Annotated in this window: 55 protein-coding genes, 2 tRNA genes and 2 pseudogenes (1 of these 59 only partly in view); 43 read left to right on the plus strand and 16 right to left on the minus strand. The window is 36.4% G+C overall.

What is annotated here, in order from left to right; all coding sequences use genetic code 11:
- From A9G24_RS05565 to A9G24_RS05620, 14 genes are all read left to right on the plus strand, one after another.
- Positions 1 to 243: the 3' portion of a D-Ala-D-Ala carboxypeptidase family metallohydrolase gene (locus A9G24_RS05565; RefSeq protein ID WP_065638147.1), read on the plus strand. Its footprint begins 201 nt before the window's first position; only the last 243 of its 444 coding nucleotides appear in the window; its start codon lies beyond the left edge, outside the window; its stop codon occupies positions 241 to 243.
- Positions 240 to 587: a DUF2570 domain-containing protein gene (locus tag A9G24_RS05570; RefSeq protein WP_065638148.1), complete on the plus strand. Its 348-nt coding sequence runs from the start codon at positions 240 to 242 to the stop codon at positions 585 to 587. Before A9G24_RS05565 ends, A9G24_RS05570 begins: the two co-directional genes overlap by 4 nt.
- A complete protein-coding gene (gene lysC / locus A9G24_RS13320) occupies positions 496 to 711 on the plus strand; it encodes an Rz1-like lysis system protein LysC (RefSeq protein ID WP_442902752.1) in 216 nt (71 codons plus the stop codon). Before A9G24_RS05570 ends, lysC begins: the two co-directional genes overlap by 92 nt.
- Before the next feature lie 486 nt (positions 712 to 1197).
- On the plus strand, positions 1198 to 1323 hold the full coding sequence (locus A9G24_RS13325; RefSeq protein WP_081303095.1) for a KilA-N domain-containing protein: 126 nt from the start codon (positions 1198 to 1200) through the stop codon (positions 1321 to 1323).
- A gap of 291 nt (positions 1324 to 1614) precedes the next feature.
- The gene (locus A9G24_RS05575) at positions 1615 to 3150 is read left to right on the plus strand and encodes a phage tail tube protein (protein WP_065638149.1); all 1536 of its coding nucleotides are present in this window, start codon (positions 1615 to 1617) and stop codon (positions 3148 to 3150) included.
- A 47-nt stretch (positions 3151 to 3197) separates the two neighbouring features.
- The gene (locus tag A9G24_RS05580; RefSeq protein WP_065638150.1) at positions 3198 to 3617 is read left to right on the plus strand and encodes a hypothetical protein; all 420 of its coding nucleotides are present in this window, start codon (positions 3198 to 3200) and stop codon (positions 3615 to 3617) included.
- A 26-nt stretch (positions 3618 to 3643) separates the two neighbouring features.
- The gene (locus A9G24_RS05585) at positions 3644 to 3949 is read left to right on the plus strand and encodes a phage tail assembly chaperone (RefSeq protein ID WP_141673079.1); all 306 of its coding nucleotides are present in this window, start codon (positions 3644 to 3646) and stop codon (positions 3947 to 3949) included.
- A gap of 391 nt (positions 3950 to 4340) precedes the next feature.
- Positions 4341 to 7538 carry a tape measure protein gene (locus tag A9G24_RS05590; protein WP_065638152.1) on the plus strand — a complete coding sequence of 1066 codons (3198 nt, stop codon included), beginning with the start codon at positions 4341 to 4343 and terminating at the stop codon, positions 7536 to 7538.
- 143 nt (positions 7539 to 7681) lie between these two features.
- Positions 7682 to 8887 carry a hypothetical protein gene (locus tag A9G24_RS05595; RefSeq protein ID WP_141673080.1) on the plus strand — a complete coding sequence of 402 codons (1206 nt, stop codon included), beginning with the start codon at positions 7682 to 7684 and terminating at the stop codon, positions 8885 to 8887.
- Positions 8871 to 9656 carry a phage BR0599 family protein gene (locus A9G24_RS05600; protein WP_065638154.1) on the plus strand — a complete coding sequence of 262 codons (786 nt, stop codon included), beginning with the start codon at positions 8871 to 8873 and terminating at the stop codon, positions 9654 to 9656. The genes A9G24_RS05595 and A9G24_RS05600 overlap by 17 nt, the downstream gene beginning before the upstream one ends.
- 12 nt (positions 9657 to 9668) lie before the next feature.
- Positions 9669 to 9908, plus strand: coding sequence for a hypothetical protein (locus A9G24_RS05605; protein WP_065638155.1), 240 nt, complete (start codon positions 9669 to 9671; stop codon positions 9906 to 9908).
- Complete coding sequence (locus A9G24_RS05610) at positions 9908 to 10126, plus strand: hypothetical protein (RefSeq protein ID WP_065638156.1); 219 nt, start codon at positions 9908 to 9910, stop codon at positions 10124 to 10126. The genes A9G24_RS05605 and A9G24_RS05610 overlap by 1 nt, the downstream gene beginning before the upstream one ends.
- Entirely contained in the window at positions 10096 to 12903 is a 2808-nt protein-coding gene (locus tag A9G24_RS05615) for a phage tail protein (protein WP_065638157.1), read from the plus strand. Before A9G24_RS05610 ends, A9G24_RS05615 begins: the two co-directional genes overlap by 31 nt.
- 2 nt (positions 12904 to 12905) lie before the next feature.
- On the plus strand, positions 12906 to 13772 hold the full coding sequence (locus tag A9G24_RS05620; protein WP_065638158.1) for a hypothetical protein: 867 nt from the start codon (positions 12906 to 12908) through the stop codon (positions 13770 to 13772).
- A 631-nt stretch (positions 13773 to 14403) separates the two neighbouring features.
- Here the strand turns inward: A9G24_RS05620 and A9G24_RS05625 are convergent.
- A complete protein-coding gene (locus tag A9G24_RS05625; RefSeq protein WP_065638159.1) occupies positions 14404 to 14634 on the minus strand; it encodes a YdcH family protein in 231 nt (76 codons plus the stop codon).
- 161 nt (positions 14635 to 14795) lie between these two features.
- Here A9G24_RS05625 and A9G24_RS05630 point away from each other — a divergent pair, with 161 nt between their 5' ends.
- Positions 14796 to 16298 (plus strand): helicase HerA-like C-terminal domain-containing protein, encoded by a 1503-nt coding sequence (locus A9G24_RS05630; RefSeq protein WP_065638160.1) that lies wholly within the window; start codon positions 14796 to 14798, stop codon positions 16296 to 16298.
- A gap of 48 nt (positions 16299 to 16346) precedes the next feature.
- The gene (locus A9G24_RS05635; protein ID WP_065638161.1) at positions 16347 to 17429 is read left to right on the plus strand and encodes an AI-2E family transporter; all 1083 of its coding nucleotides are present in this window, start codon (positions 16347 to 16349) and stop codon (positions 17427 to 17429) included.
- Between the two features lie 23 nt (positions 17430 to 17452).
- Here the strand turns inward: A9G24_RS05635 and bcp are convergent, their stop codons facing one another.
- Both bcp and hemL read right to left on the minus strand, forming a co-directional pair.
- Complete coding sequence (gene bcp / locus A9G24_RS05640) at positions 17453 to 17929, minus strand: thioredoxin-dependent thiol peroxidase (RefSeq protein WP_065638162.1); 477 nt, start codon at positions 17927 to 17929, stop codon at positions 17453 to 17455.
- Between the two features lie 68 nt (positions 17930 to 17997).
- A complete protein-coding gene (hemL, locus tag A9G24_RS05645) occupies positions 17998 to 19290 on the minus strand; it encodes a glutamate-1-semialdehyde 2,1-aminomutase (protein WP_065638163.1) in 1293 nt (430 codons plus the stop codon).
- Positions 19291 to 19449: 159 nt separating this feature from the next.
- Between hemL and erpA the strand changes: the two genes are divergently transcribed.
- The 3 genes from erpA (at position 19450) to A9G24_RS05660 (ending at position 20187) form a co-directional block, all read left to right on the plus strand.
- Entirely contained in the window at positions 19450 to 19788 is a 339-nt protein-coding gene (gene erpA / locus A9G24_RS05650) for an iron-sulfur cluster insertion protein ErpA (protein ID WP_065638164.1), read from the plus strand.
- Positions 19789 to 20004: 216 nt separating this feature from the next.
- A tRNA-Leu gene (locus A9G24_RS05655) sits at positions 20005 to 20092 on the plus strand.
- A gap of 19 nt (positions 20093 to 20111) precedes the next feature.
- Positions 20112 to 20187, plus strand: a tRNA-Gly gene (locus A9G24_RS05660).
- Between the two features lie 607 nt (positions 20188 to 20794).
- Here A9G24_RS05660 and A9G24_RS05665 read toward each other — a convergent pair.
- The gene (locus A9G24_RS05665) at positions 20795 to 21169 is read right to left on the minus strand and encodes a TetR/AcrR family transcriptional regulator (protein ID WP_065638165.1); all 375 of its coding nucleotides are present in this window, start codon (positions 21167 to 21169) and stop codon (positions 20795 to 20797) included.
- Positions 21170 to 21281: 112 nt separating this feature from the next.
- On the opposite strand from A9G24_RS05665, the pseudogene A9G24_RS05670 reads away from it, so the two are divergent.
- Both A9G24_RS05670 and A9G24_RS05675 read left to right on the plus strand, forming a co-directional pair.
- Positions 21282 to 21802, plus strand: a pseudogene (locus A9G24_RS05670) (HPP family protein).
- Between the two features lie 538 nt (positions 21803 to 22340).
- A complete protein-coding gene (locus A9G24_RS05675) occupies positions 22341 to 22991 on the plus strand; it encodes a DUF421 domain-containing protein (RefSeq protein WP_065638166.1) in 651 nt (216 codons plus the stop codon).
- Between the two features lie 63 nt (positions 22992 to 23054).
- Here A9G24_RS05675 and A9G24_RS05680 read toward each other — a convergent pair whose 3' ends face one another.
- The gene (locus A9G24_RS05680; RefSeq protein WP_065638167.1) at positions 23055 to 23327 is read right to left on the minus strand and encodes a DksA/TraR family C4-type zinc finger protein; all 273 of its coding nucleotides are present in this window, start codon (positions 23325 to 23327) and stop codon (positions 23055 to 23057) included.
- A gap of 168 nt (positions 23328 to 23495) precedes the next feature.
- Here A9G24_RS05680 and msrA point away from each other — a divergent pair, with 168 nt between their 5' ends.
- From msrA to msrB, 3 genes are read left to right on the plus strand one after another with little or no spacing between them, the layout of a single operon-like run.
- The gene (msrA, locus tag A9G24_RS05685; RefSeq protein WP_065638168.1) at positions 23496 to 24035 is read left to right on the plus strand and encodes a peptide-methionine (S)-S-oxide reductase MsrA; all 540 of its coding nucleotides are present in this window, start codon (positions 23496 to 23498) and stop codon (positions 24033 to 24035) included.
- A 7-nt stretch (positions 24036 to 24042) separates the two neighbouring features.
- Positions 24043 to 24570 (plus strand): cytochrome b, encoded by a 528-nt coding sequence (locus tag A9G24_RS05690; RefSeq protein WP_065638169.1) that lies wholly within the window; start codon positions 24043 to 24045, stop codon positions 24568 to 24570.
- Positions 24571 to 24627: 57 nt separating this feature from the next.
- Positions 24628 to 25059 (plus strand): peptide-methionine (R)-S-oxide reductase MsrB, encoded by a 432-nt coding sequence (gene msrB / locus A9G24_RS05695; RefSeq protein ID WP_065638198.1) that lies wholly within the window; start codon positions 24628 to 24630, stop codon positions 25057 to 25059.
- An 86-nt stretch (positions 25060 to 25145) separates the two neighbouring features.
- Here msrB and lptG read toward each other — a convergent pair whose 3' ends face one another.
- Positions 25146 to 26210: an LPS export ABC transporter permease LptG gene (lptG, locus tag A9G24_RS05700; RefSeq protein WP_065638170.1), complete on the minus strand. Its 1065-nt coding sequence runs from the start codon at positions 26208 to 26210 to the stop codon at positions 25146 to 25148.
- Between the two features lie 10 nt (positions 26211 to 26220).
- A complete protein-coding gene (lptF, locus tag A9G24_RS05705) occupies positions 26221 to 27324 on the minus strand; it encodes an LPS export ABC transporter permease LptF (RefSeq protein WP_065638171.1) in 1104 nt (367 codons plus the stop codon).
- Between the two features lie 137 nt (positions 27325 to 27461).
- On the opposite strand from lptF, the gene A9G24_RS05710 reads away from it, so the two are divergent.
- The 4 genes from A9G24_RS05710 (at position 27462) to A9G24_RS05725 (ending at position 31734) form a co-directional block, all read left to right on the plus strand.
- A complete protein-coding gene (locus tag A9G24_RS05710; protein WP_065638172.1) occupies positions 27462 to 28943 on the plus strand; it encodes a leucyl aminopeptidase in 1482 nt (493 codons plus the stop codon).
- 16 nt (positions 28944 to 28959) lie between these two features.
- Positions 28960 to 29415 (plus strand): DNA polymerase III subunit chi, encoded by a 456-nt coding sequence (locus tag A9G24_RS05715; RefSeq protein WP_065638173.1) that lies wholly within the window; start codon positions 28960 to 28962, stop codon positions 29413 to 29415.
- A 753-nt stretch (positions 29416 to 30168) separates the two neighbouring features.
- Positions 30169 to 31065 carry a hypothetical protein gene (locus A9G24_RS05720; protein WP_141673081.1) on the plus strand — a complete coding sequence of 299 codons (897 nt, stop codon included), beginning with the start codon at positions 30169 to 30171 and terminating at the stop codon, positions 31063 to 31065.
- Between the two features lie 342 nt (positions 31066 to 31407).
- Positions 31408 to 31734: a Grx4 family monothiol glutaredoxin gene (locus A9G24_RS05725; RefSeq protein WP_065638199.1), complete on the plus strand. Its 327-nt coding sequence runs from the start codon at positions 31408 to 31410 to the stop codon at positions 31732 to 31734.
- A gap of 104 nt (positions 31735 to 31838) precedes the next feature.
- Here the strand turns inward: A9G24_RS05725 and rnt are convergent, their stop codons facing one another.
- The gene (gene rnt / locus A9G24_RS05730) at positions 31839 to 32513 is read right to left on the minus strand and encodes a ribonuclease T (protein ID WP_065638175.1); all 675 of its coding nucleotides are present in this window, start codon (positions 32511 to 32513) and stop codon (positions 31839 to 31841) included.
- Positions 32514 to 32740: 227 nt separating this feature from the next.
- Here rnt and A9G24_RS05735 point away from each other — a divergent pair, with 227 nt between their 5' ends.
- The 7 genes from A9G24_RS05735 to cysZ all read left to right on the plus strand — a co-directional run bounded on the left by A9G24_RS05735 (position 32741) and on the right by cysZ (position 39483).
- Complete coding sequence (locus A9G24_RS05735; RefSeq protein ID WP_065638176.1) at positions 32741 to 33499, plus strand: Nif3-like dinuclear metal center hexameric protein; 759 nt, start codon at positions 32741 to 32743, stop codon at positions 33497 to 33499.
- Between the two features lie 96 nt (positions 33500 to 33595).
- Positions 33596 to 34474: a 4-hydroxy-tetrahydrodipicolinate synthase gene (gene dapA, locus A9G24_RS05740; protein WP_065638177.1), complete on the plus strand. Its 879-nt coding sequence runs from the start codon at positions 33596 to 33598 to the stop codon at positions 34472 to 34474.
- A gap of 38 nt (positions 34475 to 34512) precedes the next feature.
- Positions 34513 to 35277, plus strand: coding sequence for an outer membrane protein assembly factor BamC (gene bamC / locus A9G24_RS05745; RefSeq protein WP_065638178.1), 765 nt, complete (start codon positions 34513 to 34515; stop codon positions 35275 to 35277).
- A 67-nt stretch (positions 35278 to 35344) separates the two neighbouring features.
- On the plus strand, positions 35345 to 36055 hold the full coding sequence (gene purC / locus A9G24_RS05750) for a phosphoribosylaminoimidazolesuccinocarboxamide synthase (protein ID WP_065638179.1): 711 nt from the start codon (positions 35345 to 35347) through the stop codon (positions 36053 to 36055).
- Positions 36055 to 36510 (plus strand): DUF441 domain-containing protein, encoded by a 456-nt coding sequence (locus A9G24_RS05755; protein WP_065638180.1) that lies wholly within the window; start codon positions 36055 to 36057, stop codon positions 36508 to 36510. The genes purC and A9G24_RS05755 overlap by 1 nt, the downstream gene beginning before the upstream one ends.
- Positions 36511 to 36513: 3 nt before the next feature.
- Positions 36514 to 38553 (plus strand): tRNA(Met) cytidine acetyltransferase TmcA, encoded by a 2040-nt coding sequence (locus A9G24_RS05760; protein WP_065638181.1) that lies wholly within the window; start codon positions 36514 to 36516, stop codon positions 38551 to 38553.
- Between the two features lie 99 nt (positions 38554 to 38652).
- Complete coding sequence (gene cysZ, locus A9G24_RS05765; RefSeq protein ID WP_081303093.1) at positions 38653 to 39483, plus strand: sulfate transporter CysZ; 831 nt, start codon at positions 38653 to 38655, stop codon at positions 39481 to 39483.
- An 8-nt stretch (positions 39484 to 39491) separates the two neighbouring features.
- On the opposite strand, the gene A9G24_RS05770 is transcribed toward cysZ, so the two are convergent.
- From A9G24_RS05770 to pdxS, 5 genes are all read right to left on the minus strand, one after another.
- Entirely contained in the window at positions 39492 to 39683 is a 192-nt protein-coding gene (locus tag A9G24_RS05770) for a YpfN family protein (RefSeq protein WP_065638182.1), read from the minus strand.
- A gap of 77 nt (positions 39684 to 39760) precedes the next feature.
- The gene (gene dapE, locus A9G24_RS05775; RefSeq protein ID WP_065638183.1) at positions 39761 to 40900 is read right to left on the minus strand and encodes a succinyl-diaminopimelate desuccinylase; all 1140 of its coding nucleotides are present in this window, start codon (positions 40898 to 40900) and stop codon (positions 39761 to 39763) included.
- A 13-nt stretch (positions 40901 to 40913) separates the two neighbouring features.
- Complete coding sequence (locus tag A9G24_RS05780) at positions 40914 to 41270, minus strand: ArsC family reductase (RefSeq protein ID WP_065638201.1); 357 nt, start codon at positions 41268 to 41270, stop codon at positions 40914 to 40916.
- A gap of 333 nt (positions 41271 to 41603) precedes the next feature.
- Positions 41604 to 42197 carry a pyridoxal 5'-phosphate synthase glutaminase subunit PdxT gene (pdxT, locus tag A9G24_RS05785; RefSeq protein WP_065638184.1) on the minus strand — a complete coding sequence of 198 codons (594 nt, stop codon included), beginning with the start codon at positions 42195 to 42197 and terminating at the stop codon, positions 41604 to 41606.
- Positions 42197 to 43084 carry a pyridoxal 5'-phosphate synthase lyase subunit PdxS gene (gene pdxS / locus A9G24_RS05790; protein WP_065638185.1) on the minus strand — a complete coding sequence of 296 codons (888 nt, stop codon included), beginning with the start codon at positions 43082 to 43084 and terminating at the stop codon, positions 42197 to 42199. Before pdxS ends, pdxT begins: the two co-directional genes overlap by 1 nt.
- Before the next feature lie 173 nt (positions 43085 to 43257).
- Here pdxS and A9G24_RS05795 point away from each other — a divergent pair, with 173 nt between their 5' ends.
- On the plus strand, positions 43258 to 44661 hold the full coding sequence (locus A9G24_RS05795) for an aminotransferase-like domain-containing protein (protein WP_065638186.1): 1404 nt from the start codon (positions 43258 to 43260) through the stop codon (positions 44659 to 44661).
- 27 nt (positions 44662 to 44688) lie between these two features.
- Here A9G24_RS05795 and A9G24_RS05800 read toward each other — a convergent pair whose 3' ends face one another.
- Positions 44689 to 45447, minus strand: coding sequence for an IclR family transcriptional regulator (locus tag A9G24_RS05800; protein WP_065638187.1), 759 nt, complete (start codon positions 45445 to 45447; stop codon positions 44689 to 44691).
- Between the two features lie 218 nt (positions 45448 to 45665).
- Here A9G24_RS05800 and A9G24_RS05805 point away from each other — a divergent pair, with 218 nt between their 5' ends.
- From A9G24_RS05805 to A9G24_RS05825, 5 genes are all read left to right on the plus strand, one after another.
- On the plus strand, positions 45666 to 46559 hold the full coding sequence (locus A9G24_RS05805) for a dihydrodipicolinate synthase family protein (protein WP_065638188.1): 894 nt from the start codon (positions 45666 to 45668) through the stop codon (positions 46557 to 46559).
- Between the two features lie 12 nt (positions 46560 to 46571).
- Positions 46572 to 47540, plus strand: coding sequence for a 2-keto-3-deoxygluconate transporter (gene kdgT, locus A9G24_RS05810; RefSeq protein WP_065638189.1), 969 nt, complete (start codon positions 46572 to 46574; stop codon positions 47538 to 47540).
- Positions 47541 to 47544: 4 nt separating this feature from the next.
- Positions 47545 to 48696 (plus strand): lactaldehyde reductase, encoded by a 1152-nt coding sequence (gene fucO / locus A9G24_RS05815; protein WP_065638190.1) that lies wholly within the window; start codon positions 47545 to 47547, stop codon positions 48694 to 48696.
- A 742-nt stretch (positions 48697 to 49438) separates the two neighbouring features.
- On the plus strand, positions 49439 to 49702 hold the full coding sequence (locus A9G24_RS05820) for a SemiSWEET family transporter (RefSeq protein WP_081303094.1): 264 nt from the start codon (positions 49439 to 49441) through the stop codon (positions 49700 to 49702).
- Between the two features lie 367 nt (positions 49703 to 50069).
- Positions 50070 to 50495: a DUF1161 domain-containing protein gene (locus A9G24_RS05825; RefSeq protein ID WP_065638191.1), complete on the plus strand. Its 426-nt coding sequence runs from the start codon at positions 50070 to 50072 to the stop codon at positions 50493 to 50495.
- A 76-nt stretch (positions 50496 to 50571) separates the two neighbouring features.
- On the opposite strand, the gene asnA is transcribed toward A9G24_RS05825, so the two are convergent.
- On the minus strand, positions 50572 to 51564 hold the full coding sequence (gene asnA, locus A9G24_RS05830) for an aspartate--ammonia ligase (RefSeq protein ID WP_065638192.1): 993 nt from the start codon (positions 51562 to 51564) through the stop codon (positions 50572 to 50574).
- A gap of 972 nt (positions 51565 to 52536) precedes the next feature.
- Here asnA and gapA point away from each other — a divergent pair.
- The gene (gapA, locus tag A9G24_RS05835) at positions 52537 to 53532 is read left to right on the plus strand and encodes a glyceraldehyde-3-phosphate dehydrogenase (RefSeq protein WP_065638193.1); all 996 of its coding nucleotides are present in this window, start codon (positions 52537 to 52539) and stop codon (positions 53530 to 53532) included.
- Positions 53533 to 53691: 159 nt separating this feature from the next.
- Here gapA and cspE read toward each other — a convergent pair whose 3' ends face one another.
- Positions 53692 to 53901: a transcription antiterminator/RNA stability regulator CspE gene (cspE, locus tag A9G24_RS05840; RefSeq protein WP_025315032.1), complete on the minus strand. Its 210-nt coding sequence runs from the start codon at positions 53899 to 53901 to the stop codon at positions 53692 to 53694.
- A 439-nt stretch (positions 53902 to 54340) separates the two neighbouring features.
- Here cspE and A9G24_RS13150 point away from each other — a divergent pair.
- Positions 54341 to 55241 (plus strand): annotated as a pseudogene (locus tag A9G24_RS13150) (transposase); the annotation flags it as partial.

Consider the following 55241-nt stretch of genomic DNA (forward strand, 5'->3'; position numbering starts at 1 on the left):
AAAGTTGGCGGTGTAGCAACAAGCGCTCACACAAAGGGATTAGCGGTAGACTTTAAATCGTCATTCGGTACGCCTAAAGAGATTTGTCAGCAGTTGGTTGATGCTGGGGTGCAGTTCGATAAATTAATTCAAGAGCATAATCAATGGGTGCACATTGGTTTTAGTCCGACACATAATCGCCAAATAGTGTTAACAGCAGCCAAGCAGGGCGGTAAAACGGTTTATTTGAGTGGTTTAAAATGAATAAAACATACACGGCAATAGCGATTATTTTTACATTTATGATTTATGTTATTGTTAATTTGTGTAAAGACAAAGAAGCAATTCAAAAAACAAACGATGAATTGCTCGGAAAAATCGAACAGTTAAATCAGAACATCGCTAAAAACAATCAAATCATAGCAGATAATGAGCAAAGCAAACGCGAGCTAGAAAACCAATCACTAGAACGTCAGGAGCGAATCAATGAGCAACTTAAAAATAATCATTGTGCTAATGAACGTATTCCCAGTTCTGTTGTTGACCGCCTGTACAACAGAGCGAAAAGTTTACGTCAATCGACCTATACCAGCAAATTTGCTCAGTGACTGTCTGCCAAATTTACCACCGAAATCAATGACATTCAGTGATAGTCTCAAATACAATGAGCATTTGTTAAATGTTATCGAGAAGTGTAATAGTGATAAACAAGCAATAAAGAAGATAAAATAAAGAAATCTGTGACAGCCCCACAAGGAATGAACAAAGAGGGACGTGATAATAAATATAATTAAACAGATAGTGAAATAGTATTGCAAGCTATATTCCATCAAGTTAAATAATTCTAAAACAATGTAACAATCCGCTTAATTGCGGTTTTTTTGTGCTCATTTTCTGTGAAGTTCCACAAACTAAATTCATTTTTTAATAAATCATAATGCCAACACACGGCAATTAATCAATAACAAGAGATCATTTAAGAATGGGGTTTAGAGGGAACCTGATGGTTATCATGATGTTATTTCTATTGAACAGATTCTTGATATGACTCAAATTCAGTTCTAATAGAGAAAACCATGAATTTAATAAATTTGATTTCAACGATCATCAGGTTTGTTTCGATAGTGACGGTTGGATGCCAGGTGGAAATCTAACGAAATGCAAGAATGTATTGCCATGTTCATGGAATATTTAAATACTTCCAAACGGTAGGAATTAATAAAAAATAGTCGAGGTAAATTTGGTGAAATATGGTTTCACCCGAAATTAGCAGTTAACTTTGTTATATGGATATCAGCTAGTTTTGTAGTTTGGTGTAATTTACAAATCGATAAATTAATTTGATCGCAAAAAGTTACAGACACAGATGAGCAGGTATTAGCAATTCTAACCCATAATCAATCTTAAACTTGGGAAAAGTGATTCCAGCAAAATGGCGCAGGTTTTGTGCCAAAACCAGAACTTAACGGCTATGAATTGTCGCGTAGGCTTACGATTTTAGTCAGAGATAGCTATAGGTATATTGATGGGGCAGTTAAATTTAAAAACGGCATAATTTAGAAACTCGATGCGAGCAAAGCTTTTATCGAACTAACACAATAGTAGATATTTCTTATGATAGGAGAGGTTAAAAATATGACATGTAAAAATAAAACAATTGATAGTAATGTAGCGGGGCTGTATATCGCAAATGAAGATTGTCTCAAGATTTTGCCTGACAATCCAGTTTGGCATGGTATAGAAGTTAATAGCTATAGCGATTTAGGCGGATCTACAACTTTATTACAACGAGAAACTATTAATCCATCACGGCAGAATCAAAAGGGTAAAATTGTTGATCTTGATGCTAACGCAGGCTTTTCGTTAGATTTCACAAAAAATATTCTAACTTGGTTAATGCAAGGCTTTATGTTTGCCGATGCTAGAGAAAAGTTCACCACTAAACCACTAGATGGTATCCAAAATAAGATAATGAGCATTGACAGTGATGGTTATAATTTGGAAACACCTTGTGTTAATCCACCAATTAAAGGTATGTTGATTTTTGCTTCTGGCTTTGATAAACATAAAAACAATGGAATTAAAGTTATTAAAAGTGCAACAGCTAGTAAAATCATTGTTAATGGCGGTTTGGCTGAAAATACTTTAGTCAATGACAATGCAAAACTAACTGCGGTTGGTTTTAAATTCCAAGCAGGGGAATGTTCAATAGTAGCCAATGGTGGTGGATTCCCGTCATTAGTCACAACAAAAACAAAAGTGACAAGCTTAAATTTAACACTGGGTGAGTGGATTTTTTTAGGTGGTGATACCAGTAATTCATCATTTAAAAAGAATAAAGGATGGGCTCGTATAACAGCTATTTCTGATTATTCGTTAACTTTTGATGATACTGATTTTACTCCAATCGATGAAAACAATAATAATCTTGAATTGGAACTGTATTTTGGAACAGTTATTAAAAATGAGAGTCGTCAAGATTTAATCAAAAAACGATCTTACTGTATTGAACGTACGCTTGGTGATGATGGTAATGGTTTGCAAGCACAATATGTTACAGGTGCAGTAGCAAATGAAATTAAGTTTAATTTATCGACAGCTCAGTATATTACCTGTGATTTAAGTTATGTTGCTTGTGGTTCATTAACTAAAAAAGGTGGAGAGCGATTGGATGGTGTACGGTTAGTGGCTGATAAAAGTGAAGCGTACAACACAACATCTAATATATATCGCCAAAAATTGAGCGTTATCGATAAAACATCATCAATACCACAGACTTTATTTGCATACGTAACAGACTCAAATTTATCTATTAGTAATGGTGTTACGGGAATTAAAGCGCTAGGTATTTTAGGTAGCTTTGATGTTTCGGTTGGTAACTTTAATGTAACAGGATCACTAACGGCTTTCTTCTCATCAGTTGCCGCTATTGAGGCAATTAAAAATAATGCTGATGTTGGTTTTTCAACTATTTTAGCATCAAATAATGCCGGTGCTATTTTTGATATTCCATTGCTTGCACTTAGTGGTGGAATACCTAACGTTGAAAAAGATCAGAAAATAACTATTCCACTTGAAAAAACAGGGGCAGAAAATAAGCATGGTTATACGATGATGTATCAGTCTTTTGAATATTTACCCGATATAGCAATGCCTGCTGCTAATGATTAATAATTTAACCTAGCCTCATAATTGAGGCTTTTTTATAGGAGAAAAAAATGAGTTTATTTGAACAATTTGAAACTGACAAAACTAAAGAAAAAGATGGTGTACCTATTGAATATGCAGCAAACGCAAATGGAACGATTCCAACATTTTATATTGCAAGGATCGGTGGTGCGAACTCTAAATATTCATTACTGATTAAAAAAATGACGAAACAATATAAACGACAGATCCAAATGGATACACTTCCAGAAGAAAAACTAATTGAAATTTCAATTAAGGCGTTTTCTGAAGGGGCATTACGTGGATGGGATAATATTCAAGATCGAAAAGGAAAAAATATTCCTTTTTCTATTGAAAACGCCTGTAATTTGTTTAAACAGCTTCCCGATTTATTTACTGACTTGATATCACAAGCGAATGATATTGAATTATATAAATCAGTGCAAATAGAGGAAGATATAAAAAACTAATCGCAGTCCTTGAATATCAGCTAGACATGAGTGGTAAGGATAGCGATTTAATCAGAATGGCAAAGCAAATGGGGCATCCCATTCCTGATAAAATAAAAAATAAACCAGTGCTTAATGATGATTTAATTTTTTATTATCAATCTTTTCTTGATTTAGATACAACGCGTACTCACAATATGTCGCCTACAGCAATATCATGGTTATCAATTATTGAGTATGCGCGTTTTTATCAACTTGATGATGAAGAGACGCACGATCTAATTCAAATTATTCGAGCAATGGATCAAGTTAACCTAAAACATGTCGAGAAAGCCTTCAAGGACAAAAAATGAAACGGACTGAAATTTCATAATCTGTCAATAGATAGATCAAAGTTCGCACTCACAACAAAGTAATAAAAGCATCATTGGCTGTAGTTGAAGACCTACCAGATATTACGCAAATTAAGGAACCGCATGTGATAACTGGTTGGTCAGCGTCTATAAATAGCCAGATTATTGAATTAAATAATGCTTTTTATCAGATGACAAGCGGATAATTAAAAAAACCATTCGCAAAATGGTGATTGTTAACTCAGCATTAATCGTACTTAAAGTGCGGAAATCTGGCGACACAAATTCTATAGAATATAGAAGGGCAGGACGACGGTAACTCTCAGCAGTTTTCTGATGGTTTTATTTCAAAAGCACTTATTATTTTTCAGAAGTGAATTAAGGAGTTAATATGCCACGTGAAGCAACTGTTATCACGGTATCTGATAACATAGCAAATTCAATAGCAAAAAAATTAGATAGCATTGCTTCTTCATCAGAAAGGGCTCAAAAAAATCTTGAGTTAATGAAGAAAATGCTAAAAAGCTTTAATAATGATCCATTTAAAAAATATTTTAATTCGATCCATACGTTTACTGAATCCATAAAATTAGCAGTAAGCGAAACAACAACATTCAAAAACGCATTTAATGAAATAAATAATACACTTGAACGAGCTTTAACGATTAATATTGCTTATGCTAACCAATTGAAAGAAGCTATAAACAATTATCAAAACTTTACAGTGCAACTTGAAACTACGTCAGTTGTTGCACAAAATTTTGGTTTTATACTGAAAACATTATTCAGTTTTATAAGTATTGAGGCAATTGCAGTTGCTATTTCATTATTAACTGATTTTAAAACGTGTTTAGATGATACGATAGATTCTGCTAAAGAAACTTATTCAAGTTTCGAAATAACGGCAGAAAGCTTTTTAACTAATGCAATTGCGCTGAAGGAACTTGGTTATAACATAACACAACAGTTAACATACACTGAAGCATTAAATAATGCTTTAGCTACATTAGCAATAACAGGAGCTTTTGCAGCATCTGAGATAAATGCTTTTCAAAGCGCCTTAATGTTAGCAATGTTGTCAGGACAAGAGTTAAACTCTATTATAAATAATAGTAATCAAGAAACAGGCGATTTAGCCGAACAACTCAATGTTACAACAGATAAGCTTGTAGATGCTGGTGAAAAAGGGAAAATTACAACTGATGTGATTTTTCAGTCCTTATCGAATTGCTTTGATATGTTCACGCAGAAAGCTGATGATATACCTAACCGGTTGCTAGGTGCTTTTACAAACCTAACAGCAGGTATTCAGGAATACATTTTTGAAACGGATAACGCAATTGGTGCTAACAATAAAATAGCTCAAGCAATTCAATGGTTTTCTGATAATGTAAAAAATACCTCAGCGGCGCTGGCTGTTCTTGATGCTGGATATATCGCTGCAACTGTATATCACGCCTTATTTGTAAAATCTGTTGAAATGGGAGGGAAAAGTGTATCAAAAGCTACTGCAACAATAATGCGATTAAATCTTGCATTAATTGCCAATCCTATTGGTGCAATAATTTTGGCGATCACAGCCGTTATTGCTGCCTTAACATTATTTTCGGATGAAATTAAGCTTACAGAAGATGGCACAATATCGTTAAAGGACGTCGCTATAACGGTATGGGGTAATATTAAAGAGGCGGCTTCAACAGCGATCGAATGGATCGGCGGTATGTGGGATGGGTTCGTAAACTCGGTGAATAATGCTTTCAAAGGCATGCAGGTCACGGTTAACGACGTATTTAAAGCAATTATTGACGCATCGAAAATGTACTTTAATACGATTGTTAGATTGATAATGTCGGTAGCAACAATAGGATCATTTGCTTTTAATAATCTTGGTGATGCATGGGAGATTGTCTGGAAAGGCATAGCAAATTTTACTGGGGATATTATTGCTGGCATTCTCAATTTATGGCAACCTCTCTTTCGTGAGTTTGCATCAGTGCTGTCGTATTTTGATAAAGATGCAGGAAAAGCACTCCTCGAAAAGATTGATTCAATGACGATAAAATTTAACAAATTTGAATTAGGTTCATCGGCTGAAAGAGGGTTAAACAAGCTTAAAGATGATCTCGAAAAAGTGTCTAAAACAGATTATGTAATTAGAATTGGTGGTTTTTTAAAAGAAGGATACAATAGCATCCTCGAACAAACAGAAAAAAGAAAATCTGCCGAAGAAACCGCAATGAATCCGTTGCCACCAGAGAATGATACCTCAAAGATTGTAAAGGGAGTGACCCCGTTAACACAAGAGCACGATAAACTGCTTAACTCATTAAAACCAATACAAGGTGCGCTGCAAGAGTATAGCAAGAGCTTAAGTGAATTAACTGCTATGTATAAGGAGGGATCAATTACAGCCAGCCAATATAATGAATATACCACCTTGCTTACCAATAAATATGAAGAATCAATAGATCCGCTTGGCCATTATAACAAAGAGTTAGATAAGCAGTGGAATTTAATGAAACTTTCATCAGAGCAGCGAGCCATAGAAAACGAACTCTATCGCGTTAGTCAAGATATGGTGAGCAGAGGCTTGGTGCTTTCTCAAGTACAAAATGATGAGTTAAGAAAGAAAATAGCTCTTAATGAAAATTATGTAAGAATTCTTTCTATTAAAGATTCTCTTGAAAGTAACTCTCAGCTCAGAAAAGATCAAAATTTTGCTGATTTAGTTAGTGCACTGATTGAGTTAAAAGATAGTGAAAATTATGGATATAATGATTTAATTAATGCGCTCAATTCTGAGAGTGCAAGCCCATTTGCTGGTATGTTCGAAGGCTCATGGGTGCTAATGAGTGAGCAAATCTCACAATTCCAAAAGATGTATGAGCAAATAAATGAATTAACAGAGAAGTTTAACTTGGATCAATCAATGGCGGCATCGTTAAGAGCGCAAGTTTGGGCTAAACAAAATGAATTTATTTTAAATCAGGCTAATAAATTTTTCGAACAACTGGCGCAGATGCAGAACTCCAACAATGTGGCAATGGCAAGAATAGGTAAAGCTGCAGCGATTGCACAAGCAGTTATTAACACGTATCAAGCAGCAAACGCTGCATATGCTGCTATGGCAGGAATTCCGTATGTCGGACCCGCGTTAGGTGCAGCAGCAGCGGCAATGGCAATTGCTACAGGGATGGCTAACGTTTCAGCGATGCGTTCTCAGTCAACTGGGTTTATGACAGGTGGATACACTGGCAATATAGCACGAAATCAGATTGCTGGCGTCGTTCATGGTCAAGAGTTTGTGATGAATGCAGCAGCAACTCAGCGGATTGGTGTCGATAATCTGGAGGCATTGCAACGAGGCGATATAAATGGCTTACAGCGTCCACAAGTAGTTAATAACTATTCACAATCAACAACACAAGAAAACACACCTCAGACGGTGTCACCAACCATTAATATTGCACTTGTGAGTGATTACGAGTCGGCGGAGCAATGGTTAGCAACACAGGAGGGGGTTAAGCGAGTTATGCAAATAAATAGAGACAATGGGGAGGAGTTAGCGATGATTGTTAATGCATCCTAAATATCTAAGATATCTAACTAGTTCTTGATGCGTGTAACATTACAAAAATATGTTGATTGTTGTTAACGGAGTATAAAAAATCTAATGTAGATATACATACAATAGAAAATTGATTCTAACGCTCGCAATTGCGGGCTTTTTTTATGTCTAAAATTGAGGTGGAAATGCCAAATATTATTGCTGAACAGCCAATCGAAGGAATAACAGAGAGTTTTGAATGGCTCACTGATATTATCGAGTCAAGAGACGGTCGAGAACATAGAATAATGTTGCGTTCTTTACCTAGAGTAATGTTAGATTATTCATTTATAGCGCACCCGCACAATAGAAATCGTTATCTTGATTTGCTACGTAATAATTTAACCAGCACTTGGTTGATTCCAGAATGGTTAAGGGCTGTTTACATTGGTCGAATTAATCAGGGAACAACCCTAGTCAGAAATTATTTTGACAATCATGTTGATGATAACTTGCTGATTTATCAGGATAGCAAAAAAAATGAAGTTGTTACATGGTTAAAATCATCAGAAATTAAATCATTAGAGTTTGTGTTCCATGCAGAGCGTCAATTAAAACCTGATTTTGTTTTTGAAGAACCGCCGAATGAGAAAAAGGAAGCGATAAGCCCTGTAATCAATAATTATAAAGCTGCCTATTTATTGCCATTAAGAGAATGTTATTTGAATAGCTCTAAGTATAAAACATCGGGTTTTGATGCTCAGTTTGATGTAACCATCGAGTTGATCGAACAACCAGACTATCATAGCAAAATAATTAAAAAACAGACTTACCTTGGCATCGAGGTACTTCATAATAATTATGGCACTAACGAATCAATATTAAATAAAGATATTGATATTGTTGATTATGATGTTGGTAAAATCACTAGAATTGAACGATGGGAGCGATCAAAATTATCAAGGTCTATTAAATTTTATCTTGATGGGTTTGATGAGATAAAAAAATTTAAGGAGTTTATTTATCGAAGGGAGGGTAGGGTTAAACCATTTTGGTTATGTGATGGCGATGTAAATATATATGGTGGAAAGGTTCGTGGCAATCAGATTGTTATTCGTAATGGTCATTACAATGATTTACCATCATTTAAATATTTATCATTATTTCACGACAATGCTGTCTCTTATGCAAAAATAATTAGCATAAGCAATGATTTACATGGTAAAACAATAATTGTTATCGACAGAATTATCGAACAGCCAGTCAATAAAATCAGTTGCCTAACGCTTTGTAGGTTTGATACAGACCGGGTGCAAATTGAATACGGTACAAATCAACAAGCACAATCAGATATTCAAGTAATAGAGGTTTTTGATGATCAATATTTTTAAACAATCGGAATTGTATGTTTTTAATGATGGTTTAAACACTTATCGTTATACGAGTGGTATGCGTGAGTTAAATATCGACAACAATATTTATATTAAAGAATCAATTAATCGAAGTGCAATAAAGCGTGATGCATCTTTATCTAAAAACAAAATCACTATAACTATGCCAATTACTAATGAGATTGTGCAGCAATGGATAACACCAGATATAACAAAATACCTGCTAGTTGATATTTATACATTAGATAAAAAAAATTTGGTCACGATGGCTTGGAGTGGTCGGCTAACTCAAACCTCCACATCAGATAAAGACATGACAATGACGTTCGAGTTGCTAATTACAAGAGCTGGACAAACGGGCGTAAATGATAAAGTCCAGCGAAACTGTCGGTATTCCCTATATGGTGAACGATGTGGGTTAAATCGTGATGATTTTAAAATAACAGGTAATGTCACGTCTTATAAAAATGATGTGATAACTGTTGTGTTTGAAAAAGAGGTTCCGAATGGATATTTCATTGGCGGAATAGTACAAACACCACAAGGAGAGCAAACATTTATTAAAGAACATAGTGAAAATTCAATCACTTTATTTAGAAAAAATCAACAGCTTGTAGATAATCTAAGTAAAGGCATTGCATCAGTTATTCTCTATAAGGGATGTTTAAGAACCCTTGATTCTTGCAATACGTTTAATAACACACTTAATTACGGTGGATTTCCATACCTTCCTTTGGAGCCGCTAAATAGTGGCAATTCCATTGTTTGAAAAGGAGGTTTTATGTTTGCATTAGTTGCAGCATTGGTTGCTGTTGTTGTTGGTTTAATTGTTGGTGTGGTTGGATCGCACGGTAAAAAAAACCAACAAAAAATAGAAGCGGATGAGTTTAAAACTGGTACTTCAACCGAAGGGACAGAGATACCAATTGTTTTTGGCACAGTTAAAATAACAAATCCAATTTACACTTGGGTAGGTGATAAATCGCTTAAAGCTATTAGAAAGAAAGGCGGTAAAAAATAATGAAGTTAATTGTTAAGCGTGAAGATCTAATTGCAGCACGACAATGTAGTTCAGGTGGAAGAGCTTTTTTTAAACGTCATGGATTAGATTGGTCCGATTTTTTGAAAAATGGTATTGATGCTGAAATTTTAATAAAAATTAATGACGTAATGGCAAATCAAGTAATAGAACAAGCTAGGCGGAGAATATGGGCGGAAGCAAAAAGAAACAAACAGTAGGTTACAAATATTACGCTGGTACTAGTATGATCTTTTGCCAAGGTACGATTGATAAATTGATTAATATCAGCGTAGCAGACAGAATTGCATGGAAAGGATCGTTGCAAGATGGGACGTTATTTGTTGATAAACCATCTCTTTTCGGTGGAGAATCTAGAGAGGGTGGCGTATCTGGAAGCGTTGATGTTTATTCAGGTCATGATAAACATAGCCGGAATAGCTACCTAGCTAGCAAGATTTCGCAAATTGTACCGGCGTATCGTTATGTTGCTGGTGCAGTTTTCAAGCATTTTTATTGGGGAAACAATCCGTATTTAAAAGATATAGCGGTTGTTGTACAACGCATACATTATCAAGATGCAAAAAAAACACCTCAATGGTATAACGAAAAAGCTGAAATTAGATCTGAAGGCGGACTAGGTAACACAGCGATACATTTTATTTTAGACACATCTAATAGCATGAGTGGGTCACGCATTACTGCACTAAAAACAGCAATGAAACGAGCAATTAATAATCTTGAAACTTCTATGGATCTAACTTCGTCAAGATTAGATATACTGATCACAACATATCAAGGTGGTTCACCGCAAACTAAATTAATTAGAAAGGTATCAGAAAATGATATTTCACCTCTTTTATCATTTATTGATGACTTGAAGATTGTGGGAGGAGAGAATCTTGAGTCTGTTTTGAGTGCATCTGTCTCTTTTTTTAAAGAAGTGATTAATTTTGATATGAACCGTTGTTGTATCTTCGTGAGTGACGGCGAGTTGGAGAATGTCGATTCTATTAAAAATAATGATATTCATGATCTAATTAATAAATCGGGCAGATTTAATATAGCCAACGGTCGAGGTGTTGATATTTATTGCATTAATGTTGGCAATCATAATGTATCTTTAAGTGCAAAGATCGACAACACACCAGAGGATGGCGTCCCCGTTATTGTTGGTTCTGATTCTAGCCTAATTTATGACACAATGATGTATGCTATTCATGGTTCAAATGCAGATATGAATCCAGCACATATACTGAGAGAATTGGTGTTAAGCCAGTATACGGGATTTAATTCGCAGTCAGTGCAGAATATTATTAATGAGGAATCATTCAAGCAAGCTGCAGATATATTTTATCAAGAAAAACTTGGGTTATCTTATCTTTGGAACAATCAGAGTAAATTTGAAGATTTAAAGAAGAATATTGAAAAAACGGTTGATTGTGTGCTTGATCAAAATGCGCAAACAAATCAGTTTGAAATAAAATTGATCAGAAATAATTACAATATTGATGAACTACCAATATTTGATAAAACAAATATTGTTAAAATTTCGGATATCAAAAAAAATATTGTCACTGAGATGATTAATTCTGTTACAGTCAATTTTATTGATAGAACAAATGATTATAAACAAGGTTCGGTCACAGTTCGCGACGATGCACTAATTACAATGGCTGGTCGAGAAAATAATACAACAGTCACATACGATACTGTATATAGTCGTTCTTTGGCTTCTCGATTGGCGATGAGGGACTTAGCGTATTTATCTTCTGATCTTGCTTCTGTTACACTAACGCTTAATTTAGACGGTAGAATGTTGAGTCGAGGAGATGTGTTTCTATTAAATATGCCACAATTGGGATTGGGCAATGTGGTAATGCGAATAATCTCTGTTGACTATGGCACACAAAAAAGTAATCAGGTAACGATTGAATGTTCCCGAGATGTGTTTTCATTGCCTACTTCATCTGTTGTCAGCACTCAACCACCTATTTCCTTACCTGCGGATAATGGTGTAGCAAAACCTGTCAAAAACTTTATTATCGTTGAATCGCCTTATTATGAACTAGTGTATAACTACGGACAAAAAACAGTAGATCGGTTATTAGAAGGTGGCAATGATTTGGCAGGACAAATTGCTTCTGCTGTTATTGATTTACCTAATGATATGATTCTGGCGGAATTGGTCACATCGCTGTCTAATAATTTTGATAATGCAGAAAGCCTCACTGAATGTGAAATGAGAACATTAGTACAGCAAATTAACAAAATGGAATCTGTTATTACGCTAGATAATGCGCCGAGAAACAGTGAATACACTTGGATTTTAATTGATGATGAGATTCTATTTGTTGAATCGTGTAATGGTAATCAATTAACTGTAAAACGAGGTTGTCTTGACACAATACCCGAAATACATAATCAAAATAGTCGAGTCTATTTTTGTGGAGGACAGTTAACGATAAAAACAGAAGACTATTACGAGGGTGACAGGGTTGATTGTCGTATCATTACAAGCACCTCAACTGGTTCACTTGATCCCAAAGATGCAACGGGGCGTGTTATTGATATTAATGGACGGGCGATACGGCCTTACCCTCCTGCTAATGTTACTATCAATGGTTGCTATTATCCTGCATCAATACTCGATAAAACAATAGACATTAACTGGTCGTCAAGAAATAGGTTGCAGCAAACATCTGGCGTCATGGTCGGGTGGTATGAAGGGAGTGTAACTGTTGAACCGGATGTAAAATATCGCATTGTATTACGGCATTTCACAAATACGCTTATTGATACAATAACCGAAGAACCAAGTTTTTCGTTTGATATTAGCCATCTAAAAAAAGGGGATTTATCTATTGAATTATCTAGCATCAAAAATGATTTAGAATCAAGTCAGAAATTTAGGCACAGCATTATTGTGGGTAAAGATATTGAGTTTATTTTCAATAAAGAAAGACAAAACGAATTAGAATTTAAATTTGAGGGTTAAAAATGGCAAAAATAGTTATTTGCAGTGATAGAGAAGATTATGTTAAAGCGATGATTACTGCGCTTAGTGAAGATCATCAGGTGTTTTTTTGTGATACAACATCAAGTGACTATAATGAAAGTTATTTATCAACATTTGAACTAATAATGGATTATAGAAATTCATGTGAACAAACAAAAGGAGAACCGATCAAAAAATGCTTCGAGAAAGGGATTCCAGTGATAGCTGGCGGTACCAGCGGGACTGGTGGATCTATAACTTCGATAGGCATTTCAAATAATTTAGGTTATTCGTCCAATCAGCGTCATACAAAAGTTATAAATAATCATGATGTTATTCAAATGAATTATCGTAAAAAAGAGATTGTAGTCTATCAGAGTTCTAACAAGTCCTCTTGGTTTTATTATATCTATGATGATAACAAAACAACACCAAAAGATATGACTCCATTGACAATTTATCGATTCCAAAGTAATTATTACTTGCCATCTGTTACTTGTGCTGTATTTCGTAAAGGCGATTTAAATTTAAAAGGTCAACCTTTTGTAGCGGATTGCGCTTTTATTGGGTATCCTTTTAATATTGAGTTAACTAATGACGCGATGAATATTGTCAACGATGTTATTTATTGGTTATTAAATAAAACATACATCACAGCCAAAGTTAAAGATCAGGATGGAACTCCGCTGCCAACCCAAGATATTTATTTGCATTCCAGATTAAATGGCGACTTAATAGCAAAACATCAAAGTGACGAAAATGGAGATGTTGTCTTTAGAATTAGGCATAAATTTGATTATTACGCTATTGCGTTTGACAAAAAAGGAGGCGTAAAAAACGCAGTAGCTATTGATAATATCATTGCATAGTTCATATTCACATAGATCATATCACACTACCAATCTTCAACTTACAATAATCAATTTAATCATATAACATCACAACATCAGTAATATCATATTGTGCTTTTGTGTTTGATGTATGTAAATTGGTAGTGTGTTGTTTATCGTGATCTGTGAACATAAATTCTTTCAGAAAATTCTAGTTAATCCCATACCTAGGAAGCATCGGTAAGCTAGGTTAACCTGAATTTCTTTAACCATTCGTCACTTACAGCGGGTATCCAAAAGATGAATAACAGTTTGATTTTAAAAAGTTTGATAAGATATTTTTCTGGACAACTATTATTTATACAATAACTGAAGTGACAGATTCTCGACGCAATATCAATTGCTTTCGCTATTTTTTGAATAAGATGATTGGCAGGGATCAGCATTTCAAGTAAGATTTGCTCTATATTTTTCTTGTATTGCTGTTATTGGCTTTCTAGGCATAAGAGAAAACCTCTGTTGATTAAATATTCTTCTAATCTATTAGTTTAAAGTACTCGCTAAAGAGCGAGTACTTTGACAGCAATTTAACAAAATGATTGGTTTTTTATTTAATCTTTGTCGATATATTAAGATTCTCTTAATTAAAATATTTATAAGCTGTAATTAATTATAAATTTAAATGAGTATCAGACGCTTTTCTTAAAATTTCGTAAATTTCGTCTTTAATTTTAAGTTTTTGTTTTTTCAATGCCTCTATTGTTTCGGTCGTATTGATAATAATGCCTGATTCAATGTTTTTAATCTTTTGATCAAGCTCATTATGTTGATCGAACAATTTTTGAAAACGTAAATCGGTATTCTTTAATTTAGAAATGATTTCTCGATATTCTGGAAACATAGCGCCTCCTTATATAGGCTAAATAGAATAATAACAATAGCAGCTATTGCCAATTCAGAATACAATATTATTTGTCGCATTAATAGAAAAATTGTTTTAATAGCGAAATTATTTTTATAACACAGCTGTTTTAATCACAAAATTCTAAGGTGGGTTAATCCATGAGTGAATCGATTGTAATTGCCAAAAGCCATGATAAAGATTTATCTATTATAGCTTCATTAGCTAATCGTCATGGTTTAATTACTGGGGCAACGGGTACCGGCAAGTCAGTTACATTACAAAAAATAGCTGAAGGTTTTTCAAAAATAGGCGTACCTGTTTTTCTTGCTGATATTAAAGGTGACCTAACAGGGATTGGTGAAAAGGGCATATTATCTGAAAAACTACAAGCTCGCTTAGCTAGCATTGGAGTCGATAACTGGCAACCAGATTCGTCATCCATTGAATTATGGGATGTCTTTGCTGAAAAAGGGATACCTGTTCGCAGTACCGTGTCAGATATAGGACCGATTTTACTTGGTCGATTACTTGATTTAAATGACGTTCAAGCAGGCGTGTTACAGTTAGCATTTAAAATTGCGGATGATAACGGCTTATTATTAATTGATTTCAAAGATCTGCGAGCATTAATTCAATTTGTGGGTGATAATGCTAAAAAATTCACCACACAATACGGGAATATTTCGTTATCGTCAATTGGTGCAATCCAACGCGGATTGCTAACCCTAGAGCAACAAGGTGCTGAGTTTTTTCTTGGCGAACCGATGCTCGATATTCAAGATTTAATGCAAGTTAATCCTGAAGGTCATGGCATAGTTAACATATTATTGGCCGACAAATTATATAACTCGCCTAAATTATATTCAGTCTTTTTATTATGGCTATTATCAGAACTTTTTGAGTATTTGCCAGAAGTTGGTGATCTTGATAAACCTAAACTTGTCTTCTTTTTTGATGAGGCTCACTTACTTTTTAATGACATTTCACCTGCATTATTAGAAAAAATAGAGCAAGTTGTGCGCTTAATTCGCTCTAAGGGGATTGGGATTTATTTTGCCTCGCAAAACCCAAGCGATATTCCTGATACAGTTTTAGGGCAATTAGGTAATCGTGTGCAGCATGCTTTACGCGCATTTACCCCTAAAGACCAAAAAGCGGTAAAAGCAGCCGCGCAAACCATGCGCACAAATCCAAGTTTTGACACTGAAAAAGCGATAATGGAATTAGGTGTTGGTGAAGCACTCATTTCGTTCTTAGATGAAAAGGGTAGCCCAAATATGGTTGAGCGTGGTTATATTATTGCGCCAGGTTCAAAAATGGGATCAATGTCGCCAGACAATCAATCATCTATTATTCATCAATCCGATTTTTACAATAAATATGTGCAAACCTTAGATCGACAATCGGCTTATGAAATATTAAAAAATGGATTTCCATTAGATAACTTGTCTAACCAAAATATGAATAACGATATAAGCAATAAGCAAAATAATGGTGGATTGCTTAATTTTTTAAGCACTGTCCTTTTTGGTAAAAAAGGACCAAAAGGAGGTCAACATGATGGTATTACTCAACAAATAGCCAAAAGTGCAACAAGGCAAATTGTTAATCAAATTGGTAAACAGATCACCCGTGGCATATTAGGTGGTTTTAAAAAATAATAAAACTGAGCTTATTACCCCAAAAGTTAGCAAAATAGGAGTATTTTAATGTTAAAAATGTTTATGGAATGGTATAAAAAGCGTTTTAGCGACCCGCATGTTGTATCGCTAATGGCTGTTATTGTTGGCTTATTTATTATCATTTATTTTTTTAATAAAATTTTACTGCCTGTTTTAATTGCTATTGTGCTTGCTTATTTACTGGATAGACCAGTTAACTTTTTACATAAAAAAAATATTCCAAGAACGCTCGCTGTTGTGATGGTATTACTACTTTTTTTAATGGTGGTATTCGTTGGATTTATGATTTTATTACCATTAATTTGGCAACAAAGTGTTAGCTTAATTACCAATATCCCAAACATGCTCAATTTTGCTAATAATTTCCTCACCAACTTGCCTGAACACTATCCAGAATTAATCGATGTTGGTTTATTCGATTCGGTCATCCAAGGTATTACCAACAAAGTCGTGCAAACTGGTAATTCCTTGTTACAATTTTCAATTGTTTCTTTGTTAGGGATGGTATCTGTTGCGATTAATGCGGTATTAGTGCCAATAATGATGTTCTTTTTACTAAAAGATAAAGCAAAGATATGGGGATACTGCTCCAAAATCTTACCCAAAAACCGCACAATTTTAAACAAAGTTGCCGCTGAAATGGATATGCAAATATCCAATTATATTGTTGGCAATGTACTACATATTATTATTTTAACGGTTTGTGTTTATATTCCTTTTTGGTATTTTGGGTTAGATTATGGACTCTTATTAGCTGTACTTGTCGGATTATCTGTTTTAGTGCCCTATGTTGGTATTATTATTTCAACGATTCCCGTTGTATTAATTGCACTATTTCAATGGGGTTTAACTGCGCAATTTGGTTATTTATTATTTTTCTATATTCTGATTCAAACATTAGACGGCAACATATTGGTACCTTGCTTATTCTCTGAAAAGCTCAACTTACATCCACTTGTTATTATTTTAGCGGTAATTGTTTTTGGTGGTCTATGGGGATTTTGGGGGATATTTTTTGCAATACCTTTGGCTACATTGGTCAAAGCAATTATAAATGCTTGGCCAAAAACAGATGAGTTAAATAATAATAGTGAAGTAAAAGCAGATTAATGGTTAATCTGCTTTCGTATAAATTATTTACAGTGGGTTTTTAGATAATCTAAAATTACTTCGTGGTGATTGGATGTTTTAAAATCATTAAACACTTTTTCGATTGTACCGTCTTTGCTGATTAAAAAGCTAATACGGTGAATCCCATCATAGGTTTTACCCATAAACTCTTTTTCACCCCAAGTACCAAATGCTTGGGCGACTTCATGATTCTCATCAGAAAGCAACGTGAAATTTAATAACTCTTTTTCAACAAATCGAGATAACTTTTCTGGCTTATCGGTACTAATGCCAAGGATTGCCACATTGCATTTTTTAAACTCATCAGAACAATCGCGCAAATTACATGCTTGCACAGTGCAACCTGGCGTCATTGCTTTTGGGTAAAAATAAATTAAAACACGTTGACCTTTAAAGTCATTCAAGCCTACAAGCTCTCCATCTTGGTCTGGCAACGAAAACAGTGGTGCTTTTTCACCTTCTTTAAGTGGATTAACCATATAATTATTACCTATTTTAATAGTTTAAATTTGATCTGTTTAGGTATATTAAAAGTATTGTCATACTTTTAAATTAAGTTACTAAAAAAACGATTTGCTGCATCAATGGTGTGATTGATCTCTTTGTCTGTGTGTTTAAGTGACATGAAACCAGCTTCAAAAGCTGACGGTGCAAAATAAACACCTTCAGTTAGCATATGATGATAGAATTTTTTGAATAATTCAATATCACACTGCATAACATCTTGATAACTGGTTACTTCAGAAGCAGTTGTAAAAAACAACCCAAACATTGCACCAGCATAATTTACTACTAATGGCACATTATGCTTTTTAGCGACTGATAATAATCCCTCGGTAAGCAATGCAGTTTTATTTGCTAACTCTTGATAGATCCCAACTTCCATTAGCTTGGTTAAAGTTGTATAACCTGCTGCCATTGCAACGGGATTACCTGAAAGGGTTCCAGCTTGGTATATTGGACCAGTTGGTGCTAATTGCATCATAATATTCGCACGACCACCAAAAGCTCCAACAGGCATACCACCACCAATAATCTTGCCTAAACAAGTTAAATCAGGTACCACATCATAATAATCTTGAGCACCACCAAGCGCCACTCTAAAACCCGTCATCACTTCGTCAATAATCAATAATGCACCGTATTGATCACAAAGTTCACGCAATCCTTGTAAAAACTCTTTTTTGGCTGGTATACAGTTCATATTGCCGGCAACAGGCTCAATAATAATGGCAGCTATTTCGTTAGGGTATTGCTGAAATTGCTTTTTGACTGACTCCAAATTATTATAATCACAAACTAATGTATGTTTAACGAAATCATTAGGTACACCAGGAGACGTAGGATGGCCAAAAGTAAGCGCACCAGAACCGGCTTTAACTAACAAATAATCGGCATGCCCGTGATAGCAACCCTCAAACTTAATAATCTTATCGCGCCCTGTAAAACCACGTGCAACACGAATGGCACTCATGGTTGCTTCTGTTCCCGAATTCACCATTCTCACCATTTCAATAGAAGGCATTAATTGCGTTACTAAATTGGCAACTTTGGTTTCAATTTCGGTTGGTGCTCCATAACTTAACCCATTGCGCACAGCATTAATTACCGCATTGGCTACATCAGGATCATTATGCCCAAGGATCATAGGTCCCCAAGAACCGACATAATCGATATAGGCTTTGTCGTCTACATCATAAATATATGCACCGTTTGCGCGCTCAATAAATAAAGGCTTACCACCCACACCATTAAATGCTCGAACAGGTGAATTAACACCGCCAGGCATAACGGATAAGGCCTGATGGTAAAGCTTTTCTGATTTAAATGTATTTCGCATAATTGAGAGGCTCTCTCTATAAAATTTTGTTGTATTTATTCATAAAATCAAAATAAATTCAAGCTAGCTATTAGAAATTTATTTAATAGAAGTTTTCTATTTTGTATTTTCATTTAGCAAGGGTATATAATGCTAAGGTCAATATATTAGGAGAAGAATATGAGCGATGCTTTACCAATCAACTTTACTGATGCAGCAGCCAATAAAGTAAAATCATTAGTAACAGAAGAAGAAAACCCAAACTTAAAATTAAGGGTGTACATAACTGGTGGTGGCTGTAGTGGATTTCAGTACGGGTTTACTTTCGATGAAAAAATCAATGAAGATGATCTAGCTATCGAAAAAAATGGCGTATCACTAGTTATCGATCCAATGAGCTTACAATATCTCGTCGGTGGCACAATCGATTATGTAGAAGGCTTACAAGGTTCTCGCTTTGTGGTTGATAATCCTAATGCAACAACGACTTGTGGTTGCGGCTCATCTTTTAGTGTTTAAGTCATATTTAAGTTTTTTAAAACACTAATAACACATATTGCTAAACAATAAATCCGAATTTTTTAGTTTTTAAGCGGGATAGATGAATAAACCCACAAAATGTGACAAACATTGAGCAGTTAGATGATAATTTAAATTTTTTTGTTGACGGAAAATTTAAGATGGGTAAAATGCACAGCATTCAAAACGCAATTACCTTTCGGTAGTAAGTTTTGAGCCCGGGTGGTGAAATCGGTAGACACAAGGGATTTAAAATCCCTCGGCCTTTTTGGCCGTGCGAGTTCAAGTCTCGCCTCGGGCACCATTAAATAAATACCTCTTACGCGGGAATAGCTCAGTTGGTAGAGCACGACCTTGCCAAGGTCGGGGTCGCGAGTTCGAGCCTCGTTTCCCGCTCCAATAATCTTCTATGCATTAATACCGAAAAAATATATCAATATTATCAAGTTTTTATCAATGTTCATAATGGTAGAACTTGTCATTATAAATAGTAGACCAATCATCTGGATAAAAATACGATCAACACTTGATCAATCTGAAATGGGTACAGTTAATTATGATTATCCCATTGCTTTACTGAATCAGTATTATAGGTTCGAATTGCATAATCTATAATATACATTTGTTTTACATAGGGATAGTTTATCTTATTGAGGCTTATTTCTTTAAAAAACATCAATATTATGTCAATTAAATTGAATACGACAATTCCCATCTACTCAGCGACGCATACAATGATAGATATGAACCATCTTTTAAAATCATCAAAAAACGTTATATCCAAGTTATTTAAAAAATCTAATACTTGCTTTTAATTAATCTTCCCTATCTACCGATTTATTATTTAGCAAATCTGGCATAAGGTTAAGAGCATCTTGTTGAATTTGTTTATGCAGACGTTGATGATTTTTGTATATCACACTAATATTAAGCAATCTTTCAAATAGTACCATTAGCTTATTGGTTAAAGATGCCTTATCAAGATGATCTTCAAGCTTTAAAAGAATCAGATTTCGAATGAATTCTTTATGTTCGGTAACGATATCCGATATGCTGGGCAATCTTCATACATTTCTTCCGTTGCTCGCTTAAATAAGCAACCGTTAAAATTCTCTTCGCAAGACCACTTTCCGTGCCACTCAAATATTTTTACAATTGTATCCTTTGCACTGAGACCTAAGATAACTTCATTAGGCTTTGCTTTGAATCTTGAATCTCCATATTTTAATACTTCAATTATTAGTTTGTCTTTACCACCAAAGTTATTATATAAGGTGGTTTTAGAGCAACTAGATTTATCTCTTATTTCATCGACGCCAACTTTAGCAATACCATTTTGATAAAAGGGTTTTTCAGCTGTTTCGATGATTCGTTTGTACATTTTTTCAAAATTAAGCTACCTAAATAAATTACAAGATGAACAGAACTGTACAATTTTATTGAATTATCCATTATAACGAAACAAGACAAATAACTAATGAAACTCTTCTTTTTTGGGGGGGGAGAAATTACCTAGTAAACCCAAATTACTTGATTTGGTACAAGGATTGTTAGGCGGTTTTTTGGTAATTTTAACGCTAGAGTATTTGACAACATACTCTGCTAGCTATTTTATCATGGCTCCTTTGGAGCTTTGTGTGTTATTTTATTTGCAGTTTCTCAGTCTCCTTTGGCGCAGCCTAGGAATGTTATCTTTGGGCATTTAATATCGGTGCTTATCGGCTTATTATTTTTAAAGTTACTCGGTGACTCAGCATTAGTTACCGCCTTGGCTGTGGGATGTGCCATTGCAGCAATGAAGTTCTTTCGATGTGTGCATTCGCCAGCTGGCGCTAATCCGTTAGTCATATTATTAACAGCAAGTCAAGTTCATTATGATTTTAGCTTCTTACTATTTCCGGTGTTATCGGGCTCTGTCGCCTTAGCCACTATTGCGTACATTGTTAATAATCTTACTGGAAAAAACAAGTGGCTACTCTATTGGTTTGCGTTTTTTAATAGTAAAAGTTCATAAATGAGAGTAAATGACTAACATCATATTTTAATTTAAATAAATAGTTAACTTTATCGAACCAGATCGCAATTCGATGTAAACAAAGATTATCATAAATGGTGTTGCTAATTCAATGGTAGGTATTCTAAGGGAGGAAGACAATGTATTAGCCGTTGTTGCTTTGAATAATGTGCAAATGATTGCCCGCATAATGCTAGCGAGTTTTTAAGTAATGATTAATCGTATTTTATCCATTACAATCGTTTAATATCTCATCATGCCAAATTCGCATTACATAATAGAAATTAGTTATTGCAATCAAAGCAATAATCTTATTATTTATTCAAATTTTATAGTACAATACAATTAATTATTTATCATAATAGTCATGCATTGTTTTAGATTTTCCTATGAAAAATAGACATGGAATGATTGTCAATCAAACAAAAGTTACACTGATTTTTACATAAATTATTACCCGTTTCGATACAGAAGTTTCTATTTAATTCTGCATTTGGAATTGTAGTTCAACCTATAATGTTTAGCTTGGAGAAAGGAAATGTATTTATTAGAAATGGCACCAAAATTTTTGTTAGCGTTAATTATTTTACTTGTTTATGTGAAGTTGTCAGGCAAAAGCCAAATTGCACCAATGTCACAGCTTGATCAGGTGGGTAGTATGGTCATTGGTGCGCTGGTTGGGGGTGCGTTACTTAGCCCGACAGTATCGCCTTGGGAAGCTGCTGGGTTAGTGGCTATTTGGGCTGGTCTACTTGTTTTAATTCGTTTTATCAAATCTAAAAACTCACGCTTACGCGATGCCATAGATGGTGAACCAATCCAATTAGTGAAAAGTGGCCATTTAATCACGGATAATTTTATAAAAGCCAACTTACCGGTAAGAGATTTTGAAACTTTAGTGAATATACAAGGTATAGCTTCATTTGATGAATTAAAAGAAGTTTGGTATGAACTCAATGGTTCTTTAACCATTATCAAAAAAGGCGATAAAGATATCGCTGTACTCATCATTGAAAATGGTGCAATTAGTCAGGATAATCTTAAGCAGCTTAATAAAGATGAAGATTGGGTTAAATGCGAAATTTCAAAACAAGGATATGAAAAAATTGATGATATTTTTTGTGCTGAATGGTTTGATAATAAATTGATTATTTATCCTTATGATGCGGTACGTGAAGGTAAAAAATAATCATTTTTTAGGGTGGATTAGGTCCACCCATTTTAGCTCAATTAATTTAGAACCATCGACTAATTAACGCAGTTGGCTATCTTTACTGCCACGGCGATTATATAAGTTTGATACCTTAGTTAATTGCTTATCGATTTCTTGCTGGCAAGACAGACAATATTGCACTCCGGGTAATGCTGCTTTTCTGGCTTCGGCAATAGGTTCTCCACATGCAATACAAAAATCAGCGCTAGTGGTACCGTGATTTACTTGCCTTCTTGCGTTTTCAATAGCATCGGCAATTGTTCCTTCGATTTGTTGATTAACGGCATCGTCAGATGCCCATCCACTCGCCATAAAAGGAAGCTCCTATAACTGAAATAGTATGTTGTTGACATAGTGTTTTTTTTAATTATTTCAAGTAATATAGCCAATAAATAATCAAAAAATGACGTTATTGATTATATTGTTACTGGGTAAGCATTCGTGTATTTAATTTAACATTATCAAAATACGGAGGTTTTTATGCAGCAATATGAACAAGCAACATTTGCCGGCGGTTGTTTTTGGTGTATGGTAAAACCCTTTGATCAGTATGAGGGGGTGATCAAGGTTGTTTCGGGGTATACTGGTGGGCATGTTGCAAACCCAACCTACCAACAAGTCTGTTCGGGCACAACCGGACATACCGAAGCGGTTCAAATCACGTTTGATCCCAAACTAATTAGTTATAAAAAGCTTTTAGATATCTTTTGGCAACAAATTGATCCAACCGATTCTCAAGGTCAATTTGCTGATCGGGGGAATTCTTATCGTCCAGCGATTTTTTACCATGACGAATTTCAGCATAAACAAGCATTAGCGTCTAAACAAACTTTGCAAGAAAGTGGACGATTTAATAAGCCAATTGGTGTTGCGATAGAGCCTGCGGTGGCTTTTTATCCGGCTGAGGATTATCACCAAAGTTATTATACCAAACAGCTTCAACACTATAACCAATATTACAAATTATCAGGGCGATCTGAATTTTTTGCTCAACATTGGCAAAAATCAGATAAAGGATGAATTAATAATGCAAAACTATCCACAATACAGTAGCAAACAAAAATGGATCCATTGGCTAACATTGATACTCATTGTATTAGCATTTTTGTTGGTGACATTTAACGTGACCTTATCACGCTATGTGGGGGGCAAGTTTACCCTTTGTATATTGCACAAATCTTTTGGCTTAGTGATTTTTGTAATCACATTATGGCGCTTTGTTGTGATTAAAAAAGAAGGTGTGCCTGATGTCTTACCAAAAGATCAAAAGTTACAACGCGCATTATCAAAATCGGTACAAGGATTTATTTATATTTTATTACTGATAGTACCGGCCTCTGGATATTTGATGAGTAGTCATTCACTAAATGTATTTGACATCTTATCTATTCCTGCGCTTGATATGCCTAATATGTATTATCACTTTTTTCATACTGTCCATAAAGTTAGCTCATATTTATTAGCTATGTTACTTATTTTACATATAGCTGGCGCCTTATATCATTATTTTTGGATTAAAGATAAAGTATTGCAATCTATGTTAAGCCGTGATTAATCACCATTAATTAAAACAAACAACATTAAATAACGAAGGTGACTTATGAATAAAACAATGAAAGAAAAAGCACTATCCATATTAACACCTATGCAATATCATGTTACTCAAAAAAATGGGACAGAACCCCCATTCGAAAACGAATTTTATGCCAACCAGCAAGATGGGCTATATGTTGATATCGTATCTGGCGAACCGTTATTTACTTCGTTAGATAAATTTGATTCGGGCTGTGGCTGGCCAAGCTTTACCAAACCAATAGAAAAGGGCAATATTATTGAAAAAAAGGATACTAGCTTTGGTATGCGACGTACCGAGGTGCGATCTGCAAATGCTGATTCTCATCTTGGCCATGTCTTTAATGATGGACCAAAAGCCTTAGGAGGATTACGTTATTGCATCAACTCGGCATCTTTACGATTTATACCTAAAGATGAACTTGAAGATGCCGGTTATGGGCAGTATTTAAAACTATTTGATAAAGAATAAATAAACACGGATAGAATAAAAGTAACAAAATAAAAAATCCTATCATCTACATGGATGATAGGATTGATATCCTAAGCCGCTTTATCTCAGTTCTTTCGTTTAAATAAGATATAACTAATCAACAAAAACACAAAACTGGTGATAAGTGATCCAATAATAGGGTAAATACCCATGACAATACTCACTTGAGCAAATAAATTATCGGCAATATAAAACAAAAAGCCAAAGCTGATGCCTATCACCACACGAATCCCCATTGACACGCTACGTAACGGACCAAAGATAAACGACAACGCTAGTAACATCATTACCGCAACAGAAACGGGTTTGATGATCTTTTTCCAGAATAGCAAATCGTAATATTTTGTGTCTTGTCCAGAATTTTTCAGGTATTGTGAATATTGATAAAGTCCAGATGCCGACAATGAATCAGGGTCAAATGCTACAATACTTAATTTATCAGGGGTAATATTCGTTTTCCAAGGGATGGAAACCATATTGACGCCAACTACTTTATTGGGCACTGTTAGCTCATTTTTTTCGACTTGCGACAAAGTCCAACTATTGTTTTCATAAACACCATAGGCGGCGTGGGTAATGGATAGTAGCTTATTGTCATCGACCGAATAAATATAAACATTAGAAATTGAATTATCGTTATTCACATGCCCAATAAATACATAATCATTACCATCTTTTGTCCAAAGACTACCTTGTTCGGCCATTAACGAATTACCATAAAGTTTTTCAGAACGCATATTGCGTGCAGTTTGTTCACTAACCGGCGCAATCCATTCACCAATCGCCATGGTAATTAACACTAGTGGTAAAGCGGTTTTCATTACCGCAAACGCAATTTTAAAACGGCTAAAGCCCGAGGTTTCCATTACAATTAACTCACTGCGTGATGCCAGCAAGCCCAAACCAATTAACGCACCTAACAATGCTGCCATAGGAAAGAATACTTCCAAATCTTTTGGAACCATTAACAGGGTATAAATACCCACAGAAAACGCATCATAATCAACTTTAATTTTTCGTAGTTGATCAATAAAACGGATAATACCCGACAAACTAATAAGTAAAAAAAGGCTAACTCCGATGGTGCTTAATATAGTTTTACCAATATAACGATCTAAAATCGAAAACACGCTTTTCTCCTTAAGATGCCGCATATTTTAAGCGAAGTTTACGCATAAATAAGTTATCCCAACAATTCAAAATTAGCGCTAACACAAAATACCCTAAATTCAAAATATAAAACCATAATTGGGGATCTAAACGGCTTTTACCGGCATTGGCTTTAATAGAACTGGCCGACAAAAAGTAAACCAAATACAGCAGTAAAGCCGGTAAAACTTGTGCAAGTCGTCCTTGGCGAGGGTTAGATACGCTCAATGGAATCACTAAAAATGCCATTAATGGCACTGAAATAATCAACGTTACTCGCCAATAAAATTCAGCGTTGGCTTTAGGTGTATTAGTGCCTGCCAGCTCAAATAATCCCAATTGTTGAACATCAGTTTTATCTGTATCCTCATTGGTCGACAACACTTTGGGTTTTATTATGCCTAAATAATTATTAAAGTGTGAAATTCGAAAATCCTTTAATTGTGCTGTGCCTTCATAACGATTGGCATTTTCAAGGGTGATGATTTGATTACCTTCATTATCATGTCCAGTCATCCCTTTGTTAGCAATAATAATGGAAGGGCGTTGATTGTTTTTTGGATTGATTTGAGCAATAAACACATTTTCTAAATTACTGTTATCCACATTACCAATATAAATCACCGAATTACCATCAGGCGTTTGTTGAAATTGCCCAGCTAGCAATCCTGCTAAACTAGGGTTTATTTTAGCATTGGCAAGTAGCTGATCTTGCTTAATGCTAGACCAAGGACCAAACCAAAGCGAATTGAGTGCCGTTAATATGCTGGTTAAAATACAAAGAAAAAGCACAACTTGATAAGTCAAATTCTTCTTAACCCCGCAAGCATGCATTGCCACCATTTCGCTGTCAGAATAAAGGCGCCCAAAGGTAACTAATACACCAAGAAAAAGGCTAAGCGGTAAAATAAGATCAGCCATATTCGACACCCCCAAAACTAACAACGGCATAATTAAATCACGGGGGATCGAACCATCAATGGCGTTCGACAAAATTCGAATTAATTTTTGAGAAAAGAAAATTAGCAACAAAATAAACAATATTGCCCCTTGGGTTTTCAATGTCTCTTTAACTAAATATCGACGAATTATCACATTTTACCTATATATGTTGGCACAAAATCAGGCTATTATAATCTGATTTGTTTAGTTTTAGTTATCTTTTTGTTGCTATCCAACAATGAATCGATAGAATATTAATAATCTCTACCCATTCACAAACGAGAAGCATTATGGAATTTCAAATAAAAAACAGCACTATTATAACCAAACAAAAAACAGAGTGTTTAGTTATTTCAATTGATTCAGGAAAAAGCCAGTCTGATTTTGTTAAAGGTATCGATAAATCAACTAATGGTTTAGTTAGTGAGCTTATCAAATCAGGCGACATAAGTGGTGAATTGGGTCAAACCACTTTGTTATATCCAAACAGTAATAGCTTAAAACAAAAGATCTTATTTGTTGGATGTGGCAAAGCCAAAGCATTTGACTTAACGCAAGCCAAAAAAGCTATTCAAGCGGTCATAAAAGAGCTACTTGCTAAAAAAATTAAAAATATTGCATGGGATTTATTTGCATTCAATGAAGTAAATAGCCTTGAAATTGCCAAACAACTACCGCAAATTGTGAGTGACATAACTTATCGATTTGATGAATTTAAAACCACGAAAACCCCAGTACCTAGTCTAACTAACGTCACATTATTAACCCACGACAAAAAAGCATTATCAGCTTTAAATGATAACTTGTTGCAAGGGCAAATTATTGCCAATGCCATTGCGACAACAAAAACGATTGCCAATATGCCATCAAATGTTTGTAATGCAAAATACTTAGCCGAACAAGGCAAACAGCTTGGCAAATTACACTCATCATTAAAAGTTACCTGCCTTGGCGAAAACGAACTGGCAAAATTAAAAATGAATGCCTATTTAGCCGTCGGACGCGGATCGCAAAATGAATCAATCATGACAGTGATGGAATATCAAGGCGCTAAAGATAAAAAAGCCCAACCATATGTCTTAGTCGGCAAAGGGCTAACGTTTGATTCAGGGGGAATATCCATCAAACCATCTGCTGGCATGGATGAAATGAAATACGACATGTGTGGCGCGGCGACTGTTTATGGCGTTATGCAAGCAGTAGCTGAACTCAAATTACCTATTAACGTGATTGGCATCATGGCAGGTTGTGAAAATATGCCCGACGGCAACAGCTATCGCCCTGGTGACATACTCACCACCATGTCAGGCACCACGGTTGAAGTCATTAACACCGATGCCGAAGGGCGCTTAGTATTGTGTGATGCGTTAACTTATGTTGAACGTTACAATCCAAAAACCGTTATTGACATTGCCACTTTAACAGGCGCTTGTATCGTTGCGTTGGGTCATCACTACACCGGGGTAATGGGTAACAACGACAAGCTAATTGCTCAATTGGTAGCATCTTCCAACAAAGCGGGCGACAAAGCATGGGCTCTGCCTATTGATAGTGAATTCCAAGAACAAATCAAATCAACTTGTGCTGATATTGTCAACGCAGGTGGACGTGATGGTGGCACCATTACCGCTGCTTGCTTCTTATCACGCTTTACCGAAAAATATCAATGGGCACATTTAGATATTGCCGGCACTGCATGGAAGTCGGGTGGCCAAAAAGGCGCAACAGGTCGCCCAGTTGCGATGTTGATTCAATATCTACAAGATCAATAAAACGAGCTAAGATTTTATGAAAAAAGTGATCTTCTATTTGCTTGAAAACGAAACAGAAGCCAACGGATCGGGCATGCTATTTTATGAAAAGCTAGCATGCCAAAAGATAGTTAAAGCCTGGCACGCCAAACAGCGCGTGCTAGTTGCTTGTCAAGATCAGACCCAGGCCGAGCGAATAGATGAATATCTTTGGCAACTCGATACCGCCAGTTTTGTACCACACAATTTAGCTGGCGAAGGCATGAAAGGGGGAGCTCCCGTTGAAATCTGCTGGCCAGAAAAACGCAGTAGTAGCACTCGCCAGTTGTTGATTAATTTACAAGAACAATTTCCAGAATTTGCTGGTGTTTATCGTGATATTATTGATTTTGTGCCAGTTGATGAACGATTAAAGTCACTTGCAAGGGCAAGGTATAAGTTATATAAAGAGGCCGGATTTAATCTTAAAACAATTCCAATCACTTGCGAATAAATTGGGCGAAGATCTTACTGATTTTCTTAATAGTTTTTTCTAAAAATCACGAATAAAAAAATCAACATGCTAACTGACTTTTTACGACCAAATTTACGCATTATTCGAATAACTTAAAACTGTACTAACCATTTTTTATCAATAAATAAAAACAATAAATTAAAAATAACTTATAAAAAAGGGTTTTTAATATCAAAATTTTGTTTGTCTTTTTCCCAACAAGGTTTATAGTATGTTGGCTTTTAGTTTACCGCCGTATAGGTGGTTGAGAAAGTTACATGATTATTAGATAAAAATTCGCAATCCATCTCGGATGTTGCTACAGACGCTATTTATTCCACCAAAATGTTAAAAAGATCGAAATATAATCGATTATTTTGATTGAAAAATCTCTATCATTTCAAAGCTGAACTGTTCTGTTATTTACATTTTCTTACAAAAAATCCGCAAAAAAACTAGTCAAGCACTTTTTTGTGGCTATAATTTAATTAATCAGTTTATTTAATAAGCGAGCCAGTTAAAAAAATCAAATAAAACAAAAAAATACTTGACAAAGGGGGGAGTAATGCAGTACCATTTTAAACACCAAACACCAAACACCAAACCTGGCAAACCTATGTCTTAAACTTATCAAATGAATCTATTAGACAAGTTTTAAAATTCACCTCGTTTACATTCTCAACGTTATTTCCAAAATTATCATCAAAAATATTCCCAAAATCTTGGTTATTGCTGGCACTGTTGCTGCTATTGTTGTATTCATTGCGGTTACCGGCATTAACCTATAAAAATGGTCGAGGGGATAACCGTAGTGATGCCATAATATTGCTATCGGAACCACCAGTAGCCCTCAGCTTCGCAAGACCGAATAAGGATTGGGGCACAGATGAATACGCCGGTCCTGCTGACATATGGAACCCAAATGAAGGATTTCTCATCACTCAATCAGATCCCGCATCATACGCTCTTAATTTCCCGAGCACGGGGGCTGATGGATTATTTTTTGATTTAGAGTTAGAGGGTGCTGATCCAGATCAATTGATATGGGAGCCAGTCGCACATGAGGGAATAACTGCTACCGTAACAAGGACAAGATCAAGCGATAGATGGTTTCGTGGCATGGTAACGCGTGTTACTCTAAAGGGACCCGAGGCTAGAGCTCAATGGTACAATCCTCATCCAAGTCGGATCTCTGTGCCAAGGTTACCGCAGACATTCGAATTAGTGGGGAGAGATCGTGGTGGTAATGAGATAGTAAAATATGGATTTGTATTACAAAAGTGGTTCGTTCACCGTGGAGGTAAAGGGGATTACTCTTTTTACCAGGCAGATTGGTGTAATGGTTTAGGGTATCGTATGCCACAGGTAAAGGATCTGACTAATGCCGTATGCTTTGGTTTGCACTCAGGCCGCCACTGTGAAGGAGCCGTTGGCGCTACGCCATCATCAACGGGTAATCATTACCAGCGTCGGATTGGGGCAGGATTCTTCGCTGAATGGGGGCTGATGGCTAATTACGATGGTGCAGGCTTCAACAGCTTCGGAGACTACTGGACAGGTGAAGCCTCATTCGGTGTAAACTCAATGAGTGGTTCCGTGCGTAGTACTTATCCAAGTTTCGTCTCGTATGGAATTTGTGTAGTTCCTTAAGCATTTAGGACTTAATCCTTGAGGTGTAGGTGAATTTAAGGATAACGAATTAAAGAAAGCGCCTTCTGCGTAAGCAGGGGGCACGAGCCGACAAAGAAGTATCTCACAAAGGTAAATCCAGCAAAATCCATTTATTCTAGCAAAAAAATGCCAGAAATCATTTTGATTTTATTGCTTTTTTATAGATATTGTCTTTTATAAAAACAATTGCTTTACATTTTGCTCTAAAAATCCCCATATACGCAAATTGGTTATAAGATAGCAGTAGGAACAAGCCAAATTGTGAGTTAAAATAGCCTGTATTATTACAATGATTACCAAGGAAATCGCATGACAATCGAAATGACAACACTCGATAAAATCAAAAAACAAATTGCCGAAAATCCGATTATTTTATACATGAAAGGGTCGCCAAAATTGCCAAGTTGTGGCTTTTCGGCTCAAGCGGTGCAGGTTTTGTCGCAATGTGGTGAGCCATTTGCTTATGTTGATATTTTACAAAATCCTGATATTCGCGCCGAATTGCCTAAATTTGCAAATTGGCCTACGTTTCCACAATTATGGGTGGAAGGCGAATTAGTAGGTGGCTGTGATATTATGTTAGAAATGTTTCAAGCTGGTGAACTGCAAACGCTTATTAAGCAAACTGCCGAAAAGCATAAATCCTAATTAAACGATGAATTAAGCGCGCAAATTGAGCGCGCTTTTTTATGGTAGTTATATAACGAGTAAATTAATTTTCAATTGTTTTTGTATGTTTATTCGTTTTTAGTTTATTGCGCATTGTTATCGTCTTGTTGTGTCTCAGTTTCACTATCCATAGGCACTAAAGGCCACCCCCCAAGCGATTTAAGTCGATTAACAATTTTACAAAAGAGTATGGCGGTTTTTTGCGTATCATATAGTGCGCTGTGGGCTTGTTTGTGATCGAATGTAATTTGTGCCACTTGGCAAGCTTTTGCTAGCACCGTTTGCCCAAAAATCAGACCACTGAGTGATGCTGTATCAAAGGTAGCAAAAGGATGGAAAGGGTTACGCTTGATGCCTGAGCGTTCAGCCGCTGCCATTAAAAAACTATGATCAAAATGCGCATTATGTGCAACTATCACCGCGCGCGTGCAGTCGCTGGCTTTTATGCCTGATCTAACCATTTTGAAGATTTCGTCTAAGGCGTGCTTTTCGTCCACGGCTGCGCGCAGTGGATTATTAGGGTCAATGCCGTTAAAAGCAAGTGCGGTGGGTTCTAAAATTGCATCGTTAAACGGGTTGACATTAAATTGTAAGGATTGATCAGGTTCTAACCAGCCATCAGGCGTCATTTTTAAGGTGATAGCCGCGATTTCTAAAATAGCGTTGAGTTTTGGATCGAATCCTGATGTTTCAATATCAATTACAACCGGATAAAATCCACGAAAGCGTTCACATAATTTGGCGTTTGGCACGTTAATCTATCTTATCTATCAAAAAAGGGCTATTATGCCAGCTTTTAAGCGGTTCGCCTAGCATTGGCGTTGAGAGTTTGCATTCCATGAGTTTATCTTTATTAGGTGTCATTCTAGCAAGTTTTACGCCAATCGCGTTTAAGTCACATCAAAGCGAACGATTAGATGCCATTATTGGTTAAAGTGATTATAATTATCAATCATTATTAAACAATATTAAAACCGAGCAATCAATGCAAAACTTTGAGTTAGAAAAGATCATTAACAACGAACTGCAAATTACCCGCTATCGTGACTATGCACCAAATGGATTGCAAGTGCAGGGGCGTGCGCAAGTCAATAAAATTGTGACAGGCGTTACCGCTTGCCAGTTATTGTTAGATAAAGCGGTCGAACTGCAAGCCGATGCGGTGCTTGTACATCATGGCTATTTTTGGAAGAACGAAGTACAAACCATCACCGGCATTAAATACCAACGGCTAAAAACGCTATTAACTAACGATATTAATTTATATGGTTATCACTTGCCGTTAGATGGTCATCCCATTTTTGGCAATAATATCGAATTGGCTAATTTGTTGGGTATTTCAGTCGATAAACGCAACGATATCACCGATCTGCTTTTTACTGGCACATTACGCTCGCCACTGACTGCTTTGCAATTTAAACTTCAGCTTGAACAAGTGTTACACAATAACAAACGGCAAGTGCTATTTTGTGGTGATAATGCGCCTGAAGTGATTAATCGTATTGCGTGGTGTAGTGGTGGTGGGCAAGATTATATCGAGCAAGCTGCGCAAATGGGCGTAGATGCGTTTTTTACAGGTGAGGTGTCAGAGCGTACCATCCACCTTGCGCGCGAATATGGCATTAATTTTTATGCCGCTGGGCATCATGCCACCGAGCGTTATGGTATTAGAAAATTGGGCGAATGGTTAGCGAGTTGTTATGGTGTTGAGGTTATTTTCGTTGATATTGATAATCCTGCATAACAAAAGTTGAATTTACCTTAGAAATATCGCATACTTATTCGCAGATTTTTTATTCTTTACCTTATGTTATAAACCGATTATCTGAGAGGTCATTTTATGTTTACAGGAAGTCTGGTTGCACTTGTTACTCCCATGGATACGAAAGGAAACGTTGACCACGTAAGCTTAAAAAAATTGGTCGAATATCATATTGCCAATGGAACATCGGGTATCGTTTCGGTGGGAACAACGGGCGAATCGGCTACGCTTGATCACCATGAGCATATTGATGTGATTAAACGAACCATCGACTATGCCGATGGACGTATTGCCATTATTGCCGGCACTGGTGCAAACGCAACAAAAGAGGCCATTGAATTAACCAGCCGAGTTGAACGTATCGGTGTTGTAGGTTGTTTAACGGTTGCACCTTATTATAACAAACCTACTCAAGAAGGTATTTATCAACACTTTAAAGCCATTGCCGAAAGCACTGCACTACCGCAGATTTTATATAACGTGCCAGGACGCACTAGTAGTGATATTAAACCCGAAACCGTTGGTCGTTTAGCTAAAATTAAGAATATTGTCGCCCTAAAAGATGCAACTGGCGACCTTTCTAGAGTTTATCCAACGCGTAAACTGGTTGGTTCTGATTTTAAATTATTGAGTGGCGATGATTCAACCTTTTTAGACTTTATGATTTTAGGGGGTGATGGCGTAATTTCGGTGACGGCTAATGTTGCGGCTAAAGCCGTAGCTAATGTGTGTCAGCTTGCTGCTAATAACCAAATTCAAGAAGCCCGCACCTTAAACGACACCTTAATGACTTTACACCATAATTTATTTATCGAACCCAACCCAACGCCAGCCAAATGGGCGTGCGCAAGATTAGGTTTAATGCAAAGCGCAACCATTCGATTGCCATTGGTTGAGCTAAGTACCTCGTCGATTCCTGCCGTTGAGCAAGCATTAAAAGAGGCAAATTTATTGTAATTAGTTTTGTATAACCTTTAATTAAAAAGCAGATATTTATGTTAAATAATACATTGAATAAAACATTGAACAAAACCATATTTAAAAGCAATGTTATTAAAAAAACGGCTGTTTTAACCGTTTTGGCTTCTTTATTTCTTGTCGGTTGTGGTAGCGATCAAAATTTTAAGCGCGAAGTCGAAGGTAATGAAGATTACCTTAAATCACCCACTTTAAAACCGTTAGTCATTCCCAAAGGCGTTAAGGTACCGGCTGAAAGTGGTGACTTTTACGTTGATAAATCCGAATTTCATGGTGATTTAGGCAAACAGTTAGATATTAGGCCGCCAAGTTTACCAATTCCAACTATTCAAGACGCATTTGTGATTTATAACAACGGTGCGGTCACCTTTAATGTGCCATTAAGCAGTCATGTATGGGAGCGAATCCCTGATAGCTTAAGCAAGAAAAATATCTCTATTGTTAACCGTGACAATAATGCTATTAAAACAGGTAATGCCTTTATGCTACGTGCTGACGAAGATCAAGCCGCTCAAGCTACTTATTCAATTAAGCGACAATTATTAGGCGATACCGAAACTATTGCCATTTCAATTACTTCGTTAACTCGTGGTGCCCACAATTTGATGACGCAACCGATCGAAGTACAACGTTATGTTGTTGGTTTGTTTAATGACATAATGGATGATGTTGCGCCTGATTCAGTGCGAGTTGTGCCACCAAAAGCACAAAACAATAATGCTGAAAAAGACAATGAAAGTAAGAAACCTGCAACAGCCGTGAATGGTACAAATCAAGAATAAGTTTGTAATTTAAGGAGCGCAGAGCTCCTTAATTATTTATTGGCAATTGATATTAAGGTTATAAAACATGAAAAAGTTGGCTGAGCTTTATCGTGGTAAAGCAAAAACGGTATATACCACCGAAAACACTGATTTATTAATTCTTGAGTTTCGTAATGATACATCGGCATTTGATGGTTTACGCATTGAGAAGTTGGATCGTAAAGGCATGGTGAATAACAAATTTAACTATTTTATTATGACTAAATTGCACGAAGCGGGTATTCCAACTCAGGTTGAGGCTCTATTATCTGACAATGACGTGCTTGTCAAAAAGCTGCAAATGATTCCTGTTGAATGCGTGGTGCGCAATCGCGCAGCGGGATCTTTAGTTAAACGTTTAGGGGTTGAGGAAGGTCAAGTTTTAAATCCTCCTACGTTTGAATTATTCCTAAAAAATGATGCATTGCACGATCCAATGGTCAACGAATCGCACTGTAAAGCCTTCGGTTGGGCTAGCGATGATCAACTAACCAAAATGAAAGAACTTAGCTTTAAAATTAATACCATTTTGACTGATCTGTTTGATAAAGCTGGGCTAATATTGGTTGATTATAAACTCGAATTTGGCTTATTTAAGGGTGAAATTACTTTAGGCGACGAGTTTTCGCCTGATGGTTGCCGCCTATGGGAAAAACAGACACTAAAAAAAATGGATAAAGATCGATTTCGCCAAGGTTTAGGTGGTGTGATTGAGGCTTATGAGGAAGTGGCAAAAAGGATTGGTGTTTGTTTGTAATGTTTGCGCAGTTTGATATCTCTTTTTTGCTTCTTTTGGGTTTAGCGGCACTGTGTTATTTGACGCACAATAACACAGTGACATTTGCTGTACTGTTATTGTTGCTGTTTAAATTAACGCCACTTGACACTTATTTCCCGTTTTTAAATAAATATGGCTTAACTATCGGTATTGTTATTTTAACTGCCGCGATGATGGTGCCATTGGCGGATGGATCGTTAAAAATTAGTGATATAGCCAAATCGTTTACCACTTGGCAATCTATATTGGCTATTTTGGTGGGTATTTTAGTCTCGTGGCTTGGCACGCGTGGTATATCGCTCATTGGTGCACATCCTACCATTATTAATGGCTTAATTATTGGCACGCTCATTGGTGTTGCATTTTTCAAAGGCATTCCAGTTGGTCCACTGATTGCTGCAGGTATATTATCGCTATTCATTGGAAAAAGTTAGCTTATGCAAAATCCCAACAGCAACCGAAAGCTATGGGTGTTACAGGGTGAAAGTGCGCAATTATTTGAACAATTGCGTCCCATCCTTGAGCAGAACGTTGGCGATTGGGTAACTGTTACGTATCAGCCTGATTATTTGCCTAGTCCGTTAATTGCTAATGCACTCAAGCCCCATCAAACCAAACAATTATTGGGCCAGCAGTATCGACATGCTATTTTTGATGCAACAGCAGGATTTAATCTTGATGCTTTTGCCATGCTGGTTGGTACGCTAGTGAAAGGTAGTGTTTTGATTTTGCTATTACCTAAGGATCTGACCTTTTGGCATGATCAAGACAGCCTGCGCTGGAACGAAAGTCAAAATCCGATTACTGTGCCTAATTTTGTTGCACATTTAACGGAAACTTTGGCTGAATTTGGTGTATCAATCAATTCAACATCTTTGCCAAAAAATGTTATATCCGCCATACCTTCTTTGCTAGTGATGACCGATGCCGCTTGGAACTTAGCCGAACAGCAAGCCACATTAAAACAGTTATTAAACAGCAATAAGTCTATAAACGTCTTAGTTGCTAAACGCGGACGGGGTAAATCGGCACTAGCAGGGCGGTTTAGCCATTATCAACGTTGCATTGTGACCGCACCCAATAAATCAGCACTGACCTCTTTTTTTGTTTTTGCTAAGCCTACTACGCCATTTTTTGCGCCTGATGAATTAATTGCGCAGTCAAATATTGATTGTGCCGATTATCTAATTATCGACGAAGCTGCCATGATTCCGTTGCCCATGCTTGAAAAACTGCTACAACTGGCTATTGCCAATAACTGTCGGGTATTGTTAACCACCACCGTTGATGGATATGAAGGTACTGGGCAGGGCTTTTTGTTGAAATTGCTATCGGGTAAAACATGTCAATATTTTCATCTACACACGCCCATTCGGTGGCAGGCCGATGATATGCTAGAGCAATTTAGTGATCGGTTATTACTTAATGGTTTATTAACGCAGGACAATAGCCCTGTTACAAGCCCGTTATCAACTCAATATTCAAAGGTTGAACGCAATGATGTTGACACATTAAGGTCGATCTTTTATCTATTAAAAATTGCTCACTATCAAACCACATTAATCGATTTGAGGCGTTTATTTGATGCGCAAAACTTGTCGGTTTGGCAGGCAACAACAGACAATAAACAAATTGCGGCGGCTCTTACAATTACCGAGGGAAACTTGTCTGATAATCTAATAACCCAAGTATGGCAAGGAACACGCCGTCCTAAAGGTAATTTAGTGGCTCAGTCGCTCGTTGCTCATGCCGGAGAGCGATTGGCGGCTAAATTGCGCTCAGTTCGCATTAACCGTATTGCGGTTATGAGTGCCTACCGACGGCAACATATCGCAAAACAACTTGTACAGACGATTTGTGATCATGCCAAAGTGCAAAATAACGATTTTGTGTCAGTCAGTTTTGCTTATAGCCCGTCTAATTATCAATTTTGGACTGCTTGTGGTTTTGTCTTGGTTCATGTCAGTAGTCATAAACAGGCAAGTAGTGGCTGTTATTCGGTTATGGCACTTAAACCACTAACCAAGTCAGGATGTCATTTAACCCTTAATTTAAAACAAAAACTACAGCGTAATGCCTATTGGCTTAAAGATATTATCAATTTACCCTTTAACCAGATTCTTGCGAATAACGATAATTCACTATTAAAACAAGATTTAGACGCGCCCGATTTGGATGAATTAGTTGGATTTGCTCACTTTCATCGACCGTTTGAAGCCAGTTATCCCTCACTGTGTCGATTAGTTCACTACAATCAAATAAATCTGCAATCGCAATTGCAACAACCACAGCCGTTATCTTTGCCTGTGTTATCAGCACTGTTAAAAAGCAAAAACAATCAATCTTTGATTATTAATGCATATCAACTTGCAGGTAAAGGCGCGTTAATGCAAACCATTAAGCTCGAAGTCAAAACATGGCTAATAAAGCACAGCAATAATATGATATTTGATAAAAGTACCCATAATGATAGCTGATTGCCATTGCAGGTTATCAAGGGGGTTGTTTACAATAGTTATCCTGTTTAAGTTCAGCCCGTTTTAACTTAATTCGTTTTAATTTAAGAGGAACCGAATGTGACGCAAAATAAATTAGAAAATCAAACGCAACATCGCTATTCACAAAACCACACCCACAACCCTAAAAATCAACCAACAACAGGCATTGAGTATTTTTTAAAAGGATGGTCATTGGCGTTTAGTCCAGGTATTAAGCGATTTGTTTTTTTACCGTTAATTGCCAATATTGTGGTGATGTCAGCACTATTTTATTGGTTTTTTACCGCTATATCGGGCATGGTGGATAGGGGAGTTACGTATATGCCAAGTTGGTTGCATTGGCTGGGATATATCATTGTTTTTATCGTAATTTTAATACTGGTTATTTTGTTTTGTTATTTCTTTAGTACGGTAACCAATATCATTGCCGCACCTTTTAATGGCTTATTGGCCGAACAAGTCGAAGCGAAGTTAACGGGCATTCCCGCGGCAGATATGTCATGGATGAGCATTATTAAAGATCTCCCTCGTATTTTTGGACGTGAACTACAAAAACTGTTCAACTATTTAATATGGGCAATCCCCATACTGCTAACTTATTTTATTCCTGTTATTGGGCAATCGGTTACACCAGTAATCTGGTTTTTATTTACCGCTTGGCAAATTAATATTCAATATGCCGATTATGCCTTTGATAACCACAAAATTACCTTTCACCGCATGCGTGAATTACTTAAACAAGATCGGGGCGACAATATAATCTTTGGTATCATAGTCAGCTTTTTCACCATGGTGCCGCTGCTTAATTTAATTGTTATGCCTGTTGCGGTGTGTGGCGCAACGGCAATGTGGGTTGATCGCTACCGTCATCAAGCACTATTTGACAGCAGTAGCCAAGATTTTCGTTAAGGTGGTTGTTACTTTTTTTTCGTTGATTTTGTTGACGGCCAATCATCGTCGTCATCATCTTGATAAGGGATAGGTTTTATCCCTTTCTTTTTTTCAAGATACGATTTATAACTCAAACGGTTCAGTGCTTTAATGGTATTAATAAAAATTCCAATTAAAATAACTACAATTATCCACCAATAATCTTTGAGCCACTCCATCGTATTCCCCTTTAAGTTAAAATCGGAATCATCCAATTATAGCAATCATCCATGCCAATAACGCAATGCTAACAATACTATACTAACAGCAGTTTCTCTAAAATGCGGTGATAAATTGCGGTTAAGGTAATAATATCTTGGCAATTGGCATTTTCGTTCACTTTATGGATGGTTTTATTAAGTACTCCAAGCTCGATCACTTGGCATCCCATTTTTGCAATAAAGCGTCCGTCAGATGTGCCGCCACTGGTGGATAGTTTTGTATCAATGTCGGTAAATTCCTTAATAGCGCTAGCAGCAGCGTTGGTTAAATCGCCTTGTGGTGTTAAAAATGGATGGCCTGATAACCGCCAAGTTAAGGTGTAGTTTACGTTATATTTTTGTAAAATCTGCTCAACGCGTGTTTTAATATCTGCGTCTGTCAATTCGCTACTATAACGGAAGTTAAATTGTACGCGAAGCTCACCCGGCACGACGTTTTCAGCTCCTGTGCCGCTATTAATATTGGCTATTTGCATTGTTGTTTGTGGGAAGTATTGATTGCCTTCATCCCAAACGGTGCTAACCAGTTCATTTAACGCAGGTGCAAAACGATGCACAGGGTTATCAGCAAGATGAGGGTAAGCCACATGACCTTGAATGCCATGCACAACTAAATTGGCAGTCAGTGAACCGCGGCGTCCGTTTTTAATCTGATCGCCAAGTACTACATCGCTTGATGGTTCGCCCACAATGCAATAATCAACACGCTCTTGACGTTTGATGAGCAAATCAACCACCTTAACCGTGCCATCACTTGCATCGGCTTCTTCATCTGATGTGATTAAAAAGGCGACGCGCCCAGTGTGATTAGGATGTTGTTTAACAAAATCCTCTGCCGCACAAACCATGGCAGCAACGCCACTTTTCATATCCGATGCACCACGGCCATAAAGTATGCCATTTTCATTAATCGTTGGTGAAAATGGTGGATAAAGCCATTTGCTTTCATCACCTGCTGGTACGACATCAGTATGGCCAGCAAACATCAAAGTTTTGCCGGTAGCATCGCCATGATAGGCCCATAAGTTCTTGGTTTGCCCAATATTGACTTCTTCAATAATAAAACCGAGTGGTTTTAATCGCTCAATAATTATTTTTTGACAATTTTTATCGTCAGGACTTATCGATTTCTCAGCAATGAGCGCTTTGGTTAGCGCAATAACAGGTTCAGTCATAATGGTCTCTATTTTATTTAGATTGTGAAATAAATTGGGAATAAAGTTCTTCTGAATAACCTAACAAAGCACGTTTACCATCAATAAGCAAAGGACGTTTTAAAATGGATGGATTGGCTAACATGATCTGTTTTGCTGCTTGCTCATTATCAACCTGTGCACGGACAGACTCATCTAACTTACGCCATGTGGTACCGCGTGTATTAAGCAAACTTTGCCAATCTACCAATTTTAAAAAAGTATCTAAAAGATCTGCCGAAAGACCATCGGTTTTATAATTATAAAATTGATAAGCTATATGATGATCATCAAGCCAAGTAAAGGCTTTTTTCATCGTATTGCAGTTTTTTATACCGTAGATGATGTACATAATCAGTGATCCAAATCTAAAAAATAAAGGGAGATTATAACAGTTATCAGTATACGCCAGCAAATTGTAGGGATCATCTAAATAAAATCTTTTTTGTAGTTGGTTTTGATGCGATTGTGTTTCCTCAAAAGAAACAAAAAATAAAAACAATCAATAACTGGCTGAAAAAAGTTTTTTTGAAAACAAAAATCCTATTTGCTTTTGAAAAACAAGCTTTATAGTATATCAGCTTCTAGTTTACTTTCGTATAAGCGATTTAAACGAAACGGTATAGAATCCTGAATATTTTTTACAAGTTTATCTCCGTATAGACGATTTAAACAATCCTTTATTCTAACATCTATCAATAAAGTAACGCATAATACGATTATCGGTTGTTAGTTCAGGATGAAAGGCACAAACTAAGATGTTATTCTGCTGTGCCATAATACAGTGCTGATCGACAAATGCCAGTTGCTCAATGCCTTTTCCTGCTTTGGCAATATAAGGTGCGCGAATAAATATAGCAGGGATTTGGTCACCAATCGTTGGTATCTCTAAAGTTGTTTCAAAGCTGTTAATTTGCCGTCCAAAACCGTTGCGTTCAACACAAATATCCATTAAGCCCAACAATTCGACCTCGTTATGAGTTGTGCTGTTACCGCAAAGCACCAGTCCCGCGCAAGTACCCAAAATGCCTTTTCCTTGTTTGGCAAATTGTTTTATCGGTTCGACAAGTCCATTTTGTTTAATTAAACGGCTAATGGTTGTTGATTCGCCTCCGGGGATGATTAAACCGTTTAGTTTAGTTAATTGTTCGGGTTTTTGCACTAAAGTCGCTTGTACATTGTCGATACTTTTTAGCATAGTGATATGTTCGCTCACTGCACCTTGTAAGTTGAGTACACCAATATGTTTAATATGACTTTGTTTGGATGCTTTTGTCATTACCAACCTCGATCTTGCATTCCTTCTGACTGAGCCAGCGTGCTAATTTCAATGCCTTTCATTGCTTCACCTAAGCCCTTTGAAAGCTGCGCTAACCGTGGATAATCATTAAAATAAGTGGTGGCCTGTACGATGGCTTTCGCAAACTTTTCTGGGTTTTGGGATTTAAAAATACCCGATCCAACAAACACACCATCGGCACCAAGTTGCATCATTAATGCTGCATCGGCAGGGGTAGCCACGCCGCCGGCAGCAAAGTTAACTACGGGTAATTTTCCTAACTGTTTGACTTGTAAAATCAGTTCATAAGGTGCACCGATTGCTTTGGCAAAGGTCATTAATTCATCTTTTGATTTGCTTGTTACTAGGCGGATTTGTTCATTTACTTTACGCATATGGCGCACTGCTTCAACAATATTGCCAGTACCGGGTTCACCTTTGGTGCGTAGCATTGATGCCCCTTCGCCAATTCGACGTAATGCTTCGCCCAAATCACGACAACCACATACAAAAGGTACGGTAAATTCATCCTTAAGTAAGTGATATTGTTCATCGGCCGGAGTTAATACCTCGCTTTCATCAATATAATCAACGCCCATTGATTCTAAAATACGAGCTTCAACAACGTGCCCAATGCGTACTTTAGCCATTACCGGTATGGTAACAGCGTTCATGACTTGTTCAACAATAGTTGGGTCAGCCATTCGGGCAACCCCACCAGCCGCGCGAATATCTGAAGGCACTCGCTCTAAAGCCATTACCGCAACTGCCCCAGCTTGCTCGGCAATTTTTGCTTGCTCAGCATTAACAACGTCCATAATGACGCCACCTTTTTGCATTTGTGCCATACCACGCTTAACGGTTTGTGTACCTATAACTTGGTTCATCTTTTGCTCCTAATTAAATTAATAATGACAAAATTGTCTAATTCGCAGTATTATTCAAAAATAAAGTGCAGCAAAAAACAGCCAATTGGACTATAATTAAGCCATCCAATTTTTGGAACGAATTTGTCGTACCAAAACGCTCAAAGCAATCAACACATTAAAGTAAAATAACCATGTGGAATAGACAAACACTGGTACAATTTACCGGATCTCTTTTTAAAAAAGTTACGCAACTTATTGAACACTATATTGAACAGGGCATATTGATCGCGGGAGAGAGGCTACCTTCAGAACGCGAACTAGCAAAAAAACTGGGTATCAATCGTTCAACGGTTGTGCATGCGCTTGAGCTGTTAACTGAACGTGGTGTGCTGATCCGGCGACAAGGAAGTGGTACTTATGTCAATCATCAAAAGTGGGGCGTACAAGCGTATTCATCAATTAATTGGCGGTTACCGGCGCATTTTTATCAAAATAAACAATCGTTTTATCAACAAAAAGTAGCGCAAGTTCGAGTGCAACAACCATATATTTGCGATCTAGCTAATGGCGATTTGCCAACCAATTTGATTCCTAAACTACAGCTACCAAATACTTCGTTAAATGAACTGATTATGCACGAAAAAAATAGCGATGCACAACAATTAGGTTTGCCATCGCTTAAAATCCAAATTGCGCTTTATATGCAAGTGCAGTTTTACATGCAAGTTGATATTAATGAAATTTTAATTACATCGGGCACACAGCAATCGTTATTTCTCATTACGCAGGGGTTACTTAAACCTGGTGATGCGGTTGGAATTGAGTCTCCCTCTTATTTTTACTCATTACCTTTGTTTCAAGCGGCGGGCTTACGTTTGTACGGTATTGCGTGCGATAATGAGGGGATTATGCTTGAAAGTTTATCCAACTGCGTGCAGCAACATCAAATTAAATGGTTGTTTTTGAATCCCATTTTTCAAAATCCGAGCGGTTTTGTTATGAGCGACAAGCGAAAACAAGCAATACTGGCATTTTGCCGTTCACAAAGTATTGGCATTGTTGAAGATGATGCATACAGTAGTTTAGCGTTTCAACCTGATTTGGCGGTATCGCCCATTAAGAAATGGGATCAGCATAATCAAGTTATCTATTTAGGATCGCTATCAAAATATATTGGACGAAATATTCGTGTTGGGTGGATGATCGCTCCGCGTAGCATCATCGAAAATCTGGCCAAAATTCGGCAACATATTGATTCGGGTCTAAGCATATTGCCACAATTATTAGCTCAAGAATATTTGCAACATCATCATTTAGTCCATCAACAACAGTTACGGCAAGCACTACAAATCAAAGCTGAGCAATTAATGCAATGGTTAGATAGCTATTTTTGTGGTGATATTACATACCAAGAACCATTAGGGGGCTTTCATTTATATGCTCATTTACCGGTGAGCACGGTAGCGCAAGAATTAGCGCTACTTAATCAACTGTTATTAAATGGTGTGATTGTGTCACAAGGTGCCGATTTTGGCGATAGCCTTGGGACAACAAGATTTAGCTTTGGTCATTTTGTACCGCCATTGGTTAGGTAACAAACAAATTGTCACAAAAATAAACCACTAGCTTCTTATTTTATCGGATAGCATTTTTGTAGCTGCTAGCAAATATTGAACAAATTCGTTTATTCTTTCGTTTGGCATTTGAAATCGGACCCCCGATGTACTAATTGCGGCAATGACTTTGCCATTCTTATCATAAACGGGCGCAGCTAAACAGGTTACTTCATCAAAGTCTTCAGCATTATCAAATGCCCAACCTTGTTCACGTATCTTTTTCAACTCATTTTTGTACGCAGTTTTTGTGGTGATAGTGTTTTGCGTTTTTATGGGTAAGTTTTCGTTTGGGAACAAGTCATCAACTCGTTGCTCGGGTTCCCATGCTAAAAGTGTTTTACCCAGTGCAGAGCTGTGTAAGGAAAGCTTACGGCCTAACCAGCTTTTGACTTGAATAGCGCTTGGGCTTTCGACTTTAGCCAAATAAATAGCAGAATTGCCATCTAATACACCTAAATGACACGCAAGTTGTGTTTTATCGCGCAAAAACAAAAGCGGTTCAGTTGCCAAATCTTTAATATTAAATTGTTTAATGGCATTATTACCAAATTCATAAAAGACAAGGCCCAAAAAATACTTACCCTCGTTTTGTCGTAATAAGCCATTAGTAACCAAACTGGCAAGTAATGCTGATGTTGAACTTTGGGGTAACGATAATCCTTGATAGATTTGGGTATAAGTGGCGCCATCGTGTTTTGCAATAAAGTGAAATATTCGGGTTGCTTTATCGATGGCAGGTGCTTGCGTTGTTATTTCTGTTGTCACAAATTAAACTCATGTATTGAAGTTGTTGTAAGTATAAATATTTTTTTTAGTTTCAACAATAGCCATTCTTTCTTGATGATTCTGCCTAATATTTGATCTCCGTCACATTTTTAATAAATAATGAGCTATTTCCCCCTAATTAAGTTGAGTTGATTTATCAACAACACTATATTGAAATTAAATTCAATATAGTGTTGTTAATTTAATTAGGAGTTATTATGAGTAATTCAAATCCATACTTTGGTGCTATCTGCCCTGCAATTACCCCGTTTAACCGTCAAAATAAAATCGATTTTGGTGCGATGGAACAGCACTACAAAATGTTAACTGATTCAAAAATTAATGGAATTTTGGTTATGGGCACTATTGGTGAGTTTGTCACCATGACCATACAAGAGCGGTTAGAAATCATTAAGCAAGCTCATCAATTTACTGATTTACCTTTAATTGTTAACGTATCAACCACCGTTATTGACGATATGGTAAAGCTTGCTGATGCAGCATTTGATGCTGGCTATGGCGCCGTAATGGCATTACCACATTTCTATTTTGCACAAACACCAAATCAATTATACGAATATTATAAATATTTAGATTCAAAATTTTTAGGTAATTGGTTTATATATAATTTTCCTGCTCGAACTGGGTGCGATGTTGATTCACAACTAGTCACTCGATTAATATCTGACTTTCCAAAATTTATTGGTATTAAAGATACCGTTGATTGTGCATCTCACACTCGATCTATCGTTTTGGCTTCACAAAAAATTCGCAAAGACTTCTCTGTATTTTCTGGTTTTGATGAGTATTTCGTGCCGAATTTAATGAATGGTGGTGCAGGCGTTTTATCGGGTCTTAACAATGTTGTTCCTGAAATTTTTGCCAGTGTAATGGCAGCCTTTAAGCAAAGCGATTTTAATGAATTGACTCGATTACATAAAGAAATCAGCCGATTGTCTAATATTTATAGCATTGGCGATGATTTTGTAACAACCATTAAAGTTGCGGTAGAACAAAAACAACATTATTTAGAACCAAGATCGCGGAATTTTGGTGGAACATTAAGTGGTGAACAAATTGAAAAAATAAAAAAACTTTTTAACTGTCAATAAAAGGGCTTATTTATGAAAATCAAAAAGTTTATTGATAAAGTGCCTGGTGGCATGATGCTGGTACCTCTTTTTTTAGGTGCGCTTTTACATACTTTTGCACCTGGAACTGCTAAATACTTTGGTTCTTTTACTAACGGTATTATAAATGGTGTGGTGCCTATTTTGGCTGTTTGGTTATTTTGCATGGGCGCTTCAATTAAAGTGAGCGCAACCGGTACAGTACTGAAAAAATCAGGCACATTAGTTGCCACTAAATTAGCGGTAGCATGGGCATGCGCTTTTATTTTTACACAAATACTGCCTGATGATGGCCTAGTTAAAACGGGATTTTTTGCGGGCTTATCGGTTTTAGCCATCGTGGCGTCGCTCGATATGACCAATGCCGGATTGTATGCTTCTTTAATGCAAGAATATGGCACTAAAGAAGAAGCTAGTGCATCAGTATTAATTTCCATGGAGTCAGGACCTTTAATGACTATGATTATTTTAGGTTCAGCTGGCTTGGCATCCTTTCAACCAGAGCATTTAGTGGGTGTCTTAATTCCATTTATTGTTGGTTTTATTTTAGGCAACTTAGATGAAGAATTAAGAAGCTTATTTAGTGTAGGCACAAAAACACTCATACCTTTTTTTGCTTTTGCTTTAGGTAACACAATTGATTTGGCCGTTATTTTTAAAACAGGATTCTTAGGCGTATTTTTGGCTGTTTTTGTTATTGTTGTTTCAGGTATACCGCTTATATTGGCTGATATATTTGTAGGTGGCGGTCGAGGCATTGCTGGAATTGCTGCATCTGGTACTGCTGGCGCTGCTGTGGCAACCCCTTTTTTAGTAGCTGAAGTTGCCCCAACTTTTGCCGAAGCGGCACCTGCCGCAACCACACTTGTTGCAGCATCGGTGGTAATTACCTCGATTGTTGTTCCAATCATCACCTCTTTATTTAGCAAGTATATTGCAAAAAATATTCAAATTAAGGAGTAATAGTATGACTTATCGTATGATATTAAATGAGACCTCGTACTTTGGTGCCGGATCAATTAGCCATTTGATTGATGAAGTAAAAAAACGCCATTTTAAAAAGGCACTTATTGTTACAGATAAAGATCTTATTAAATTTAAAATCGCTACAAAAGTTACCGATTTATTAGATAAATTTGGGCTTAATTATGATGTTTTTGACGAAGTAATTCCAAACCCAACTATTGGTATTGTTAAAAATGGGGTGGAAAGATTTAAAAAATCAAAGGCTGATTATCTAATTGCTATCGGTGGCGGTTCGCCACAAGATACGGCAAAAGCGATTGGTATTATCATTAATAATCCACAGCATGCTGATGTGCGTAGCTTAGAAGGGGCTGTTAATACGCAAAAAGCGACTGTGCCAATTATTGCGATTCCAACCACAGCTGGAACAGCAGCCGAAGTCACCATTAACTATGTTATTACCGATGAACAAAACAAACGTAAGTTTGTGTGTGTCGATCCGCATGATATTCCTGTTGTTGCTATTGTTGATAGCGAAATGATGGCTTCGATGCCCGCTAGTTTAAAAGCAGCAACGGGGATTGATGCATTAACGCATGCTATCGAAGGTTTTATCACCAAAGGTGCATGGGAGCTATCAGACATGATGCATTTAAAAGCGATAGAAATTATTAGCCGCGCATTACGCGAATCGGTTAAAGGCGATCCTAAAGGCGTAGAAGATATGGCGCTGGGGCAATATATAGCCGGTATGGGGTTTTCAAATGTAGGCCTTGGGCTTGTTCATGGTATGGCACATCCTTTGGGTGCTTTTTATAATATCCCACATGGTGTTGCTAATGCTGTTTTATTGCCTTATATCATGGAATTTAATGCTGAATCAACTGGTGACAAATACCGTGATATTGCCAAAGCAATGGGATTAAAAGATATCTTAAATCAGCCAATACAAGAGGTTCGTAAATATGTTGTTGAAGCGGTTAAACAGCTAAATAAAGATGTCGGCATTCCGGCTAAATTGCGTGATATTGGCGTTCAAGAGCAAGATATTCCCGAGCTTGCTCAGGCTGCATTTGCCGACGTTTGTACTAGTAGCAATCCACGAGAGGTTAATGTAAAGGATATTGAAATGTTATATCACCATGTTTATTAACTTTTGATAACAATTCTCCATAACTTGAATTTTACAAGGATGATTGTGTTGATGAATAGGTTATGTTGAATTTGTAATAAATCATTACATAAAATAAATATTTGGCCTATTGCGATAGTTCATTTGTTGTGGCTTATGGCTATCGCCTTTTTGTTAGTATTTAACTATTTGGTTTACTCTTTAAACTATTATTTATGTCATTATGTAATTTCAGCAAAACACATGAGTTTATCTGCTCAGCAAGTGAGTTCAAAAGTTAAAAAAGCGGGTTGGTTAGTCAGGATAAGATCATTATTAGGATAGTTTAATATTTAACCTTTTTAAAAATTAATAAGTAATTATTATATTATTGAGTTATCAACAGGCTTATTCAGTACTTATCAAATCATATGGTGAATAAATATTTCAAATCCGTTTTTGCGTTATCAGCAACATAATTGAATAAAATAGTTGAAGGCGAGATTAAGTAACATTAACCGTTTAACCAATTATTGAAATTAGTTACGCCGTGTTAGCTGTTATCACTCTGCATTACAAATGATTGGGACGTCTTTATAACCTGATGATTAAATGTCAATTCTTATAAATCATGTGAGTTCATAAGTCAAACTAGAGCAATTGCTCGACTTATTTTAACCTAATTTACACCGCTATTCCCAGTTTATGGTTTACTGACAATACCCTAACTAGCTATAATCATTGGTATTAGATGATAAATCATAAGCGATATTAGGAGGCAATTTTGCATCTTTCACCAAAGGCTTTTCGTATTTTAGGGATTATAGCTACGATAGCATCATTAGGGATGTATGTTTCTTATGTGCCGCAAATCATTGATAATTTACATGGGTTTAAATCAAATCCTACCCAACCGTTAGCAGCAGCTATTAACTGCTCGCTTTGGGTTAGCTATGGCTTATTGAGAGAAAAGAAAGACTGGCCAATTGCAATTGCTAATTCTCCTGGCGTGTTTTTTGGTTTAATCGCTTTTTTTACCGCGCTATGATTAGTGTTAAGCTATCGAGTAGTAATCACTTTTTGTCTGTTTTTTTATGGCTATTTTACTTATTAAGGGTAATTTTTTTCATCAAAATAAAATCACAAACAGGATTGGTTAAGATTTAATCTTTTAAGAAAGCAATTAATAATCATTGTATTACTAAGTTATCAACAGGTTTGTTAAACACTTATCAAATTTTATAGTGAATAAATTGAGTTAGGTGGTTCGCATTAACATTATCCGACAAAATGACAAGTTTGTTGGATGTGTAACTATGTTGGCAGTTGTTTTAATCACACATTAAAACAAGATAGATTGACTAATCGTTTTATAATGCCTACGATAATTGAATCGTATATGAAAGGAATAGAAAATGAAAAAATTAATTGGTTTGTTTTTACTTGGTTTACCTATGTTAGCTGCGGCATCAAATTGTGAAGAAATTAGCAATAATATTGCCGAAAAAATCAAAAATAATGGCGTTGCTCCATCGCTGTTTCAACTCAAACTTGAACCAGCTGATAAGTCCGAACAACAAATTGAAGGTAAAATAGTAGGATCATGTGATCGTGGTCAGCAACATATTGTTTATATTCGTTTAGACGGATTAGCAACTGAGTCGCAAGATAAGATAGGCAATGCAAAAGATGAACCAGTGCAAAGCGGTGCTGATAAAACATCACAGCCATCAAAAATAAATCCAACCGAAGCAAACCAACCAGCTGATTCTGCCGTGCTAATCGAACAGATAGAACCTGTCCCACAAAATACTCAATCTGCTCCAGCACACAGTCAATAACTGGCTACAAACTAACTTGTGCGATTGTTTAAGCATAAGTATAGGGCGTAAAGCCCTATGTTTGTAGGGTGTGTTGCTATAGTAATTGGCTGTAATTTGCTTTGATATCCTCGCTCCATACACTTGCTTGCACTTGACCAATATGTTTTTGCTGTAACAGTAACATGACCAAACGCGATTGACCAATACCGCCCCCAATAGTTTGTAAAAAATTACCATTAATTAATGCATTATGCCAAGCAAGTTGTAAACGATCTTCGTCATTCGTTAATTTTAATTGACGTTTTAATGTATCTGGGTCGACTCGAATGCCCATGGATGAAATTTCAATTGCACGATTTAAAATCGGATTCCACACTAAAATATCGCCATTTAATCCTTTAGAGCCTAAATCGTTATCACTACTCCAATCATCATAATCGGGTGCACGCACGTCGTGTTTTTCATTATTTGACAGCTTACCACCAATACCAATTAAAAACACCGCGCCCAGTTCTTTTGTTATGGCGTTTTCACGCTCTTTTGGGGATAAATTAGGATAACGTTTTAATAGTTGTTCACTATCGATAAAGGTGATTGATTCGGGTAAAAATCGAGAAAGGTGATACTGCTGTGAAACTGCCTTTTCGGTCGCCTTAATCGCAGCATAAATATTGTCAACCATTTGTTTAAGATAAGTTAAATTGCGATCTTCTGGGCGAATCACTTTTTCCCAATCCCACTGATCGACATAAACGGAATGAATGGGCGAAAGTTGATCCTCGTCTGGGCGTAGTGCTTTCATATTGGTGTAAATGCCTTCGCTAACTTCAAAATGGTGCTCACTTAAAATCTTACGCTTCCATTTAGCCAGTGAATGTACCACTTCATATTGCACATCAGGTATTGCTTTTACCTTAACTTGAACTGCGTGCTCAGTGCCTGATAAATTATCTTGAATACCATCGCCAACTTTACTTAGTAACGGTGCTTGCACTTCGAGCAGTGATAAACGCTCGGCAAGTTGATTGGCAAAAAATTGCTTAACAAAACTAATTCGCTGTTGTTGCTCTTTGAATGATATCATCATGCTTACACTCTAGTTATTTAGTTTTATCTGAATAGGTAAAGTAAACTAGATGGTTAAATTTTGCAAGATGTAGATAAAAAGGTTATAGCTTGGATTTGTTCAACGGTATATAAATTATTGGATTTATTTAATGATATTTTAGTGGCAATATTAACGAAATCAACTCATTAACTTGTTTCTTTTTATAAGAAAATACTGAATCTTTCACAACATGATTTAAATCAAAAACACTAAAACAAAAATTTAAATATAATCAATATACTATCTAAAAAATGAAGGTTTTTAGGATTTCTATAAGCTATTAGAGGGAGGTTTTGGATGTGTTCACGGTAACTATTTTGAACATCTATACTGTAAACGTCCAAAAGCACTGCACCTAATCCATTCCAACTACCAAAAAAGTTTTATTTCCCACCAAAGAATGCTCGAAAATGTCATTTATTATATTGTTTTTTTGATTTTCAACCAAAAACAATAGTTTATTTTGTTTATCTTATTCCTGCGTCAGAATGTGCCGACAACTTAGCGAAGTGTAACTATCACTGATGTATCTATTCAATTAGCGGTAACAACCTGACGATTGAATAAAATCTTCAACTGTTACAACAACACTTATTAAAGTTTTTAGCTCATACAACTGAGCTGGGTTATTAGCATGTAAGATAGTTTTGGGGCAGTTTTAATAGATATTTAAAGCGAAATATTTCAGTTCGCTTTTTATTCGGTTGAATCGATAGCGCATATAAACTTTTTGGAGTAATGCATGACTATAGTATGCCTTATCATGCTGAGCGGTTAATTTAAATAACACAATGATTTTATTTGCGATAATTTATCTAACCTGCACTTGGTCTAATCTATTTAATCAATTCGTGTTTAATTATTAGGAATCTTCTTGAATAAATCTTTAAAATTTGATAGTTTACAGGAAAGATTTTTAACATTAAAAACACAAAAAAGAAGGTAATTGTTATGACAATCAAAGTAGGTATTAATGGATTTGGCCGTATTGGTCGTATTGTTTTCCGTGCTGCTCAAAAACGTTCAGACATTGAAATTGTTGCAATCAACGATTTATTAGATGTTGAATATATGGCTTATATGCTTAAATATGATTCAACTCATGGTCGTTTTGACGGTACAGTTGAAGTTAAAGACGGTAAATTGGTTGTTAACGGTAAAGCAATCCGTGTTACTGCTGAACGCGATCCTGCTAACTTAAAATGGGACGAAGTCGGTGTTGATGTTGTTGCTGAAGCAACAGGGTTATTCTTAACTGATGAAACTGCGCGTAAGCACATCCAAGCTGGTGCTAAAAAAGTTGTTTTAACGGGTCCTTCAAAAGATAGCACACCAATGTTTGTAATTGGTGTTAATGATAAAGATTATGCAGGTCAAGATATCGTTTCTAACGCATCATGTACAACTAACTGTTTAGCGCCTTTAGCTAAAGTTATCAACGACAACTTTGGTATCGTTGAAGCGCTAATGACTACTGTTCACGCAACCACAGCAACTCAAAAAACGGTTGATGGGCCATCTCATAAAGATTGGCGTGGTGGTCGTGGCGCTGCTCAAAACATTATTCCTTCATCAACGGGTGCTGCTAAAGCAGTAGGTAAAGTTATTCCTGAATTAAATGGTAAATTAACAGGTATGGCTTTCCGTGTTCCAACTCCAGACGTTTCTGTTGTTGACTTAACTGCTCGTTTAGCAAAACCAGCTAAATACGAAGATATTTGTAAAGCAATCAAAGCAGCTGCTGAAGGCCCGATGAAAGGCGTTCTTGGCTATACAGAAGATGATGTTGTTTCTACCGATTTCTTAGGTGAAGTTTGCACATCTGTATTTGATGCTAAAGCTGGTATTCAATTAAGTGATAACTTTGTGAAACTTGTTTCTTGGTATGACAACGAAGTGGGTTATTCAAACAAAGTATTAGATTTAATTGCTGTTATTTCTAAATAATAATTAGCATTTATCCTAGTTTTGTTAAAATGGCGATCTTAGTTAGGATCGCTTTTTTTATGCTAAATTGCGTGTGATTTTTTAGATTTTTTATATAAAAAACGCTCACCTTGTAGGTGAGCGTTTTGCTAGTATGGAAATAAATTATTTAAAGTTGAACTAGATTACAACAACTTCAGCTGCTGCTGGTCCACGAGGGCTATCTTGGATCGCAAATTCAACCTGTTGTCCTTCAGCTAAGGTTTTAAAACCATCTCCTGAAATAGCAGAAAAGTGAACAAATACATCTTTACTTCCATCCGCAGGTGTGATAAAACCAAAACCTTTACTTTCATTAAACCATTTTACTTGGCCTGTTTTCTTATTCATTTACTAGACATCCTAACAATAATTAATAATTAGCCTTTTAGGCTGGTATGAGCTTTAACATTGTCTTCATTATGTAACTCACAACCATGATAAACGTTCAAAATCACATTACCAAAGTTAGTCGTTTTCATAATTTCAACTTTGTTGTTTACCCAGTGCTATTACCGCATAAATTATAACCAAAAGCAAGATATTAATAATAATTTTTTTTGCTTAGAATTTAGTTTTTCTTAATTTTTTAGATAATTACTTATAAATTGATAAAAGGCAAATTATTGTATAGTTAAAACTTTTAATTAATTTTGGATGTTAATAAATTAATCAAAAACAAAAAAGCCATAAAATAGTATTTATGGCGTCAGATTGATGACAAAGAACTCGCTTTTTGGCGAGTTCTTTGATCTAATAGAGAGGAGTTCATTATAAGAGAAGTTCTTCTATGCTAAAAAAAACAACTCCAGCGACACCAGAAAAAATAGAGCAAATCTCACTAGATGCGCTTGTCCCCCAAAATCATCTTGTTCGTAAAATAGCTAAAGTCATTGATTTTGAATTTATTCGAGAAGCGGTAGCACCACTTTATTGCCCTAATAACGGTCGTCCGGCAGAAGATCCGGTCAGACTGTTTAAGATCATGCTATTGGGGTATCTTTTCGGTATCCCCAGTGAACGTCGTCTGGTTCAGGAAATTCAGGTCAATTTAGCTTACCGCTGGTTTCTGGGAATGGGATTAACCGAAAAAGTGATTGACGCCTCAACACTTAGCCAAAATCGTCGCCGTCGGTTTAATGACAGTGAAATCTATCAACAGATTTTTGATAATATTGTTGAGCCCAGTCAATATATTGATGCGCTTAATCAAGCCATCAACGCAGAAAGAGAATTAAACGGAAAAAAGCCTTAAAGCCATCGACGGTAGAGAAATACAAGGAGGTTAAAGTCAGTACAACAGATCCGGACAGTGGCTTTATGCATCGGGAAGGCAAGCCTAAAGGGTTCTTCTACTTAGATCACCGAACGGTTGATGGCAAACATAATTTAATTACCGATACCTATGTCACAGCTGGAAATATCCATGATTCCCAGCCTTACATGGCTCGATTAAAACGCCAGTTAGAGCGGTTTGGCTTTAATCCGGTTGGTGTCGGTCTTGATGCGGGTTATTTTACGGCTCCCATTTGCCATTTACTGCTGGCAGAGCAGATATATCCGGTGTTGGGTTATCGTCGTCCCACCCATGGTGCGAATCCCATCAGAAAAAAGCAGTTTATCTATAACAGTCAAAACGATACTTATACTTGCCCAAACGGGCAAACATTAATATATAAAACTACCAGCAG

This window comes from Gilliamella sp. App6-5 (genome assembly GCF_001690525.1).
Taxonomy (GTDB): Bacteria; Pseudomonadota; Gammaproteobacteria; order Enterobacterales; family Orbaceae; genus Gilliamella; species Gilliamella apicola_H.

Bases quoted from the DNA above. Each gene is read 5' to 3' on its own strand.
- A9G24_RS05605 (WP_065638155.1), top strand. From the start codon at position 9,669: ATGTTTGCATTAGTTGCAGCATTGGTTGCTGTTGTTGTTGGTTTAATT.
- A9G24_RS05580 (WP_065638150.1), top strand. From the start codon at position 3,198: ATGAGTTTATTTGAACAATTTGAAACTGACAAAACTAAAGAAAAAGAT.
- fucO (WP_065638190.1), top strand. From the start codon at position 47,545: ATGACTTATCGTATGATATTAAATGAGACCTCGTACTTTGGTGCCGGA.
- dapA (WP_065638177.1), top strand. From the start codon at position 33,596: ATGTTTACAGGAAGTCTGGTTGCACTTGTTACTCCCATGGATACGAAA.
- dapE (WP_065638183.1), bottom strand. From the start codon at position 40,900: ATGACTGAACCTGTTATTGCGCTAACCAAAGCGCTCATTGCTGAGAAA.
- A9G24_RS05595 (WP_141673080.1), top strand. From the start codon at position 7,682: ATGTCTAAAATTGAGGTGGAAATGCCAAATATTATTGCTGAACAGCCA.
- pdxT (WP_065638184.1), bottom strand. From the start codon at position 42,197: ATGACAAAAGCATCCAAACAAAGTCATATTAAACATATTGGTGTACTC.
- pdxS (WP_065638185.1), bottom strand. From the start codon at position 43,084: ATGAACCAAGTTATAGGTACACAAACCGTTAAGCGTGGTATGGCACAA.
- A9G24_RS05675 (WP_065638166.1), top strand. From the start codon at position 22,341: ATGTATTTATTAGAAATGGCACCAAAATTTTTGTTAGCGTTAATTATT.
- lysC (WP_442902752.1), top strand. From the start codon at position 496: ATGAACGTATTCCCAGTTCTGTTGTTGACCGCCTGTACAACAGAGCGA.
- hemL (WP_065638163.1), bottom strand. From the start codon at position 19,290: ATGCGAAATACATTTAAATCAGAAAAGCTTTACCATCAGGCCTTATCC.
- A9G24_RS05715 (WP_065638173.1), top strand. From the start codon at position 28,960: ATGAAAAAAGTGATCTTCTATTTGCTTGAAAACGAAACAGAAGCCAAC.
- A9G24_RS05570 (WP_065638148.1), top strand. From the start codon at position 240: ATGAATAAAACATACACGGCAATAGCGATTATTTTTACATTTATGATT.
- A9G24_RS05615 (WP_065638157.1), top strand. From the start codon at position 10,096: ATGGGCGGAAGCAAAAAGAAACAAACAGTAGGTTACAAATATTACGCT.
- erpA (WP_065638164.1), top strand. From the start codon at position 19,450: ATGAGCGATGCTTTACCAATCAACTTTACTGATGCAGCAGCCAATAAA.
- cspE (WP_025315032.1), bottom strand. From the start codon at position 53,901: ATGAATAAGAAAACAGGCCAAGTAAAATGGTTTAATGAAAGTAAAGGT.
- bamC (WP_065638178.1), top strand. From the start codon at position 34,513: ATGTTAAATAATACATTGAATAAAACATTGAACAAAACCATATTTAAA.
- A9G24_RS05755 (WP_065638180.1), top strand. From the start codon at position 36,055: ATGTTTGCGCAGTTTGATATCTCTTTTTTGCTTCTTTTGGGTTTAGCG.
- asnA (WP_065638192.1), bottom strand. From the start codon at position 51,564: ATGATGATATCATTCAAAGAGCAACAACAGCGAATTAGTTTTGTTAAG.
- A9G24_RS05780 (WP_065638201.1), bottom strand. From the start codon at position 41,270: ATGTACATCATCTACGGTATAAAAAACTGCAATACGATGAAAAAAGCC.
- A9G24_RS05635 (WP_065638161.1), top strand. From the start codon at position 16,347: ATGTTAAAAATGTTTATGGAATGGTATAAAAAGCGTTTTAGCGACCCG.
- A9G24_RS05665 (WP_065638165.1), bottom strand. From the start codon at position 21,169: ATGTACAAACGAATCATCGAAACAGCTGAAAAACCCTTTTATCAAAAT.
- A9G24_RS05610 (WP_065638156.1), top strand. From the start codon at position 9,908: ATGAAGTTAATTGTTAAGCGTGAAGATCTAATTGCAGCACGACAATGT.
- A9G24_RS05625 (WP_065638159.1), bottom strand. From the start codon at position 14,634: ATGTTTCCAGAATATCGAGAAATCATTTCTAAATTAAAGAATACCGAT.
- A9G24_RS05680 (WP_065638167.1), bottom strand. From the start codon at position 23,327: ATGGCGAGTGGATGGGCATCTGACGATGCCGTTAATCAACAAATCGAA.
- A9G24_RS05805 (WP_065638188.1), top strand. From the start codon at position 45,666: ATGAGTAATTCAAATCCATACTTTGGTGCTATCTGCCCTGCAATTACC.
- A9G24_RS05770 (WP_065638182.1), bottom strand. From the start codon at position 39,683: ATGGAGTGGCTCAAAGATTATTGGTGGATAATTGTAGTTATTTTAATT.
- A9G24_RS05590 (WP_065638152.1), top strand. From the start codon at position 4,341: ATGCCACGTGAAGCAACTGTTATCACGGTATCTGATAACATAGCAAAT.
- A9G24_RS05710 (WP_065638172.1), top strand. From the start codon at position 27,462: ATGGAATTTCAAATAAAAAACAGCACTATTATAACCAAACAAAAAACA.
- bcp (WP_065638162.1), bottom strand. From the start codon at position 17,929: ATGGTTAATCCACTTAAAGAAGGTGAAAAAGCACCACTGTTTTCGTTG.
- msrB (WP_065638198.1), top strand. From the start codon at position 24,628: ATGAAAGAAAAAGCACTATCCATATTAACACCTATGCAATATCATGTT.
- A9G24_RS05620 (WP_065638158.1), top strand. From the start codon at position 12,906: ATGGCAAAAATAGTTATTTGCAGTGATAGAGAAGATTATGTTAAAGCG.
- msrA (WP_065638168.1), top strand. From the start codon at position 23,496: ATGCAGCAATATGAACAAGCAACATTTGCCGGCGGTTGTTTTTGGTGT.
- purC (WP_065638179.1), top strand. From the start codon at position 35,345: ATGAAAAAGTTGGCTGAGCTTTATCGTGGTAAAGCAAAAACGGTATAT.
- A9G24_RS05600 (WP_065638154.1), top strand. From the start codon at position 8,871: ATGATCAATATTTTTAAACAATCGGAATTGTATGTTTTTAATGATGGT.
- A9G24_RS05760 (WP_065638181.1), top strand. From the start codon at position 36,514: ATGCAAAATCCCAACAGCAACCGAAAGCTATGGGTGTTACAGGGTGAA.
- A9G24_RS05585 (WP_141673079.1), top strand. From the start codon at position 3,644: ATGAGTGGTAAGGATAGCGATTTAATCAGAATGGCAAAGCAAATGGGG.
- A9G24_RS05575 (WP_065638149.1), top strand. From the start codon at position 1,615: ATGACATGTAAAAATAAAACAATTGATAGTAATGTAGCGGGGCTGTAT.
- A9G24_RS05725 (WP_065638199.1), top strand. From the start codon at position 31,408: ATGACAACACTCGATAAAATCAAAAAACAAATTGCCGAAAATCCGATT.
- A9G24_RS05735 (WP_065638176.1), top strand. From the start codon at position 32,741: ATGCAAAACTTTGAGTTAGAAAAGATCATTAACAACGAACTGCAAATT.
- kdgT (WP_065638189.1), top strand. From the start codon at position 46,572: ATGAAAATCAAAAAGTTTATTGATAAAGTGCCTGGTGGCATGATGCTG.
- A9G24_RS05690 (WP_065638169.1), top strand. From the start codon at position 24,043: ATGCAAAACTATCCACAATACAGTAGCAAACAAAAATGGATCCATTGG.
- gapA (WP_065638193.1), top strand. From the start codon at position 52,537: ATGACAATCAAAGTAGGTATTAATGGATTTGGCCGTATTGGTCGTATT.
- A9G24_RS05795 (WP_065638186.1), top strand. From the start codon at position 43,258: ATGTGGAATAGACAAACACTGGTACAATTTACCGGATCTCTTTTTAAA.
- A9G24_RS05825 (WP_065638191.1), top strand. From the start codon at position 50,070: ATGAAAAAATTAATTGGTTTGTTTTTACTTGGTTTACCTATGTTAGCT.
- A9G24_RS05630 (WP_065638160.1), top strand. From the start codon at position 14,796: ATGAGTGAATCGATTGTAATTGCCAAAAGCCATGATAAAGATTTATCT.